This is a genomic window from Algoriphagus confluentis (genome assembly GCF_036245625.1).
Classification (GTDB): Bacteria; Bacteroidota; Bacteroidia; order Cytophagales; family Cyclobacteriaceae; genus Algoriphagus; species Algoriphagus confluentis.
The window spans coordinates 455,353-513,023 of the sequence record NZ_BTPD01000001.1 but is presented as its reverse complement, the minus strand read 5'-3'; the positions used below and the strand labels follow the sequence as shown (position 1 = coordinate 513,023).

Sequence of the window (57,671 nt, the reverse complement as noted above, 5' to 3'; positions counted from 1 at the left end):
GAAAAGTACAAGTGCTTCAGGGTCAGGAATCCTTCAATCTGATTGCTTTTGGTTTGGCTGATGGATTTGTGGAGATACTGGAGGAGTCATCCTATGTCGAAGCAGGTAGGTTGGTAAGGTTTTATCCTTGGTGATGGAAGATCTGATTTATTACGGCCTGTTTTTTTTGATGCCTTTTGCTGCGTTTTTGTATGCTTCGGTCGGGCATGGAGGAGCGAGTTCTTACCTGATGATTTTGGCTTTGTTGGGATTTGCTCCTGAGGAGATAAGGCCCACAGCCCTGATTCTGAATATGATGGTGTCCATGGCTTCTTTCCTCAATTACCGTAAGGCGGGAGAGTTTCCGACGAGCCTGTTTTGGTCCCTGATTCTCTTTTCCATTCCTGCGGCGTATTTGGGAGGAACCATATTGCTGGATGCCTCCATTTACAAAAAAGTTCTGGGAGCACTTTTGCTTTTTCCTGCCTTGAAGTTTGCCGGAGTATTCCCCATAGCCAAGGAAGTGAAAATAGAACGGGCTTGGTGGATGGGTCCTCTTTTGGGGATTCTGATCGGGTTTCTTTCAGGAATGATCGGAATTGGTGGAGGAATCATTCTTACGCCGATTGTTTTGATGTTGGGTTGGGCAGGAGTGAAAGAGACGGCTGCTTTGAGTGCGCTATTTATCTTTTTGAATTCTGTGGCCGGATTTTTCGGAGCCAGCATTTACGAAATTCCTATGAAAGAGGAATTGTGGGTTTTGGTCCCATTGACAGTTGCAGGGGGGATTTTGGGAGCTTATTTGGGGGCTAAACGCTTTTCAGTAAAATCTCTCAAATACCTTTTGGCTTTCGTCCTGCTTTTTGCAGCGGTGAAGTTGATTTTGAGTTGAAAAAACTGTTCTATTCAGACTATAAGGTGATTTTCATTCAAATAATTGGCTGATCGTCTTCATCGGTAAAAACATTTTTCCGCTGTCAGGCAACTTGATGAATCCGAATTTTTTATAAAATCGTTCGGCCTCTAGGTCTAGGGGATCTACGGTCACGGCAAATGAGCCGATGGTCTTTGAAATCAGATGACACCTTTTTAAGGCATCAACAAGAAGTAGTTTTCCTATTCCTTGCCCTTGGAATCGTTGATCAATTGCAAGCCTCCCCAATAGGATGGTAGGAATAGATTGATATGAACTTGGTAATTTTCTTTGAATCTCAGGAGGGATATTGGAAAGATCAATACTTCCATTCGATAAGGTGTAGTATCCTTTAATCAAGTCGGTCTCGGATTCCGTGATCACAAAGCAAACTGCGAGTTTTCGCTTAATGTCCTGATTGGCTTGCCTATGGAGGTAATGATCCAGCATTTCTTTTCCACAGGAAAAATCGGATTTTTTGTGGGTGGAGTTTAAGGGCTCTGAAAGCTGACTCATTTATTTATCAGGGATTCGAATTCAGCAGCAGCTTGGGAAAGTTCCTCGTTGGGAGACTTGGGATTCATGATAGCGTCGAAGAAAATTTCAGCATCTTTTTGAGATGCAATCACCCGCTCATTTTCGGTGATAATTTCCTTTGCTTTTTCTTGGAGAGTAGCTACCACAAAATCCGTCAGATTTCTATATCCTCCTATTTGGGCAGCTTTTTCAAAAAACTCCTTTTGCTCTTTGCTTAGTCTTGTGTCAAAGCGGGAAGATTTTGAATTGGATTTTTTGGTTTCCATTTTGATTTTTTCCCAAAGTACAACTTTAATCCGTACAAATATATATTGTACGGAAATATTCCGTCAAATCCTTTCTGGGAAAATATTCAATTTCAGTTTTCTCCTACGACCTTTTGGCTTTCGTCCTGCTTTTTGCCTCGATCAAGCTCATACTTTCTTAATTCGGGATTTCGTAGGAAAAGTCCAATTTTTCCAAGCCTTGCTGTATTTCTGGAGCATTCATCACCAACTTCCAACCCAAACCTGATCTGTAGTTTTCGATCATGGTGACAATAGGTCCCTGATCAATAGCCAAGTAGCGCTGAGGGAAAAAGTCATGATGAGGGCTCATCGCGTCGTAGAATCCATAAGGTCCAAACACTTTTTCTCCATAGTTTTCATACAGATTCCTTATCACCTGCATGGATTCCTCAGGGGTGTAAACAATGGAAGAAAGAGCTGCAGTGGGAGAGATGACTCCCACGTCATCCCCGGGCCGATGGGCATGGTAGAAATTGACCGAGTAGGAGGCGGTCAGGCCCCACAAGTTTTCACCATACCCTTTAAATTTTCCCGGATTGGCAATGCACCAAGCCCGATTGATCAGGGTTTGGTTTCTGTTTTCTTCCCAATAGTCGGCATACTGATCTTTAAGTCCTTTGGGATTGATGCTGAGGTAGGAATAGTGGGCCCAAAAAAGCGGTCCTCCCAATTCTTCTGCGCCATTGTGCCTGAGCTGCAAGGAGTATCCATAGGGTGTTGCTCTAGGTGAGCGAATACCTCCAGACCTAGCCCAGCCCTGATGGTAAGCTTGAGGATCGATGGGATGGGTAGGGGAGGCAGCTGCCAAAATGTAGGTCACCAAGGTTTCATTGTAGCCTTCGAGGGCGAAATTCATTTCCCAGTCAAAGTTGGGTGACCAGTGCCAATAGAGTACGTTTTGCCCGTTTCGGGTATGCCAATTCCAGTCCATTTCCTCCCAAAGAGTCTGAATACGCTGACTGATTTTTTGCTCTGCTTCATTTCCATTTTTGAAGTATTCCCGGACAGCAAGAAGCCCTTGCATCAGAAAGGCCGATTCGACCAAATCTGCTCCGTCATCCTTTGGGCTGAAAGGTTTGGTTTTACCTGTTTTTCCATCCAACCAATGGGGCCAAATTCCATGAAATCGATCCGCTTTTTCCAAAAAAGTAAGCATTTTGTCAAACCTATTCACTGCTGCTGTTTGGGTAATCCATCCCCGCTCGATAGCTCCCAAAATCCCAATCAATCCCATTCCTGTACCTCCAGTGGTGATGATGTGCTGATCCTGATCAGGATAGACCCCATCCATATGAATCCGCTCCGGAGCCATTCCTGAGTTGGGTTCGGCCCCATCCCAGAAATACTGAAAAGTATAGTACTGGACTGTGTCGAGTAGCTGCTCATCACTAAGCTGAGGTTTGGTATCAGGAGGCTGATTGGCTGGCTCACTATGGCAGGAGAAAAGGAATAGGCTAGTGGCTATGCCGAAAAGGAAGAGGGAAGAGCTTTTTGTCATGGTTTGGGAATAGGAAGAAATCAAGGTGAAAATACGCATTATCCATCGGGAAAAAAGGAGATTGACCAAGTCTGAATTTTCCATCCCGGCGAAAGAAGTGAAGCAATCTCCGGATAATTTTCCCCGATTTTCTCACAATTCTTTTACCGGTTAGTTTAATCCAAAGGGGAGCAGTAATTTAGAGCAGACAAGAAGAAAATGATGTCAGATCAGATTAAAATCAAAGCTTTTGGAATGATTGCCGATAAAATGGGGCAGGAGGAAATCCGTATGCTTAATCCCGGGTCTACAGATCTGCTACTCCATAAGCTTTATCAAGACTTCCCTCAACTGGAATCCATGAAGTTCGGCTTGGCCATCAACAAAAAGCTTTGCTCTGAACCTACATCCATACCCCACGAGGCCGAATTGGCCCTTTTACCCCCATTTTCCGGAGGCTGAAATTATGAATAGATACGACAGACAATTGGTGCTGCCAGGATTCGGCATAGAAGGCCAAGCCCGACTTCGAAAATCTTCTGTGCTTGTGATTGGAGCGGGAGGATTGGGATGTCCGGTTTTGCTCTATCTCTCAGCAGCCGGGGTAGGTAAAATAGGCGTGGTGGACGGAGATCAGGTGAATCTTTCCAACCTTCACCGGCAAGTACTTTTCGGAGAAAAAGACTTGGGGAAAAACAAAGCGGAAACTGCCGTCCGACATTTTCAGCAAAAGTACAGCGATATCCAATGGGAGATTTTTCCGGAAATGATCAGCAATTCCAACGCGGAAGAATTGATTTCCGGCTACGATTTGATCATCGATGGGAGTGATAATTTCCCCACCCGCTACCTGGTCAATGATGCCTGTGTGCTGTTGGACAAACCTTTGGTCTTTGGAGCAATCTATTTGCATGAAGGGCAGGTTGCGGTATTCAACTGGGGTGAAAAGGCCTGCAATTACCGGGATGTATATCCGGAGATGCCTTCTGCCACAGAAATCCCCAACTGTGCCGAAACCGGAGTTTTAGGCGTTTTGCCGGGCATCATTGGCAATCTGATGGCATTGGAAGCGATCAAGGTGCTATCCGGCTTTGGTAAACCTTTACAGAATCGGATGCTTTTTTTCAACAGCATTAGTTCCCAATCCTATGAGGTGGAAATTTCACCCAATTCCAAAGGAAGAAACGCCATTCCGGGAAGTATTCAGGATCTGCATGCCTTGGATTATGAATTGGCCTGTGAAGGAATCAAGCAGCTGACCTGGAATGAGGCCATGCGAAAAATGAATTCGGATGTAGCCTTTGTGGATGTGCGGGAACTCGGTGAAATGCCTCCTTTGGAATGTACCGGACTGCAGAAAATCCCTCTTTCTTCTCTGGCTGATCATTTTGACCAATTGGAAGAAGCAGAAGAAATTCTCTTTTTCTGCCAAAGCGGAAGTCGCAGTCAAACAGCCGCCCAACTCCTGCAAAAAGAGTTTCCGAAAAAGAAAATCTTCTCTATCCGGGGAGGAATCAATGCCCTGAAAACCTAAATCTGAAATGGAAAAAGAACGCAAACCCAAAAATATTTTTGTGCAGGGGCCGATTTCTCCTGATAAAATCGCCCAATCCATCGCCAATCATGCCAGCAAAACCGATATCGGAGGCCATTCCATTTTTCTTGGGCAGATTCGGGCTGACCAAAAGCCGGAAGGCAATGTTATTGCCATTGCCTACACAGCTTACGAGGACATGGCTTTGGAGAAGGCCTTTGAAATCAGAGAGGATGTTTTTGCCAAATACCCGCTGACCTGCATGCATATCTATCACAGCCTGGGAGAGATCAAAGTCGGGGAGATCTGCCTCTTCGTTTTTACCTCCTCCAAGCACCGAAAAGCCGCCATGCAAGCCTGTGATGAATTGGTGGAGCGGATCAAAGCAGAACTTCCGATATGGGGGAAAGAAATCCTGGATACGGAAGGACATGTTTGGAAGGTAAACACCTAGGAATCAAGCTAAATTAAGTTTACCTTTTCGTCAAACACTTCGCCTATGTTTGACAAATTGAATCTGGGTTTACTCGACCTGTTGACGATTCTGCTTCCCGGAGGACTGCTAATTGGTTTTTTGATTTTTGTGGGTTGGCCGGAGGACTTGTTCGTTTTAAACAGCCTGGCAGATTCACCTTGGATGGAGGGAACCATATTCTTTTCCACCGCCTATGTTTCCGGTCATTTTATTTATCTGGTTTCCAGTTTTTTGGATGGATGGATATATGACAAAATCAAAACGATCTGGTGGTCCAATTTGAGTCTGTTCAATCAGGCCTTGGGTATTCGTTCCGTCAAAATCCAAACGGTCAGCAGAGGAGATTTCAATACCTTCAAGTATGCGATGGCCTATCTGCTGACGCATAAGCCCAATCTCCATTCGGCAGTAGAACGGACGATGGCGGAGTCCAAGTTTTTCAGGAGCTTTTGTGTGGTGCTGTTCGTTGGGATTGTTTTTTCTCTGGTCAAAAGCAATTGGGTTTTAGGGGGGATTTGTCTGGGATTAATGCTGCTATCCCTGATTCGATACCTCACCCAGCGGGCCAAATCCATCGAGTCAGCCTATCAGTACTTAATCCTGCTTCATGAAGGTGACTTGGGTTCTTTTCCTCCTCAAGAAGATGAGTTGAAGCTGTATACGGGTCAGAAGAAGTCTGATTTTTGGAAGAAAGTGGGTTCAAGTATAAAGCAGGTTTTTGTTAGGGGATCGTAGGAAAGGTTTTATTCAGATTCCGCATTCACCTTTCAAAGAGGACTGGATTTAGATGAAAATTCCTGCAAAACTCTCAAATACGCCCGAATACACTTTTCTGTAAATTGGCTCAAGTCTTCAGTCTCCGGATTCTTTTCTAGCAGCTTTTTATTTTCCAGAACCCAGCTCGTTTGAAGTGGGTCCAGTTGATTTCTCCATTCAGGCTGCAACTTGGAATAGTCATTTAGGATAGATCTTTGTATGGATTTGGCTTTCCACCAAAGGCTTTCGTCAGGATGGGCTGATGGGGAAAAAAGTCCTTGATCCCAGCTTGTCCCAAAATAAAAAGGCAAATACACACTCATGCAAGGTTGAGAAGTGCTTGTCAACCAAATGGTCGAAGGTCCATATTTTCGAATCTCAGCCACCATGCTTCCCGTGGTATCCGAGGGATTGGTCATTCCGGTGGCATGCATACAGATGCAGCCTGTGGTGGCTTTTTTCGGGTTAAAATCTTCCCGGTCATGCTGTCTGAGGGCCTCAAAAAAGTCCTGTACTTCCAATTCCTTCCTTTTTTCCAAAAATCCAAAGGTGCAAGCCTGCCTTTGTTTTGCTCTACCCACTTCGGTATAAAGTAGGTCGGAAAATCTCCCCCGGAAACTCTCTTTCTTTCCAGAAAACAGCGATTGAATCGTCCGCTTCTCTTCTACAAAATGTGCTTCATCGTAATCTTCGTCCAAAGTGAGCCCGTTGGAAATGCTGCCGATGGAGTTGACTCGACGATAGGCCCAGGATTTTCCTGCCGTTTCCAAAATAAATACCTCCTGAGGATCAGCGATCAGGAAACTGTTGTGGTAATAGAAATTGCGGTTTTGATATCCTCCACAGGCATTTTGTCCAAATTCTTCCAAAAGATTGGTGATGATTTTCAGGGCTTGTTTGGCTGAGTTGCTTCTTTCCAAAGCCAAGCGAAGCAAATCCATGCCTGTGAGTCCAACTTTCTTTTTGTCAAAACGGACGTTGGTGAAAACCGCCTCATTTCCGATTACGACTCCGTGTTCATTGACTCCCATCTCGGCTCCCCACATCTGAAAGGGCTTCGAGAGAATTACTTCGAAAGTTTCCTCGACTTGAGGGATCGTGATGTAGGTGCATTTCAGCTGGTTTTCCTTCGGAAGTTGCCTTGGGTAATGAGCTATTGCCTGCGCTTCCAAAGGCTCCCGGTCAGAGTTTTTTCCGAAAATCAGGTTACCGAAGGCGGTTTTGTCCGGAAGAGCTACCAAAGTATCACACACTGCGTTAAGGATTATTCGTTTGGACTTCCATCAAACACTTTTCAGCGGCAGCTTCACCCGAGATCACAGCCCCTTCGATATATCCATGCCAGCGTTCGGCTGCTTCTGTCCCGGCAAAATGGATGTTTCCTTCTGATTTTCGGTAAGCATCCTGCCAAGCGGTCCAAGCGCCTTTTGGCATCAATCCGGCATAGCAGCCTTGGGACCAAGACTCATCTGTCATGGTAAAATCTTCGTATTGGATCGATTTCTTGGCCTTTTCTCCAAAATATCTAATCAAGACCGCCTCCAGTTTCTCCTTTCTCTCTTTTTTTCCTAGGGCAAAAAAAGAATCTGCCCGGCCGCCGATCGTGAATCCCATGATTATCCCTCTGCTGGCATCTGCTGGAGAGCAGTCAAAAAAGGTCTGAAACGGGGTGGACTCATCGGATAAGGCCTGACCCGAAAAACCCATTGCTCTCCAAAAGGGCCGATCATAGATCATAAAGCACTTGCCCACACGGCCCATAGGATAGTTTTTGAGGAGTTCGCTTTTTTCGAAGGAAAGTCTTGGAGAAAATTGGATATTGGAAAGGAGAGGGGGAGGAACAGCCAAGATGATTTGTTTACAATCCAATTCAAACCCATCTCCTGAGACCAAATATCCTGAATTGGTTTTTTGAATTCGACTTACCGGATAATTGAATCGGATTTGCTTTGCAAATCTCTCCGCTATCTTTTCTGCCAAAGTTTGCATTCCGCCTTTGACCCGATGCTGCTGAGCCCCATCTTTGATATTGATCAGGCAATCCAAAGAAGTGCCGGATCGGATATAAAAAAGCGCATGGAGCAGTGAAATCTCCTTCAGCTGACAGGCAAAGATAGTTTCGCAGCCTACTTGGAATACCTGACGAGTTTGGGAATGGGTACAGTTTTGGATCAAAAAATCCTCCAAAGTCAGGGAATCCCATTCTTTGGATTTTGGATGAATCCAAGGTGCTTCCAAAGACACAGAATCGGCCATTTTCTGGATTTTTCGCATGACCCAAGCCAGTTGGACTAAAGCAAAAAGGCCGAGCTTGGGAATGACTCCCCGGTAGGTTTTAATCCTTTGTGCAAGGTCAAGAATATTTTTTCCCTGATTATAAGTCTCAAAATACTCCATCCCATATTCCTTACACAGGGCATACATCCGGTCTTGGGTAGGGCCGATCCATTGTCCACCCAAGTCCAGATAAAACCCCTCAAACTGCCGGGTATAAACTCTCCCACCCAAACGGTCCCGTGCTTCCAGGAGAAGAAAAGAAATGTGGTTTTCGTGAAGTTTTTTGGCAGCTGCCAAACCGGAAAAACCTCCTCCGATGATCAAAACTTCTGTGCTGGGGGGATTCATTTTTGGAAGTTATTCAAAATCCCAAATGTTCCCAACTCTACTTAAAAGTTCCCTAAATCATGGACGAAGAAGATTTTTTCGAAAGCGAAAAGGCAAAAAAAACCTATGCGGATCGCTATTGAGCGATTAAAAATTCCTTGAATTCCTTCGTGTTGAAATTGCTCATTCCTTCCTGGTAAAAGACGATTTTTCCTTCCTTGTTTACCACCAGAGTAGTAGGAATGGACTCGCTTTGAAGGCTGGAATTCAAGCCATAGCTGGCATGGACGACAGGGAAAGTCCAGGCTTTTCCCTCCATAAAGCCTTTGCTTTTTTCAAATTCCCGATCCAGTCCCACCATCAGGAATTCCAGATTGGGTTGGTCTTTTACTGATTTGTACAGCTCGGAAATATGCGGCATTTCTGCCCGGCAAGGACCACACCAAGAGGCCCAAAGATTGATAAAAACGGTCTTTCCCCGATAATCCTGAAGGTTGATTTCATTCCCCTGCATGTCTACAAATCGTCCCCGATAATCAAAGTTTTGATTGGTCAGATCCACTCGTTCCAATTTGGGTTTGATCAATCCGGTAGACAGCAAGACAGACTGAATAGCTCCATGGATCACGGGTAATAAGCCTGTGAAATACAGAAAGGCAAAAAAGGCCAAAATCAGCCCCCAGGACTTAATTTCTTTTTTCCAATCCATTATTTAAGGACGATTTTTCGATGCTTCGACTTCGCTCAGCACAAGTTTACGATTTACGACACTACTAAGAGTTTAAAGATTCCAAAAGGATTTTGACTCTGAATGAGCTTAGAACGATGAACCTCGAACCAAGAACTTTCAAACTTCCAAGTTTTCAAAATTAACCCCACAATTTCAGACCCTTAGTGACAAGTCTTACATTTTCGGGTTTCAGGCAAAAAAAGCAGCCTTATCTTGCGGCCTCATTTCTGATTAAGATTACACCTAAATATGAATTACGAGATTAAAATCGCCTCCGAACTTGGTGTAAAGCCACATCAGGTTCAGGCGACTATTGACTTGCTGGATGGAGGTGCTACCGTTCCTTTTATTTCCCGGTATCGAAAAGAGGCGACTGGTACGTTGGATGAAGTGCAAGTGGCGGCTATTCGGGACCGGATCGAGCAGCTGAGAGAGTTGGATAAAAGAAGAGAAGCTGTCTTCAAATCCATCGAGGAGCAGGGGAAATTGACTCCGGAACTCAAAAAGGCCATCGATGCAGCCGAGACTATGGCCAAGCTCGAGGATATTTATTTGCCTTATAAGCCTAAGCGCAGAACCAAAGGCACCATTGCCCGGGAAAAGGGGCTGGAGCCATTGGCAGAACGAGTTTTTACGCAGACTTCTTTTGATCTGGCAGCAGAAGCCAACAAGTATTTGAATGAAGAATTGGAGGTAAAATCCACCGAGGAAGCCCTACAGGGAGCGCGGGATATTATTGCGGAATGGATCAACGAAAAGGCTGAAATCCGGGAAAAGATGCGCAAGCTTTTTCTGGAAGAAGGAACCTTTACTTCTCGCGTGATTCCCGGCAAGGAAACCGAAGCCATCAAATACAAAGACTATTTCGACTGGTCCGAGCCGATCAAAACAGCTCCTTCGCATCGGGTGTTGGCTATGAGACGTGGGGAAAAGGAACTTTTCCTTATGCTGGACTCCTGTCCGGAAGAGGGGGGTGCTTTGGCTCTACTGGAGCGGGAGATTTTGGCAGATGCGGCAAATTCCGCCGTAGATCAGGTCAAACTGGCGATCAAAGACTGCTACAAGCGCTTACTCAAACCCAGCATGGAGACGGAAATCAGACTCCTGACCAAGAAAAAGGCGGATGAGGAAGCAATCAAAGTATTTGCAGAAAATCTCCGTCAGCTTCTGTTAGGGGCTCCTCTCGGAGAAAAGTCCGTTTTGGCTATCGACCCGGGATTCCGGACTGGCTGCAAGCTGGTTTGTCTGGGACCCCAAGGTCAGTTGCTGCATTATGAGGCGATTTTTCCTCATGAACCACAGCGACAAACTGCCGCTGCGGGCATGACTGTCAAAGGTTTGGTGGATAAATTTTCTATTCAGGCTATTGCCATCGGAAATGGTACAGCTGGACGGGAGACGGAGGCTTTTGTAAAAGGCTTGGGTTTACCTAAATCGGTGATTGTAACCATGGTCAATGAGGCAGGGGCTTCTATCTACTCCGCCTCAGAAGTGGCTAGAAATGAATTCCCGGACTTGGATTTGACGGTAAGAGGAGCAGTTTCTATTGGCAGAAGATTGATGGATCCTTTGGCAGAATTGGTGAAGATCGACCCCAAATCCATCGGAGTAGGGCAATATCAGCACGATGTGGATCAAAATGCACTCAAAAATGCCTTGGATGATACAGTCATGTCGGCGGTGAATGGAGTAGGGGTGGAGGTCAATACGGCTTCGAAAGAACTCCTTACTTACGTCTCTGGATTGGGGCCGGTGTTGGCTCAGAATATCGTTGAATTCCGAACTGAAAACGGACCTTTCACCAGTCGATCCCAACTCAAAAAAGTACCCCGGTTGGGTGAAAAGGCCTTTGAGCAGGCTGCGGGTTTTCTCCGAATCCAGAATGCCAAGCATCCTCTTGATCGCTCAGCCGTCCATCCGGAGCGGTATGAACTGGTGGAAAAAATGGCCCATGACCTCAAAGCTTCCGTTTCTGATTTGATGAGTTCGGAGGAGTTGAGGAATAGAATTTTGCTTAAAAACTACGTGTCCGAGACGGTGGGTCTTCCTACCCTTCAGGATATTTTGGAGGAATTGGCCAAGCCCGGTAGGGACCCAAGAGAGACGTTTGAAGTGTTTCAGTTTCAGGAAGGGGTCAACTCCATGACGGACTTGCGGGTTGGTATTAAGCTTCCCGGGATTGTCACCAATATCACTGCCTTTGGGGCCTTTGTGGATATCGGGGTGCATCAGGACGGATTGGTTCACTTGAGCCATTTGGCAGACCGATTTGTCAAGGATCCCAATGAAATTGTAGCCGTGGCTCAAAAAGTTCAAGTGACTGTTTTGGAAGTGGATATTCCCCGAAAGCGGATAGGGCTGAGTATGAAGTCCGATCCTTTTGCGGAGCGGGGCAAAAGCCCAGTCAAAGCTCCTCAAAAAGAAAAGGAGTCAAGCCGAGAATCTTCCATGGCAGAAAAATTAGCCCAGTTGAAAGGAAAATTTCGCTAAAAAATTGAAAAAAAAGATAAGCGCGATCCAGTTGGGGTCGCGTTTTTTTTTGCCCTTGACCGGACCTTTTTTTAGAAAAAATAAATATTTCTCCCCGTATTGAAATGACGATCCGGCTTGCGAAATTTCCTGAGTCAAACCTCTTTTCTTTAATCCGAGAGATTCTTTCAAAATAGGTGTTGATCTTACCCTAAACCCCATATTTCATTTCCCATGTTTAAAAAAACAGTATTCATCCTGAGTGCTAGTCTCATGATGTGCCTTCCTCTTTTTGCCCAGGAAAAGACCCCGGGTGTTCGAGCCAAACTCCTTCTGGAAGGAGGCTTGGAATTCGGCGGAGACGAATTACTTCAGGTCTTTTTCACCAATGGAGAAGATCAGGTCATGCGGGCTGGTCAGGGAGGCTTTTTGTCAGTAGGTGGACAGCTGGATTTTCCAAAAATCAAGCATTTGATGCTGAGAGGAGGAATCGGCTGGAAATACAACACCACGGCAGCCGACGATGCCAACATCCGATTTACCCGTCTTCCCATGTATCTGATGCCATTCTACAAAATCAACGAAAACTTCCGATTGGGCGCAGGAATCACTACTCATCAAGCGGTCCGATTCAAAGGGGACGGTTTTGTGCCGGACGCTGACATGGAAAGCAACTTGGGAGCGAGAGTGGAATTCGGCTACAAATGGGTGGCTCTTACCTACACTTCAATTAAGTATACTTTGCCAAATAGCGAGGTCTTGTCGGGGAGTTCTGTGGGGCTGGTACTTTCCTTTACGATTCCGGGAAGTTGATCCTCTACAAATCATGGGAAAAATCCATGATTTATGACCAGAGCAAGGAGCAAACAAGGATAAAAAATGAAAAAGCGGGAGAAATAAATTCTCCCGCTTTTTTTGGCATTCCGTAGTTAGATATCTGTCGGACGACCTCCCCGACCACCTCCCGAGGAATCTCCGGTATTGATCAGTTCGTTGTAATCATCCATATCCATTCCCTTGCTGAACCGGCGGAGATTGTAGGTAAAGGACAGCATAAAATACCGCTGAAGCACGTTGGTTTGGATATCTTCAATGAAGGTCTCGGTGATGTTTCTTCGGACATTGGCATTTTGACCTAGCAAGTCATACACCATGATGCTGATTTCTCCACGCTGATTTTGGAAAATTTTCTTTCCGATACTCATATTGATCAGGGAGAAATTGTTGTCAAAACCTTCAGAAAGTCCCGAGTTGATTTGATGGTTAATGTCCAAGCGGTAAATGAATCCCTCCCAAATAATCCAGTTGAAATTGACCCGGAATCGTTGCTGGAAAAATCGATCATTCAGATTGGAGTTGAGCGTGTTTTCTACCCGATTGAAGGAAGACCTGGACCAGATATTGAAGTCAATCTGATCGCTGATGCTGCTGTTTATGGAAAATCCAGTGCTGAGTCGTTGAGAATTGTTGAATCCGATTTGGTCGTTGACCTGCCCCGGACGTCGGGTCACTCCACCCCCCAGATTGAGGTTAAGCTTGGACTTGATAAAATCCAGAGGCATGCCGTAGCTCAGCCAGGTTCTCATATCCCAATAGCCATCCAAATTGACCGGACTGTTTAGTTGGGAGCCTTTTTCCAGAATGATTCCATCCTGGATTTCAGTGGGCTCGTCGGCAATAAAAGTACTGTTGGAAATGAAGTTATTGACCAAGGAGGATCGTGCAAAGAGAAACCAGCTTTTATCGGTTTCGGGATTTTGGTTTCGGAATCTCAACCTGAAGTCATGACTGTAAGACTGATCCAAATCCGGATTTCCCGTTCTCAATTGAAGGGGATTGGAGTTGTCGATTACCGGTTGCAGCTGTCTTACTTGGGGTTCTGCTGTCCGGGTATCGTAGTCCAGTTGGATATTGGTAGTGGGTGAAAATTTGTATTCCATCCTTACAGTGGGAAGGATGGCTTTAAAATTCCTCTGCAAAGCAAATGCTTGCGGAAATTCCTGGGCATTGTCCAAGTCAGCGATCTGATACTGGAGTTCTGTTTGCATTTTGAATTTTTCCACACTGTATTGGTAGCCCAATTCAAATTCCTGAGTGAGGTAGTCACTTTGGAAAACATTGCTGAGTGCGGTATCAAGCATCATATTTCCTGCTTCAAAATCTCCGCCTTCCACATTGAAAATCAGCTGTTCGGAATCGTTGTTCCTATTGCCTATTTCGTATTCAATTTCGATCTGGCTTTTTTCACTGAGAGCCTCGGTGAATGAGAGTCCCACCTCCCATCGATTCCCTATTCGGTCACGGGTGGTGAGCTGATCGATTTGCTCCACTCTTTCTCCGGACTCTTCAAAGTAGGTGTTCTCCGCTGTTCGGATGGATTCGTCATTATCCCATCCTCTATGGTAGAATGTCCTTAGTGTAATTGTTCGGCCTGGTTTGTTAAACTGATGGCTGTAGAGTAAGCGATTGAAAAAGTCAAACTCGGTATAATCCCCCAATCGGGCATTTTCGACTTGGTTGATTAGGTTTTGACCATCGGTGGTTTCTCCGAAAAATCCTGAGTTTTCGGTTTCAAATCTTGCCCGGAGTCTTGGGATATAAAGGATTCTGTTTCTGGAATTCGGATTGTAATCCAGCCTTAGATCTGCCTGATGTTCGTTGTTGACCCTGACATCCCTGGACACCTCCGAATACTCCTGATTGGATCCATCCGTGGTAACAAAATCCCTGAATCGGGAGATAATCCCCACATTTTCTCTGTTGGAATATTGATAGCTACCGGTTACTTTGATTTTCTCCCCCCAAAGATCAGTATAATTCATCCCCAAGATATTGGTAGTTACGATTCCTTCCTGAGGTCTCCCGTCGGATTGGGTATTGGCATCGCTGGAATAATTCAGGAGGTTGATATTGTTGGATAATCCGGTAAATGTAAGTCTTTGATCTTCGTTGAATGCATTGACACTGGCCCCAACCAAGTAGCGATCGTCTGTTCCATACCCAGCGGTCATCTTTCCAAATTGACCTTTCCTTCGATTAGGCTTGGTGATGATGTTGATGGTTTTTAACCTTTCACCATCGTCAAATCCGCTCAATTGGGCTTTTTCACTTTTCTGATCGAATATTTCTATGCTTTGAATGACTTCTGCAGGGAGATTTTGAAGGGCAGATTGGACATCATTTCCGAAGAAGGGCTTCCCATCCACCAAAATCTGAGCGATTGCTTCTCCCTGCGCCTGCAAAACCCCACCTTCAGAAACTACACCCGGAAGCTTTTCTATCAATACTTGGGCACTAGCGTCTTTCATGGTTTTGAATGCGTCTGCGTTGTACATGGTAGTATCGCTCCGCTGAGTTCCGGAGGATCTTCTTGCCGCTACGACCACTTCTCCCAAAGCAGTCGCTTCCTCCCGGATATTGATAGCACCCAAGTCCATATTGCCCCTGACTGTGATGGTCTTGAAAAAGTTTTGATAGCCCAAGTATTGAATTTTGAACAGGTATTCTCCTTCACGCACACTGTTCAACTCAAATTCCCCATCGATTTCTGATATCGTTCCGGTTACTTGGGAAGAGTCGGAGACAGAGAGCAAAAGGATATTGGCATAAGGGACTGCCTCGGATTTGCCATACTCCAATACCTTGCCCTTGACCGTATAATTTTGTGAAAAAGCATGGGCAGAAAGGCCGAAAAAGAAAATAAATAGGTAGAAATACTTCATGGTTGGTTTGAGTTTACTTCGAGTTATTGTCTCATTTGAAGACAATGACTACATACTACTTACAAAATAACCGGAGATTGGTTTCATTCCGATCCAATTATTGGCTGAGCGGTCGAATGGTAAAATGAGCAGCAACCAGTCATGGAAAAAACCGGAAACTGTCCTGTGCTTACCTGAAAATCAAATCTTTATGGATTTGAAAAAAAAGTGACAGCTCTTGTCAGAAAAAAATGTTCATTTTTACATCAAATAGATGTTTATAAAAGTAACATTTACTAATTTGGCCCATGTAAATCAATGAGCTATGGAATCAGCAGAGAAAATCAAAATCACATCCAAGGCCCTTGCCTCAGGCAATCATCAGGTCAAGTTTTTTGTAGAGGATGAACAGAGGCCCCAATACGGCTATCTTTTGGTCACCGAACCCAAGCCGGTCGGGGAAATCATCGAGCAGATCAAGGCCAAATTGGAAAGCAGAAAAGTAAAAATGGGAAACATTAATCCCTTTTTCCCGGTGGCACCTATGGAAGATGATCCTAACTTTTATCTCTTTTCTGCATGAGCTACCTGGCATCCAATCTCCGATACCTCCGCAAAGTGAAAGGAATCACCCAAAGTGATCTTGCGGATCAGCTGGACGTGCAGCGAACCATGATCTCAGCCTACGAAGACGGGCGGTCCGAACCCAAGCTGGCAACCTTGTTGAAGATCAGTGAGCTGCTGGAAGTGGGTCTGGAGGAATTGGTTGAGCATGATATTGAGCAGCTGGGAAGAAGAGCCCTCCAAAAGCGCAAATTGAATATTCTCACTATTGCTGCTGACCAAAATGATAAGGAAAATATTACCCTGGTGGGCCAAAAGGCCTCCGCTGGCTATCTCAATGGATATGCAGACCCAGAATACATGGAGACCTTGCCGCAGTTCCACCTGCCCAATTTATCCCGTCAAGCCACTTACAGAGCTTTTGAATTGGCCGGGGATTCCATGCTTCCTTTGAAAGCAGGTACGCTCATCATAGGTTCGTATTTGGATCAGCTTTCCCAAATAAAAAGTGGGAAAACCTATGTTCTGGTCACGCAAACTGAAGGGGTCGTGTATAAGCGGGTCTTTAATTACCTGGCAGAAAACGGCAAACTCTTCCTGGTCTCTGATAATGACCACTACAAACCTTATGAAGTCAGAGGGGAGGATGTACTGGAGGTTTGGGAAGCCAAGGCCTTTATCAGCACCGATTTCCCCAATCCAGGGGATAAGAAAACTCCTTTGACCCTAGAAGATTTGGGCAAGATGATTCAGGATATTCATTATGATCTGAAGAAAATCACAGGCTAAATGAGAATGGGGAGGCATGAAGGGAAAATAAATTCCATCGGATTTTGAGTCCTAAATCAGGATTCAATCAGTTCATCCAATCGGCTTTTGATTTTTCCTACAGCATCAAAAGAGGGATCAATATTGACTACTCCCTTACCCAATTCGTGCCAATATCCATCTCCACAGTCTATGTACATTCCCCGCTTGTTTCCGGGAGCTTCCTTGGACAGTTCATAATGGTAGTCAGGAGTGAAAATAAGCTTCATCAGCTGAATGGCATATTCCCAATTGAGATTTCTGGTTTTTCCTTCCTGATCAAAAACGACCTGCCTATGGGAAAAATGAACGGTCAGGCTGCAATCCCAAGCCCTTTCTGAATCGACTTTTCGAAAGTGTATCTGTAATGGAGCCTCTTTTTTTACCGTTTCGTAGATGGCCTGAATCAGATCTTGGGCCATGAGTTGCCACTCTTCCTGGTTGGAGGGGATTTTTACGCCTTCCTCTTTTCCGTGTCCCTGTGGGGTCAAAGAGATTCCGCCGTCCTCGATATCCTTGCTCGTCCATTTGCTGCTGGAGAAAAGTTCTTGAATGGGATTGATCCAGACCTGGTCCAAAGGTCCCTGATATCGATAATCGTCGTTGACGGTGAATCCTTCGTCGAGAATTTCTTCTTCCGAAAGTTCCTCCCGTTCGGTATAATGCAGGTCAAGTTGCACTTCCAGGTTTCCTTTTTTCCAATCCAGAGCCAATCGGAACACATGGCTATAGGGTGGAGGAACTAATCCTGAATCGTATTCCAGAATCAAACCGGTGAGTGAGTTTTTAGCGGAGCTCATGCCTTTAATTTTTGCCAAAAGTAGGGCTTTTCGAGGACATGAGGAGAAAATCCATAAAATGGGGAGGATTGATTGGACTTGAAGGCATGGGACGGAAATCTATTTCAATCGTATTTGAACGGTCTTACTTCCTTTATCCAGTTTGAATGCCGCCTTTTCGAAAGAAGGAGGGCCAAAGTAGATTTTGGGGTTGTTTGAAAATCCAAAGCGTTCTGTTGGATAGCCCACTGGATTAGTGTCCAATTTCCCATTGAGATTTTCATCATGAATGATGGAAATGGCATAGGTTCCCGCATCCAAATCCTCAATTAAAAGCTTGCTTGTTGGAAGGGTAGAAGGAATAGAAATAGAACGAATGGCCTTATTGAGATCGTCCGGAAATCCGTCAGCTTGCTGAAAAACCAGTACCCGAATCATTCCTGAATTGGACTTGGCCTGAAGGATTTCTACCTCCAAAAGCGGTTTTTCCTGTGCCTCCATTAACAATGGAAAACAAGTCAGCAGCAGAAAAAGGAGGAATGCTTTCATAAATTGGAAATAGTCTTTTTCCGATTGATTTTTCCGCTTGGGGTCATTTGAAAGGATGGGATAAAGGATATTTTCCTCGGCACTTCGTATTTGCCCAATTGGTGCTTGAGTTCAGTCAGCAATTCTCCTGCCTTCTTTTCATCAATTGTTGAGGATTCGATTAGAAGAATCACTTTTTCCCCCAGTTTTTCATCCTTTTTTCCAAAAATGAAAAATCGGGAATCAGAAAAGAAACGCTGAACATGCGATTCAATCTTAGCTTCCAAAAATTCAGGATGGATCTTGATACCTCCACTATTGATCACAAAGTCAGCTCTTCCCAGCCAAACAAAAGAAGTTTCTGACCGAGGTTCAATAAGATCGTTAGTCTGAATAGGATCGGGGCCGCTCATTTGGGATTGGATCCACAAGGCTCCACGCTGATCCTGACCAAACTGAACTCCCGGTAAAATCTGATAGATCAGTTCGTCCGCTTGGATCGGGGCTAGGGCAATGTGCGAAACGGTCTCCGTCATGCCAAAGGTTTGCCAGGCCTCGATGCCGTTTTCTACTAAGTTGACTTTCAACTTCGCTGAAATGGGAGCCCCTCCGATGATCAGATGAGGAATGGATTTGAGTTTTGGGAGACTTGTTTGATCTTCCATAGACGCTTGCACCTGAAGGGGAACCATCGCGACAAAATCAAAATCCTCATCGACCTTGCTCAGGGGGTCGGAACTGGGCTCCACCAAATGAATTTCACAGTTCCAAACCATCGCCCGAACCAGCATCATTTTCCCGGCGATATAGGCAGAATTGAGGCAGCAGAGCAGTTTTGAATTAGGGTCAGTTTTAAAAAAAGATCCGGTCCCTTGCGCACTTGCCATCATTTGGTCTCTGGAAATGGGTATTTGCTTGGGGGTTCCAGTGGAGCCGGAAGTGGATTGGGTAAAGGTTTTTTCTCCTTCCAACCAGCTTTTGCAAAACGAAAAGGCAGCTTGTGCATATTCCGGTAAATCTCTCGGATTCACTTCAAAATCTTCGGCTTTCGAATAGGCTTGATTCTCAAAATGGAGTCGAAACATAGGTTGGGAAGCAGTTAGAAAGCGGTTTTCCAAGTAACAAATTCCGCAGGAGAGGGTTAACTTGCACAAAAATGTAATTTTTAAACCAAACGATCATGATCAACTGGATTACAGCCAAAGAATACGAAGATATCACCTACAAAAAGTGCAATGGTGTGGCCCGAATCGCTTTCAATCGCCCAGAAGTCCGAAATGCCTTTCGTCCAAAAACCACTGCCGAGCTTTATGATGCCTTCTACGATGCGCAAGAGGATACTTCTATCGGAGTGATTTTGCTGTCAGGAGAAGGGCCGTCTCCGAAAGATGGGGGATGGGCATTTTGTTCAGGCGGAGATCAGCGGGCACGAGGGCATCAAGGGTACGTAGGTGATGATGGCTATCATCGGTTGAATATTCTGGAAGTTCAGCGTCTGATTCGCTTTATGCCAAAGGTCGTGATTGCGGTAGTTCCCGGTTGGGCAGTAGGAGGTGGACACAGCTTGCATGTGGTCTGTGACCTGACTTTGGCAAGCAAGGAACATGCTATCTTCAAGCAGACCGATGCCGATGTAACGAGCTTTGACGGAGGGTACGGTTCTGCGTATTTGGCCAAAATGGTTGGTCAGAAAAAGGCACGTGAGATATTCTTTTTAGGCCGAAATTATTCTGCTCAAGATGCCTTCGATATGGGGATGGTCAATGCCGTGATTCCCCATGCAGAACTGGAAGATACTGCTTACGAATGGGCACAGGAAATCTTGGCCAAGTCTCCGACCTCGATCAAGATGCTGAAGTTTGCGATGAATCTCACTGACGATGGAATGGTCGGTCAGCAGGTCTTTGCCGGAGAGGCAACCCGTCTGGCTTACATGACGGAAGAGGCCAAAGAAGGTCGGAATGCATTTCTTGAAAAGAGAAAGCCTAACTTCAAGCATATCAAGTGGATACCTTGATTTAAATCAAGTAAAAAAGAGGCTGAATTTTTCGAATTCAGCCTCTTTTTTATTAAGAAATTTACTCATCTGAAGGCAGAATTTACCTCAAATTTCACCCAAAAACCTTCCTCAAAATATACTCAATTGCCCGGGCAGCCAACCTAGCTGTGGCATTGTCCTGATCAAATTTGGGGTTGAGTTCGACTACGTCCAGGCTGATCATTTTTTTACTTGAGGCAATCAGCTCGAAAACCTTAAAGGCAATCTGCGGGTCAAATCCCATCGGTGAAGGAGCTGAAACTCCCGGGGCAAATGCCGAAGAGAATCCATCCAAGTCGATACTCAAATATACCTTATTGACCGAGTCTAAAAACCAGATGATCTGCTCTTCGATGTATTCCCAATTGTTCAGTCGGAAATCCTCCATTACCAAGTATTTGGCCTGAAGTTTTTCTGCTGTTTGAAAAAGAGATTTGGGGTTGGCAGCCCGCTGAATACCTAAAGCCAGGTAATGAAAGTTACTCGGAAATTCTTGAGCTAACTGGAGGAATGGAGAACCTGAATGGGCTTTTCCTTCGACCAGGGGTCTTAAGTCAAAGTGTGCGTCAAGGTTAATGATTCCGAGTTTTTCGCCTTTTTCGGAAATGAATTTTTGAACACCCCGACCGTGGGCATAGGCTAAATCATGACCACCTCCTAGAAGTACAGGAAAATGATTGCTTTTCAAGAGATCATAGGTGATTTTGGCTAGGGCATCATGAGAAGCTTCCAAATCCTGATTGAGAGTGAAAATGTCACCATAATCCCGCAGGGGAAGGTTTTCGGGAAGGTGGTACGCGACCGAACCCAGCATTTTGCGGATGGCTGCAGGACCTTCTAAGGTTCCTAATCTTCCCTGATTTCTGATGACACCCTCCTCTCCGGCGTAGCCTAAAATCCCCACTTTCTTTTCAGATCCTTGGGCCATGCTTAGGTTTGAAATGGATTGGACTGCTTGATGCCAATAGTCGAGTTGATCGGATTTTCGGCCTGACCAGTGATAAGGGGAAGGGTTTTGGTGAAGGTTCATTGGTTTTTGATTTGAGTCTTGTGGTTTTTACTCTAACTTAAGGAAACTTGTTTGTTAATTTGGTTGCCTAAAGGATAAATACGATGAAGCCTTACCGAATTCCTGAGAAAGAGAATATTGATTTGGCAGCATTTAAAGAGCCTGACGCTACTTTTTCCGGATATACCTATGCCGATTACTTGACATGGAGTTTTGAGGAAATTGTGGAGTTAATCAAAGGGAAAGTTTTTAAAAAGGCAGCTTCACCGAATAGAAGACATCAAGCTGTGTCTGGAAATTTGTTCGTGCATTTTCATGCATTTTTGAAAGGGCATATTTGTCAAGTCTACTCCGCCCCTTTTGATGTGAGATTATCAAAAGATCCTGACATTAAAACCATTGATTCCGTAGTCCAACCTGATATTTCCGTGATTTGTGACCCTAATAAACTGGATGAAAAAGGTTGCCTAGGTGCCCCGGATTTGATTGTGGAGATCCTTTCTCCGGGCAATAGCCAAGTCGAACTTCTAAACAAATATGACCTCTATCAGGAATATGGAGTAACTGAATATTGGATTATTCACCCAGTTGAAAACACCCTTCAAATCAATGTCTTGGTGGATGGAGTATATCAGCCCTCGAGGCTTTTTACCACTGGTCAAAAAGTAACATCAACCGTACTTACCGGATTTGAATTGGATTTGAAGGAGGTTTTTGAGGAAAGTTGATTTCTCCGAAAAACTCTTCCAAAGTTCGGAACTTTGGAAAAGTTGGCCGTCAATGAATAAGATTTTCAAAAATCCCCACATCCACCAATTCCGGAACCGTCACTTTTAATCCTGGAGTCCGGTCCATTTCCCGTCGAATCGCTTCCATCGAACCCGTATTTCTCGCCCAGGCTCGGCGTGCAATTCCATTGTTGACATCGTAGAAAAGCATGGATTTCAACCTTCTTTCCGCTTCTTGACTTCCATCCAAGACCAGCCCGAATCCTCCATTGATCACCTCTCCCCAGCCAACACCGCCACCATTGTGGATGGACACCCAGGTCGCTCCACGAAAACTGTCCCCGATGACATTGTGTATCGCCATGTCGGCAGTAAATCGGCTTCCATCATAGATATTGCTCGTTTCCCGGTAGGGAGAATCGGTTCCGCTGACATCGTGATGATCTCTACCCAGGACAATTGGGGCTGAGATTTCACCGGATGAAATGGCTTGGTTAAATGCTGCCGCAATTTTCGACCGACCTTCGGCATCTGCATAGAGGATTCGAGCCTGAGAACCTACCACCAACTTGTTTTTCTCCGCCTCCTGAATCCAGGTGATGTTGTCCTGCATCTGTTGGGAAATGCTAGTGGGAGCATATTCCATGATTTCTTTTAACACATAGGCTGCGATTTGATCGGTTTTACGCAAATCTTCGGCTTTTCCCGAAGTACACACCCATCGAAAAGGTCCAAATCCATAATCAAAACACAGGGGTCCCAAAATATCCTGCACATAGCTTGGATAGCGGAAATCAATTCCATTTTCTGCCATCACTTCGGCACCGGCCCTCGATGCTTCCAGCAAAAAGGCATTTCCATAGTCGAAAAAATAGGTTCCTTTGGCTGCGTGACGATTGATCGCAGCAGCTTGTCGCCGCAGTGATGCCTGAACTTTTTCCTTAAAAGCTACAGGATCATTTGCCATCAGCTGATTGGATTCTTCGAAAGTCAGGCCCGCAGGATAGTACCCACCTGCCCAAGGATTGTGCAGCGAGGTCTGATCTGACCCGAGTTCAATGAATATATTTTCCTGATCAAAACGCTCCCAAACATCCACTACATTGCCTAAAAAGGCGATGGAAAGCACTTCTTCTGCTTCTTTTGCTCTTTTTACTCTCGCAACCAATTGATCCAAGTCTTCGATCAATTCATCTACCCAACCCTGTTCGAATCGTTTTCTGGCAGCGGCGGGATTGACCTCTGCGCATACGGTTACGCAACCTGCAATATTCCCTGCCTTGGGCTGAGCGCCACTCATGCCACCCAACCCAGCAGTAAGGAAAAGCTTCCCTTTGAAAGATTGACCGGAGCCCAATTTTTTGCGAAAAGCATTCATGACCGTGATCGTTGTGCCATGAACGATTCCCTGTGGACCGATGTACATGTACGAACCCGCCGTCATTTGCCCGTATTGAGTGACTCCCAGTGCATTGAATCGCTCCCAATCGTCCGGTTTGGAATAGTTGGGGATCATCATTCCATTGGTGACGATGACTCGTGGTGCCTCGGGAGAAGAGGGGAAAAGCCCCATAGGGTGGCCAGAGTACATGTGAAGTGTCTGCTCATCGCTCATCTCAGCGAGGTAGTTCATGGTCAGGAGATACTGTGCCCAATTCTGAAATACAGCCCCATTTCCTCCATAGGTGATCAATTCCTCGGGATGCTGTGCTACTTCTGGATCAAGGTTGTTTTGGATCATCAGCATGATGGCTGCGGCCTGTTTGGATTTGGCTGGATATTCGGAAATTGGCCTAGCATACATCTTATAGTCCGGCATAAAGCGATACATGTAGATTCGCCCGTAGCTTTTCAATTCTTCCCAAAACTCAGCGGCCAACTCTCGATGCCATTCCTTTGGGAAATAGCGCAAGGCATTGCTAAGCGCCAGTTTTTTCTCTTCCGGAGAAAGGATATCCTTTCGCTTTGGCGCATGCGAAATAGCAGGATTTCGCAGTTTTTTTGGAGGTAACGCTGAAGGGATTCCTTGTATGATTTGATCTTGAAAAGACATGGGATTTACGAATTACGATTTTTGGTTCACGATTTATGACCCTTTTTGGTCCTTAAACTCAGAATTGTAGGCCATTTTCAATAATGATTCTCCTATGACATCGGTCATCTGACACCGGACTTCAAAGCATCCATACCTCCCGTCTTCCTAACCTCCTTACTTCCTGACTTCCACACTTCCATCGGCTTCATCTTCCCTTGATGGTATAGAATCTCCCGATAATCTTTGGTAGGGAAAAGGATAAAATCAGCCAATTGACCCTGGGTTAATTTTCCCCGATCGGCTAATCCAAGAGCTGCTGCAGCCCGGAAAGTAATTCCAGCCAAGACTTCGGCTGTGCTCAGTTTTTCGAAGGTAGCCAAAATAGAAGCCTGAGCGAGCAAGTCTCCCATCGGTGCCGAACCCGGATTCCAGTCGGAGGCGATGGCTAAAGCTCCACCTAGATTCAGAACCTTGCGGGCAGGAGTGAAGGCACAACCCAATCCCAACGATGCACCGGGTAAAGCAACTGAAATAGTGTTTGATTTGGCCAAATAGTGGGTTTCTGCATCGCCTGAAGCTTCCAAATGATCTGCTGACTTGGCATTGAAGTCAACAGCCACTTTCGAACCTCCCACCGTAAACTGATCCGCATGGACAGTCAAATCAAAGCTCATTTCTTTAGCCTTTTGAAAATAGGGTTTGATTTCATCCGGAGAAAAAGCACTTTTCTCCACAAAGGCATCGATGCGATGAGTTAGCTTTTCTTTTTTCAGGGAAGGAAAAAGTTCATGAGAAATCAAATGCAAATACTCCGAATTAGAACCTGAAAAATCTTTGGGCTTCATGTGGGCAGCCAAGCAAGTGGGAATCAAATCAGCTGAAGTCAGACTTTTTGCTTCTTGGATCGCCCGGAGCATTTTTAATTCTTCCTCAACCGAAAGTCCGTAGCCGCTTTTTACCTCAATGGTAGTTACACCTTCGGAAAGGTGGCGATTGGCATGATTCCCTGTGATTTTTGCCAGGTCAGCTTGACTCAGTTTTCGGGTTTGGGTCACCGTATCCCAGATTCCTCCTCCTGCTTGGGCGATTTCGAGGTAGGTTTTTCCTGCATTTCGCATGGCAAAATCTCTTGCTCTCGATCCTCCAAAGCAAATATGGGTGTGGCAATCCACCAGCCCGGGCAAGGCCACAAAATCCCCTTTCAATTCATGGATTTCTGCTTTTGGAAAATCTTTGATAAGCTTCTCCCATGGTCCAACCTGAAAGATTTTTTCTCCTTCTATCAGGATTCCTGCCTGCTCGATGAGCTCCAATTGATCGTCTTTCAGCGCTCCTTTGAGCGGGAGATGATCCAGGGTCAGCACTTGGGAGATTGGGCCGATTAGTTTTTGCTTTTTCATTTTTATCTCTCACAGATTTCACAGATGAGCACAGATGAGATTTGTTGTAATCCGTGTCATCTGTGAGCCCTTTTTAATACTCAAATAGTTCACTCCATTCCGTGTCGAAAGCCAATCCTTCCTGATCAGCCACCTTTTTCGCCAGATTCACCAATTCTCCGCTTTTCACCAAATCAATGGCTGTTTCCATATCCTCATAGAGAATCCGATCGGAAATCACCGGGTCGATGCTTTGCCTTACCCGCTCGTAGATAGCGGTCATGATTTTTCCCGATTTCAGCGGAGCATGGTAGTCCATGGCCTGTGCGGCATAGAACAGCTCGATCCCGAGTATTTTTTCTACATTTTCGATCACTCTCAGCGCCTTTCTGGCACTGATACTTCCCATGCTGACGTGATCTTCCTGACCCAGTGAAGTAGGTATGGAATCTGCCGAAGCGGGAAAACAAAGGCCTTTGTTTTCCGAAGCCAAAGCTGCCGTAGTGTATTGGGGAATCATCAAGCCAGAATTGAGGCCGGTTTCTTTGAGCAAAAGTTTGGGCACACCCGGCGTATCCCCTTCGATGGAAAGGTAAATCCTCCTGTCGGCAATGTTTCCGATCTCCGAAGCTGCCAAAGTGGCATAGTCCAAAGGCAAAGCAATCGGCTGTCCGTGAAAATGTCCTCCGGAAATGGTGTGATTTTCATCAAAAACTACCGGATTGTCTGTCACTGAATTGATCTCGATCTCCAGGATTTCTTTGAGATGGAGGTAGGCATTCCAGCTCGCTCCATGAACCTGCGGCATGCATCGAAGGGAGTAGGGGTCCTGAACTCTCGCACAGTGGAGATGAGAAGCGACAATTTCTGAGTCCTTGAGCAGATTCTGGATAGTTTCAGCTACGTGCCTGCTTCCGGAATAAGGGCGGAGTAGATGCAAATCGGCAGAAAAAGGCTTGACCGAACCCATCAATCCCTCAATCATCATCGCCCCAGTGATGCTGGCATGGGTCAACAGGTTGTGAAGCTTTTGGACCACTTTCACTCCGTGCGCAGCCATAAATTGGGTACCGTTGATCAGCGCAAGACCTTCTTTTGGTCCCAGATGAAGTGGTTTTTTGCCCATCTGCTCCAATACTTCATTGGACTTTTGGACTTTTCCCTCGTAAGTGACTTTTCCCAAACCGATCAAAGGCAAAAACAAATGAGAAAGCGGAGCCAAATCCCCTGATGCCCCCACGGAACCCTGAATTGGGACCAAGGGAACGATATCATTCTCTAGCATCCAGTGGATTCTTTCCACAGTTTCCCATCGAATACCTGAAAATCCCTGAGCCAGCGCATGAATTTTCAGAACCATCATCAGCCTGGATATTTCCAAGTCTACAGGTTCGCCTACGCCTACGGCATGGCTTTTCAGCAGGTTTTCCTGAAGGGTTTTGGTATCTGCTGCCGAGATTTTGCTAGTGCAAAGGGGACCAAAACCCGTGTTGATGCCATAGACGATGGCTTCGCCTTGGGCTATTTTTTCAACAGCCTGAGCCGAATCTTGGATTTTTTGGATGGTTTCCGGGCTGAAAACTCCTTTGATTTCTCCTGAAGCCAATCCCAAAGCAAGGGAAGCGGTAAGTCGGTTTTGTCCGTAATTAAAGGTTTTCATGGTTTGGTTAACCTTTGGGGTTTCTAAAAACCTCGAAGGTTTTGAATAGATGATCAAAATTTTAATAACTCAAACCTTTGAGGTCTGGAAGACCTCAAAGGTTGCCTCTAAGGCCTCCAAGGTTCAGTAAAATTACCGTTTCTATTTGATGCTTTTTGATACTATTTTTGTCAATTACTGATAATCAAAGAGTATCAATGGAATTAAGACATTTGAATTATTTCCAGGCAGTGGCTGAGGAACTGAATTATCGAAAAGCGGCAGAGCGCCTGTTTATTTCCCAACCCGGACTGAGTCGGCAGATCAAGCAGCTGGAGGAGGAGATGGGTGTGCAGCTGTTTGAGCGGGACCGAAAGCATGTGGAGCTGACTGCGGCTGGCGCGTATTTCAAAAGAGAGGTGGATTTTATTTTGAATCACCTGGAGATCACCCAAAAGCAAATTCAGGAAATCGCACAGGGTAAGGAAGGAGAATTGAGAATCGGGTTTTTAGGTTCAGCTTCCAATCAGGTGCTTCCGGATTTGCTTCAAAAACTCAATTCCCGTTTTCCAAAAATCAACACCAGCCTGGAAGAATTGAGCAATCAGATTCAAGTGGAAATGATCCAAAAAGACAAGCTGGACTTGGGTTTTGTTCGCTTGGCCTCTGTACCGGAGGATTTGGAAATGCGAGCGGTTTACAGGGATACGTTTTCTCTGGTAGTTCCTGCAGATCACCCGATTTCCGTTGACACATTCCAAAGTGTCGGTCAGTATTCTGATGAATCCTTTATCCTTTTCTCTTCCGATTACTCCAATTTTTACTACGAGCAGATTTTGGGAATCTGTCGGGATGCGGGATTTTCGCCAAGAATCAAGCACAAATCCGTGCATGCCTTGACGATTTTCCGTTTGGTGGAAAATGGGTTGGGAGTAGCCATCGTGCCCACTTCCCTGAAAGAGGGCTATGAGCTTAATGTGCGCTTCATGGAAATCCCTGCCATCACCCAATTCACGGAATTGTCTTTGATCTGGAAGCCGGAAAACCGAAATCCCGTCTTGGGAAAGGTTTTGAGTTTGATTTAAAAAGAGGCTTAAAATGGCTGAAAATCCTATTTTTGAGTAAATGCCGTCTAAATGTCGGGTCAATTCCGCTCTATTTTCGCGCTAAAGAATTTCCATTTGAATCAACTTGCCATGGTCAAACCAAAAACACAATTCAAAATGAAACAACCAGAACTTGGCAAGAAGATCTCCGAATGGAGAAAAGCCAAAGGACTCACGCAAGAGGAGCTCGTCGAAAAATGCAATCTGAATGTCCGCACCATTCAGCGGATCGAGGCTGGGGAGGTGACCCCAAGAAGCTATACCATCAAAGCGATTTTAGATGCTTTGGAGGTGGAGCATTCCTCCCAATTGGAAAGCGAAGAAAGATTTCCTGTCAAAGTACCCACTTACCTTTATTTGGCTTTTGCAGCGGGGCTGATTTATTTTTTCATGGCCTTCTATGAAATAGGAATGGAATACGAATGGATAGAAGATGGATTTGTGGCAAATAAAATGGCATTTACAGCTGTGAAACTGGCAACTTTCCTGACTTATGTGAGCTTTTTGGGGGGATTGGTGGCCCTGGAAAAGTTTTTCCCCAACAGAATTCTAAAAATCGCGCTTTGGGTCATGATTGGTTTCAATCTGGTGTTGTACACTCTAGACCTTTTGTCTCTTCATTTTGACCTGCTGAATATCCAGGATTATTATTGGATCAAGCTGGAAGTATTTGGAATCGGATATGCATTCTTGGGAGCCAGTTATTTTGCTTACAAAGGAGTGAAATTTGGTATCACCCAAGTCATCGGAGCCTTAGGACTGATTGCCGGGATTTTGATATTCTCAGGCGTGGGCGTTTTGTTTGGACTTTTGCCTTTGACCTTCTTCGAGATCGGTCAGTTGGGTCTAATGATTTACCTCATACAAAAAATCGGGAGAGGAAGCTCTCCCGATTCTGATTTTTCTGCTGCTTAGAATTTGAGAATAAACTCTTGAAGATTGTCTGAGCGTTCCAAATGAATTTTTTTGCGCAGTCGATACCGGGCGATTTCCACACCCCGGACCGAGATATTCATCAGATTGGCAATTTCTTTGGACGACAGGTTCATTCGCAGATAGGCGCTCAATTTGATTTCCTGCGGGCTGAGATCAGGGAATTTCGTTTTAAAGCGGTTCATGAAGTCACCGTGTACCTCGTCAAAATGCATCTCAAACTGCTCCCAATCTTTATCTCCCGCTATGTTTTTCTCGATGCTGGAAATGATTTTCTTAATTTCATTTTTGACCGCTTGATTATTGCTCTTTTCGGTGATGTTCATCAGTTGGGTTTTGGTCTGATCGATAAATCCGTTTTTGTTGATCAGGTGCATGGTGGTAGAGGCCAATTCTTTGTTTTTAATCAGAATTTCTGACCTGAGCTTCTCGGTCTTTAATCGCTCAATCTCCCGCTGAGAATCCTTCAAATCGCTTTCTTTCTGTTGGATGACGATGGATTGGGCGGCCTTGATTCTTGCAGCAGCTTTTTTCATTCGTTTGTCCAGATAGCGGAAAGCCAAAGCCAAGGCAAGGATCCCCAAAATCGAATAGATTACATAAGCAAGTGGACTGCGGTACCAGGGAGGAAGTACTTTGAATTCAAATTGATCTTCCTCTCCGACCTGACTATAAATATCCTTGCTTCGGACATGGAAGGTGTAATTACCTTCTCGGAGATTGGTGTAAGCTTTATCTCTTTTGGTAGTCCACTCTCCAAATCCTTCTTCCAATCCTTCCAGCCAAAACTGGTACTGAGTGGTATTTTCATTATTGGGAATGGGATTGCTGGCTTCGAATCTCAAATTGGCCCGTTGGTAAGGAATGTAGGGTGCCTGTGGATTGGATTTCGTTTGGCCGGATGCATATTTTCCTTCCCAAATCAAAGAGTCTGCAATTCCGGTCAGGTATACCGAACGGATTAGGGTGGGGAAGGCCTTGGGAGCGCTGTAGTTTCTGTCCAATTTATACCAAATGAATCCTTCATTGGCGGCAAAAAGAACCTCATTGGGACGAATCAGAGAAATATTCTGCAAGTCGTCATTGAGAAAGGGTTTGATTTTATTGAAAATCTGATTGTTTTTAGTGTAAGACCCGTTGATTTGACGTTCAAGTACTCCAACTTCCTTTTCTCCCAAATAAAAAATATTACCCAAAGGGTCTTCTGCCATGCTTGTGGCCGAAAAGTCGTAGTCAAAATAGGGTTCGAAATTGGGATCGAGCTCCAGACGGTCGTTGCTGGGATTGTGCCGATACAAACCGTATTCGGTAGAAAAGACCAGCTGATTGTTTAGTTTCCAAACACTGTTCAAGAGGGTGGTAGGAAGGCCTGACTCTGTGCCGTAAAATTTGAATTCCAATGAGTCCAGGGAGGAATTTAGCCTCAGTCGGTAAATTCCTTTGTAGCCATGGGCCATCCAGATGTCTCCGTTGCTGTCCTGCTCGAAAATCCTGCTGGATTCTTCAAAACCCTTTAATTTTCTCACAAAGCGAAGGGAAGAATTTTCTATTTCAAAAAGCAAAAATCCGCTATAACTCCCTGCAAGAATCATATTCGGATGATCTTTTAAGGGCTGAAAATTCCAAATACCCAAGGGACCGTCGATGGCTTTGGCCCCGTTTTTTTGAACCAGGAAAGCCCCGTCATTTTGGGCAGAAAGCAGAAAATTCTGAATTTCAGTGATTTGATACACTTGTCCGATACCTCCGGAAACAGAGGTGATACCTGAGCCCGATTTTCCGTTCCAAGTCTCCGTAAACAGCCCGTAATTGGTGCCGTAAATGAGCTGATTTTCTTTGAAATAGGCATCATATCCTGTACCCGGAAGTCCGGAAAACTGATCGATTAAGCGGAAAGGAAGACTCAGTTCAAGTAGCGTAATGCCATTGTTGTGTCCTACCCAGAGATTGCCGGAGACATCTTCGAATAGCGAGAGAATGGAGTTGTTTCTGAGTCCATTTTCCTTATTCATTTCCAGAAGGATTGTTCCTTCCGGACTTAGGACAAAAAGACCATTTTTCTGGCTGCCAATGGCGATATTTCCATTCTTTAGCTGATGGACTGTGTTGATTTGGAGATCTTCAGGAATAGGGGTTTTCCATGACTCTGTTTTGGAAGGAGAAAAGCTAAAAACCCCTTCATTTCGGGTGAATACCAAATGCTGATTTCTGCTCAGGGAAATAAAGCCTACCACAATCATGTCTTTGAAAAAGTCTCCTTTTTCCCAAGGCAACAGCTGCTTATTTTCCAGATAAAGCAAGCCTCTTTCCTTTTGGTTGACCAGCAGGTTATTGTTGGCAATATGGAAACTTTCAAAATCCTGCTCAAGGTTTAATAGGTGAACAAGTTCCAGATCTTTACTGAAAACAAAGATTTCGTCGAAGGTACAAAAGACGATTTTATCCTGGATAAAGAGGATTTTCCAGATTTCTTCCTGGTTTTGTTTTTCTTTGGGCAACTTTTCCAGCAGAGAAAAATAGCTCAGCTTACCGTTTTCATTGGGTCGGAAGTAGCCAAACTGGCCCTGACCGGCAACGAATATGGTACCGGAATCATCGATGGCCACATCCCGGATTTTGGTGCTGTTGGGAAGGGTGTAGCGCCTCCAAGTACTTCCATCGTATTCTAAAAGTCCAAAATTATTGGCCACATAGATGAGTCCCAACTCATTTTGTGTAAAGGAAAAGTTCTGTATGCCTCCCTGATAATCATTGGTCGAATAATACTTTGAAAAAGGCAAACCCGGTGTTTGGGCCAGACCATTGGCAACAAGCAGTAAATATAAGAGCAGGGATAAACAAGTTCTCATAAGTTATTTTGGGTGGAACAAATATGTTCAAAAACAATTGATTTCCAAGGTCTTCAGCTCCTTGGCAGGTGAGCAGGTCGGATCAGGAAACTCGGCGACTGCTATTCTTCCAAAAGCAGTTTGATTTTTTCTTTGACTAGAGCGATGATTTCGGCATTTTTCTCGCTTTCTGACCTGATTTCGAGGATTTTTGCCTTCATGCCAGGGGTAAATAGCTCTTGGATCTGGCTTTGCAAGTCAGCCGAATTTGTCGCCAAGCTGTAGCCAAAGCCAAACTCGCTTGCAAGAAATTGGGCTGTTAAAGGCTGCCGGGTTTCAAAAAACTCCTTCAGTTCGGGTTGATCTTTGGGCCCATCGATCAATCTGAAGATTCCCCCAGCGTGATTGTTGAGCAGAATGATTCGGAGATTGGCCAGGGAATAGTTATGCCAAAAAGCATTGCGGTCGTAGAAGAAAGCCATGTCACCCGTGATGATAGTGACGGGGTCTTTGGTGGTAAAGGCGCAACCTACAGCCGTACTGTTTGTCCCGTCAATGCCACTGGTACCTCGGTTGCAGCTGATTTCCTGATTGATTTTCCCCAAAAAATTCACATACCGAACAGGCATGGAATTCGCCAAATGGATTATTGAATTCTCAGGAATATGCCGGATTAGCTGCTGCAAGGCTTGATACTCTCCAAATTCCACATTTTGGATAATTTCGGGTAGTTTTTCTTTGATTCTGGCTTCCAATGCCTGCCATTTTGAAAAATACCCTTCCTCCATCAAGGAAAGGTGTTCGACCAACCATTCCAAAAAGTATTGGGGGTCACAGTCCAAATGTCTGGTCAGGTGCTGAAATGGATCTCTTGTCCCTTCCTGGGCCTGGATGTGCCAATGAGATTGAGCATGCTTTCTCAAAAACTGCTTGAGAGGTTTGGAAATGAGAGATTTACCAAAGGTCAAAACCAAATCAGGCCCAAGTTCTTGGGATACGGTTTCATTGCCAAGCCAATGGTCATGGAAGGCAATGCTTTCCTCGAAAGAAAGATTGGAGATGGTGTCGGTGACCGTTACGACTTTCTTTTGGAGAGCCAGTTGCTTAAGCAGTTTTTTGATTTTTGGATTGGGTTTTTGCTGCCCGGGAATAATCAGAAGACGCCTAACCTGCGCAAGTTTGGCTTTAAGCTGCTCCAGAGAGTCGTGGGAAAGCTGCTTGGAGGCAAGATGGGGGTGGACAATGTGGAGTGAGCTTGAGGGAATAAACTGTTCTCCTTTTTTGGGATAAAAAGGCTCTCTGAGCGGAATATTGATATGAACTGGACCTGCCGGGCCAGATTTGGCCAGATTGATCGCTTCGTTGACGATCCGATGGGCATACCAGAGCTGATCCGCCGTTTGCAAACTGTCGGGAAAAACAAAGCTTTTTTTGACATGCTTGCCGTATACCTCGGACTGGTAAATAGTCTGTCCATCCCATTGATCGATCCATTCGGGAGGCCGATCGGCAGTGAGAATCAGTAGGGGTACTTCCTGAAAAAAGGCTTCTGCGATGGCTGGGTAATAATTCAATGCCGCAGAACCCGAGGTGCATACCAAGACCACGGGTTGATTGAGTTTTTGAGCCATTCCCAAAGCTATAAATGCAGCCGAACGCTCATCAGAGACGGTTCGGGCATGGATATCCGGGTGTCTGGCAAAAGCTAGGGTAAGCGGTGCACAACGTGACCCCGGAGATAGGATCGCGTTTTCGATTCCTTTTTTGGCGCAAATCGCCACTAAATCGATGATGGCTTGATTGGTCAATCGAATGGATTTTGGAGAAATTTACCAATGATATTGCATTTGAGCTCGGTCTCTTCCCATTCCAGTTCAGGATCAGAATCCTCCGTCACTCCTGCTCCTGCAAAAAGAATGGCGTTCACTCCCTGCAGGTTTGCGGTTCTTAGATTGACATAGATGGAAGTTTCTTCCTGGATATTGACCGGGCCGAGGAATCCCGCAAAAAAGGATCGGTCAAAGCCTTCGTGGGATTGAAGGAAGTCGTGGGCTTCTTTTCTCGGCATGCCGCATACTGCGGATGTGGGATGAAGTAATTCCAACATTACCGTGCCCAGGTTGAGAAAATTGGTGGACTTCATATCAACTCGAAAATCCGACCTGAGATGAAGCAGATTCCCGGCAAGAACAGTCTTCGGACCATGTTCTTCGTACTCTCGTAAGCGGATTTTTTTGAAGCAGTCCACAATGTAACGGCTCACCATGGCTTGTTCTTCAATCTCTTTTTGAGTCCAAGCCGCAGATTTGAGCGGGTTTTCACCACGGGCAGCTTGGGTTCCTGCCAGAGACATGGTATAAAATTGATCTCCTTTGGTCTCAATTAAAACCTCCGGAGAGGCTCCAATCCAAGTGCCTACTCCAGGGATGTGAAAGAAATTCACGAAAGAGTTGGAATACGTTTCCAGAAGCCGGGTAAAGGTTTGGGACAAGTCGAAATTCTCAGGTAGATCAATCAATCGGGTTCTGGCCGGAACGATTTTCTCGAGCAAACCGGAATCAATGGCTTCGATTCCTTTTTGGACCAAATCGAGAAAGTGTGCTTTTTGATCACATACCCCAGCGGGCTTTTCTTGGGAGAAACTTCGAGCACGGATCAATTCCGCAATTTGAGCCTTCACTTCTTCCTCTTCTCCCAACTCAGTGGAAAACCATTCCGGAGGCTCAATATCCGATTCAGCATCCAAATGGAAATGAAAATATCTGCTGGCTTCAATGAAATAAGCCTTTTTGTCTTCCTGATCCGCAAAAGGATGAACTAGGAACCCCGCAGGGAGGGTTTCCAACTCGAGATTGACCCGGATAGGGGCAGACTGCTCATCCTGAATAAATTCAAGTTTGTTTGATTTGGGCTTTCTCCATACAGCAAAAGCTCCTCCTGAAGCTAATCCATTCAAAAAGAGGGTGTTCAATACCTCGGTTTTTGAAATGCGATTTCCAGTTGCGGTAATACTCATTTTTTATCAAGAATAGCCATGGTCAGTCGGCTGATGCAACACAATTTCTCCTTTTCGTCCAAAATTCTGATTTCCCACACCTGGGTGGACCTTCCCAGATGAATGGGTTTGGCAATTCCTCTTACGAGTCCTTCCCTCACCGACCGGAGATGATTGGCATTGACTTCCAATCCAACACAGGTCTGTTTGCTCAAATCAATAGTCAAGGAGGCAGCCAAGCTTCCCAAAGTCTCCGCCAAGACTACATTTGCTCCTCCGTGTAACAATCCCATGGGTTGCTTGGTTCGAGAATCTACGGGCATTGTAGCTTCCAGATAATCACTGCCCACATCGGTAAATTCTATGCCCAAATGCTGGACAAGGGTGTCTCGAGAGCTTTGATTCAGGTGATCCAGGGATGGAGAGTGGAGAAAAATCATTAAAATATGAGCTAAATCGAGTTTATTTGGGGTGTTGACAAAAATAAAGAATCTTGAATCTAAAAAAAATTTACTTAGTCCGTCATGGACAGACCGATTTCAACCTTCAGGGAGTGGTACAGGGCAGTGGGATTGATGCACCGATCAATGCTACCGGACGTGCCCAAGCTCAGGCTTTTTTTGATGCGTATGCCGAGGTAGCCTTTGACCGGATTTATCACACCGGATTGATTAGGACCCGGCAGTCTATTCAGGCATTTATCGATAAAGGGATTCCGACCCAAGCATTGACCGAACTCAATGAAATCTCTTGGGGGGATTACGAAGGCACCCCCATGACTCCTGAAGAAGGAGAGTACTATCAGCATATGCTGAATCAATGGCAGCAGGGAAATCTGGACTATGCCATCGCAGGCGGAGAGAGTCCAAACGCAGTAGCTCTCAGGATGAAAAGGGGGATAAATATCATTTTGAATGGACCGGGAAAAACCATTCTGGTTTGCATGCACGGGCGGGCCATGAGGATTTTTTTGAGCCTAATCCTAAACTACGATTTGAGATACATGGATCAGTTTGGTCACACTAATTTGTGTCTTTACCTTTTGGACCAACTCGAAGACGGCTCATTTTCTGTCAAAAAATTCAATGATCAAAATCACCTCAAGGATTTGAAGTAGCCAAGCGAGTAGGCTTCACGGGCTTTTTCTTAAGGGATTGATCCTCTTCAAATTTGGCAAGGTAGATTTGATGCAAATCCTTGTTTTCGGTAAGGTCGTAAAGGCGAAAAGCAATTTTTTGAAGTTGTACTTTTTGCCCTAATCCGGTATCTACCAAAAATTCCCCCAAGAAACACTCGTCAAAATCACAGTTGGGAATGCTGATCAGAAGGGCAGGTTCTGAATTTCCACTGTAAGTCTTGGTGGTGAAGAAAGAAGAAAATTGCTGTTCGATCTGATTCAACGAGGTTTTTGCTTGTTTTAGCTCTTCAATTTTGAATAAAACCAAAAAAGTTTTGGTCTCCGGATCTTTTGCAAAACCCGAAGCAGAAATTAAAAATGAAAAAAGCAGCATGGTGAGTATTCTCATAGCTTCCAAGTAAAGATATAATATGATGGAATGCAAATTTGTTTGTTGGGAATCTTTCACTTAGCCAAAAAAACATGATGATTATTCCCAGTCGTCCACCTGTGGGAATCCTAAGTGTACGTCTTGTAAACATTGTCCAAGGACCAAAGACAAACCGTCCGCATCATTTCCAGTTGAGTTTCATCCTGTTGGTTATTCTTTCTTTGGTAAGAAAGCTGATGAATGGCCGTGGGGCGGAAAAGAGCAAGGATTACCTATTCATTCCATCAAAAAAAATCCCCGAATTAGTTTCGGGGATTTGGATATGAATTAAGCTTTCGCTGTTCTTCTCTTTGGTTTGCTTTCTTCCTCAATTTCGTCTTCTACGCCGGCGAGGATTCTTCCGCAATGCTCGCATACGATCAATTTTTTCTTTTCCCGGATGTCAGCCTGTCTTTGAGGAGGAACAGTATTGAAGCATCCACCGCAGGCACCTCTTTTCACCATTACTACGGCCAACCCGTTTTTGGCATTGGCGCGGATTTTTTCGTAGGATTTAGCCAGACGGTCGTCGACCTTCTTGAGGGCTTTGTCTCGTTCAGACATCAACTTGGATTCCTCAGACTCGCTTTCTGATACGATGGTGTCCAGCTCTTCTTTTTTCAGATCCAAATCTTTCTGACGGTCTTTCATCAAAGCTGCCAACTCGTCCAAATCGCCGGTTTTCTGATCGATTTTGACGCCGGTTTCAGCAATTTTCTTTTTGGAAACCTGGATTTCCAAATCCTGAAGTTCAAGCTCTTTGGTGATCGCGTCGTATTCCCGATTGTTTCGGACATTCATCTGCTGATCCTGATATTTCTTGATCAGTTTTTCAGAATCCTTGATGTTTTCCTTGAATCTTTTGATATCCTCTTCAAAAGTGTTGATATCATTTTGGAATTTCTGGAGTCGGGTTTCGTAGCCTGCTATCTCATCCTCCAGGTCTTGAACCTCTTCGGGAAGGGCTCCTCTTACTTTGATGATGGCATCTAATCTAGAATCTATGAGTTGAAGGTTGTAGATAGCGTCGAGTTTTTGTGCTACTGTACTTTCCATGTACTATCGGTAGGATGTGGGATTGGTAACTACTTTTGACAAATAGAGTGCAATATTAGGAAAATTTTGTGACAATAGTTCTGCCAACAAATCTTTTGTGAAAATTTCGCTTTCGAAGTGTCCGATATCACAAAGGATAACTTGGCCTTCTGCATCAAAGAATTCATGGTATTTGACATCCGAAGTGACAAATACATCTGCTTGCGCTCTTTTGGCATCGCCTAAGAGAAAGATGCCCGCACCGCCGCACAGGGCTATTTTTTTGACTTTTTTTCCACGTAAGGCGGTATGCTTGATTACCTGAAGATTCATTTTTTCCTTCAGGTAATCCAGAAAAGCTTCCTCTTCCATCGGATCTCCCAACTGACCGATCATCCCTGCGCCTACTTCCTGATTTTCATTTTCCAATGAGCTGAGGTAGTAGGCAACTTCCTCGTAGGGATGTGCTTTTTTTAGTTTTTGGATGATTTTTGGGGAAAGATGAGCAGGCAAAATCACCTCCACGCGCACCTCTTTCTCGTATTGAGGAATCCCCCGCTGACCGAGGTGTGGGTTGGCCTTTTCGGAGGGAGTAAAGGAGCCCATTCCTTCCACCTGAAAAGAGCAGTCCTTGTATTCTCCGATTTGTCCGGCTCCCTCCTCAAAAATGGCCTCCAATACCTGGTCTTTAGCTTTGGGAGGGACAAAAAACACCAATTTGGAGAGGGTTTGATTTTTGGGCTTCAGAATTTTCGTTTCCTTCAGACCTAGTCTTTCTGCGATCCTTTTGTTTACCCCATGAGCGACATGGTCCAGGTTGGTATGAATGGCAAAAATGGCGATGTCGTTTTTGATTGCAGAAATTACCGTCCGTTCCACATAGTTTTTCCCAGTGAGACTTTTCAATCCTCGGAAAACAATGGGATGGTGGGCAACAATCAGGTTAGCCCCATGGGCCTTGGCCTCACGGACTACCTCTTCGGTACAATCCAATGTGCAAATTACGCCTTTTACTTCCGCATTGCGGTCTCCGCAGATCAAGGTGGCATTGTCGTAATCCTCCTGATAGGCTGCCGGAGCTACTTGCTCGAGGTAGGATAGAATATCCTGAATCCGATGTCCCATATTTTTGTTTTCTTTGGTCAAAATTAGTAATTCTCCCCAATGCCTTGGTACGCTTTCCTGCTTGCACCCTTTGCCCTTATTTTTTTGGGGATCACTACTGCCCGTAATTTTTTGTATGACCGGGGCTGGTTAAAAAGCTATCGATCGCCGATTCCGACGATAGTGGTGGGTAACCTGAGTGTCGGGGGTACCGGGAAAACGCCCATGGTGGAGTTTTTGGTGAATGCGTTTCATAAGGAAAAAAAACTGGCTACTCTCAGCAGGGGGTATGGCAGAAAATCCACAGGCTTTTTTCAGGCAAATCCCGAAAGCATTCCTGAGCAAATTGGAGACGAACCCTTGCAGGTTTATTCCAAATTTCAGGGAAAAATCCCCGTTTTTGTAGGGGAAGACCGGGTAGCTTCTTTACAAAAGATTCACAATCTGCATCCCAAACCGGATTGGGTAATATTGGATGATGCCTTTCAGCACAGAAAATTGCTGGCCGATTTTTATATCCTGCTTACTCCCTTTTCCAAACCTTTTTACTCAGATTGGATACTGCCAATGGGAAGGCTCCGAGAAACAGGGTCCGGAGCAAAAAGGGCAGACGTAGTGATAGTGACCAAGTGTCCGGAAGACCTAAGGCCTTCCAAAAAAGAGGAAATCAGAAAGGGACTAAAAACTTTCCTGAGGCCTTCCACCTCAGTTTTCTTCTCGAAATTAACCTATGGTGAGCCCTATTCTATTCATTTGAATGTTCCTTTTTCGGGAAAGGTGATGTTGGTTTCAGGATTGGCAGATCCAAGTCTTTTTGAAAGCTACTGCCGAAAGACCTATCGTGTATTTAGATCCTTTTCATTTCCCGATCACTATCGATTTTCCGAAAAGGACTGGGAGAAAATCGGAGCTGCATGGACTGAGTTTTCCTCAGGAAATCCGGTAATTCTTTGCACGGAAAAAGATGCTCAGAAACTTAAAGTAGTGGCAAATGAGGGAAAATTTAGGGAAATTCCGATTTTTGCTCTCCCTATGGAAGTGAAATTGGAATCTCAGGAAAAGGAAATGCTTATCGCCCAAATCCGACAAAAATTAGGCACTCAGTGATCAAAAAAGGATTAGTTTTTGGTGTTTTCTTGGCCTTGATGACTGTGCAGGGGATTTTTGCGCAGCGTCCCGTGCAGGGCAATCCTCCAACCGGCAGACCCACCCGCCCGGAACGTGAGGTGATAAATCCGGAGGAAGAAGAGGAACAGGAGGGGAGAAGGACCTTGCTGGATGACAGTACTCGGATGGTGTATGGTCCAAAGACCACGCTTTACTTTTTCGAAAAGGACATCCGAAGAAACAGCCTGACTCTTTACGAACAAGACACGCTTCTGGATAATTTTCACAATTACGATCCTGTCCAAAAAGGAGGCTGGAAGTATCAGGATTTGGCCAATATCGGAAGCGCTGCCAAACCGGTTTTTTACCAAGTACCCGAATTGATCGGGACGACCTCGGGATTTCATGGGTATGACCTCTATTTCGTGGACCCTGCTAAGAGAAGGTATTTTGACACCAAATCCCCATTCACGGAGATGTCTGCTTTTTTCGGGGGAGGAAACAGAAATATGCTGGACATCTACTTTGCACGGAATATCAACCCTAGATGGAATGTGGGTTTTGATTTCCGAACACAAAGAATCCGAAAAACCCTGAATCCCAACACCCGGGATGATTACATGACCGAGCAAAATGCCTATGGTCTGCACACAAATTACCGCTCAGAAAATGGAAAGTATTGGCTGCTCGGGGCGTTTTCCCGAATGAGGCATTTGGTCAATGAGATTGGGGGGATTATACCTCCTGAAGTGGATAGCACCTCCCTGTATTACACCTATGAAGACGCAAAGGTCTGGCTGAGAAACTCCAGGGCTATAGACCTGAGACAGGATTACCATCTGTACCACGAGTATAAATTGGGGAATGGACTGCAGGTCTACCATGTCTTTGACAGAAAAATCCAAAAACTCACTTTTCTGGCCAATCTCAATACCACCGATTCGGCTTTTTACAATACCAACCGGTTTCAAGAATCAGATACCACTCGGAATTTTCATGGGTTTGCAGAGTGGAGAAATGAATTGGGTGTAAAAGGGACCTACAAAGGCTTTTTTTACAATGCCTATACCAAGTTGAGAAATGCGAGGATGGAGAACCCATTTTTCGAGGGAGGGCCGGAGCGTTACAGTGAGTTTTATATCGGAGGAGAGCTGATCGGGAAGATTTCCGACAAATGGTCCCTTCAGGCAGACGGAGAATATTTGCTGACCGATGCATTTCGAATCCATGGAAAATTCGTATCACCATGGCTGGAAGCCGAATATACTAAAGCCCTCTACCGACCCACTGCCATGCAGCAGGTGTATTTTGGGAATCATTTCCGTTGGGACAACAGTTTCTCCAATATCGGAGTAGATCAGATTCAGGGGAAGATCAAGCTTGATTTTATCAAGGGACTTAGCCTCAGACCTATGCTTACCCTGAATCGTGTAAATAACTATGTCTATTTTAATGAAGATCTGGAGGTAACCCAGGCCAATGGAGAAGTTTTTATGTTCATGCCCGGCATACAGGCAAATGCCCAATTGGGGCCAAAGTTTCGCTTGGACTTGGAGGTCATCTATACAGAGCGCACTGGGGCGGCCTCGGATGTGCTGAGGATTCCAAATTGGTATGCCAATACCCGGATATATTTTGACAGCCCTATGTTTGACGAAAATATATTTGTACAGCTGGGGCTTGATATCCGGTACAAGTCCTCCTTTTTTGCGGAAGCTTACAATCCTTCTTACCAGCAATTTCATCTACAGAATGATTTCAATGTCTTTGCCTACCCGGTTGCGGATTTGTTCTTGAATTTTCGGATCAACCGAACCCGGGTTTTATTCAAATACAATCACCTCAACTCCGGACTGATGAACAATGACGGATATTTTGTAACCCCGGATTACACCGGCTACCGTTCATTCTTGGATTTGGGGATTACTTGGTATTTGTTTGATTGATATTTGCCAGACCCAAGACAAAAGACGCGAGACTTTAGACAAAAGCTATTAGGATAAGTTGGAGAAAAGGATTCCAAAAAGAGAATTTCGGGTTTTAAAAATTTCAAATTTCTAATCTCAAATTTCAAATTAAAATGAGTTGGGAAGAAAGTACAAAACAGAAAATGCTCCACCTCAAGCTGCCCACGGATCCACGCTGGGTCGGCATAGCAGAGATGCAGATCGAAGCTATCTTGGTAGACCATGCTTACTGTGAGCAAAAAGCAGCTTCATCCTGCATCAGTCTGATCGTTCGATTCAATGATTTGGAAGAATTGGTAGATACACTTACTCCGATTGTCGCTGAGGAATGGGGACACTTTGAACGAGTGATGGAACAGCTCCGCAAAAGAGGGATGAAATTTGGTCCACAGCGGAAAGACGAATATGTTGCAAAATTGAATGAATTTGTCAGGAAAGGGGGAAGCCGTGCTCAACAACTGACAGAGTATCTTTTGATGAACGCCTTGATTGAAGCAAGAAGTTGCGAAAGGTTCAAATTGCTCTCCAAACATATTCAGGATGCCGAATTGCAGAAGTTCTATTACGAACTGATGATCTCTGAAGCAGGTCATTACGTGACCTTTATAGAATTGGCGAGAAAATACCAAGACCCGGAGAAAGTCAATCGACGCTGGCAGGAATGGCTGAGCTTCGAAGCCGAAGTCCTCAAAAACATGGAGCTGAGAGGAGATCGGATGCATTGATCAGATTCTAGAAGCGAGAGGCAAGAGTCAAGAAGTGAGACCTCAGATAGTAGACACATTGAGCTCAAACCTACCAACTTTGCAACATTGCCACTTTCCAACCTTGCAACAACCAAATCTTCCAATGTTTCAATTCAAGAACCAAGACACTAGAAGCAAGACGTTAGACGTAAAAAATAGACACTTGACACAGGAGACGAAATCCTAGACCTCCTGACTCCCAAACATTCTAACTTCCGAAATCAAAAAGATAGCTTCGTCGCTTCCTGCGAATCGTACAAGAAAAAATCTCTCTCGGCTCCTCGCTATGACGTCCCCTTCCAACGTTCCAACTTTACCACTTTCCAACCTTTCAACATTGCAACCACCTAATTTTCCAATCCGCCATGATGGACAAGTTCTTCCAATTTTTCAATCAAGAATAAACGTACTTTTGGCGAGTTGAGCGGACTTGCTTATACTTAATCGATAAATGAGAACTTTGCCAACAAACCTGTTCTAATCCGAACAAAACATGAATTTGATCGAAAATATCCGCGAAGCCATTAAGTCAGTAAAGGTGAATTTGCTGCGAACTATCCTGACCGGAGCCATTATTGCCATAGGGATTTCCTCTCTGGTAGGAATGCTGACCGCAATCGATGGGATCAAAGCCCAAATCGCGGAAAGTTTTGCCGGCTTGGGAGCCAATTCCTTTGACATCAGAAACAAGGGTCAAAGTGGGGGAAGGGTAGTGCAGGAAGGCAAAACAGAAAAAACCTATCCGAATATTTCCTACCGCGAAGCCATGCAGTTCAAGGAGGAATACAATTCCATTGGTATTTCAACGGTGTTTATTCCTGTTTCGGGAATTGCAGAGTTAAAAAGAGGCTCGAAGCAGACAGATCCCAATACCCGGGTACGGGGAGGGGATGAAAATTACCTTTCGATCAAAGCCGTCAAACTGGAAAAAGGAAGAAACTTCAGTCAGATGGAAGTCCGATACGGTACTGCCGTTGCCATTATCGGTCAGGAAATCCAGAAGACACTTTTTGAACCCTCAGAAGATCCCATCAATCAAAAAATCACGGTTTATGGCAGACCCTACACGGTGATCGGTATCATGGAAAAACAGGGCGGTGTAGGTCAGGACCAGGGGGCAGACAGACAAGTACTGATTCCGGTGGAAAATGCTTCCCGCTTGGATACAAGAGGTACTTTCAATTATCGAATCACCGGTGTGGCCTCCGATCCTGGAAAGCTGGATTATGAAATGGGGCAGGCCATCGGAATCATGAGAAAAGTAAGACAGGACCGGGTAGCACAGGAAGACTCTTTTGAGCTGACCAAAAGCCAATCTGTGGCTGAAAGCTTGGAAGAAGTGGCCGGATATTTAAGAATAGGGGGATTTGGAATCGGATTCATTACTCTTTTGGGAGCATCCATTGGTTTGATGAATATCATGCTGGTATCGGTGACCGAACGAACCCGGGAAATCGGGGTCAGGAAAGCACTGGGAGCAACCCCACTACGAATTCGTCAACAGTTTTTGATAGAAGCCATCGTGATTTGCGTAATTGGAGGGATTTTTGGAATGATTCTCGGAATCGGGATTGGAAATATCATTGCCAACTTCATCGGCCCGGGAGGATTTTTGGTCCCGTGGTTATGGATGTTTGTTTCATTTATCATCTGTATCGTAGTGGGGCTTTTGGCTGGATACATCCCGGCATTCAAGGCCAGTCAATTGGATCCGATAGAGTCTTTGAGATACGAATAAGTGCCTGGCTAATGAAGTGGAGCGGCAAGGCTTGAGAAGATCAGTAGCCAAGTCCCGCATCACTTCTCCCTATCTTGAGTAGTTGCTCAGCGGCGAAGAGATATGCTTGCCAAAGTCCTGATCAGATGCATAACTTGGATGGTCTACTCGGTACCCCCCCGCAAAAATTTCCGTATTGAGTTCAGGTAACTCAAAAGATCAAAAAGCCCGTTTCCAAGCGCTTCGAGTTCAATTGGTTTTGGCTTGAATACAGGAGGAATTGGCCTATTTCTTGATTCTTATCTTTTCTGTGTTTCTTCCTATTTTTGATTCAAATTGCAAGAAAATTCAGCTCTATTGGACAATCTTTCCTATGTTTGTCGGGTTTTGGTGTCGAATTTTAAAAACCTTTATGCTTAAGTCCCTAAAAGCAATTGGAATTGCTGCCCTAGTTTGGGTATCCTTTTCCTGTGTTTCCAATGAAAAAATCATCTATCTCCAGAATTTGGAAGGAAATCAAGCGATTCCTGAAGGCGAGTTGATTAGCTACGAAATCCCCGAATACAAGCTTCAGTACAACGATATCGTGGACATCAATATTCAAACTGTGGATGATCTGCTGAAGAATGGATTTAACAACAGTCCCACCAATCAGATGAATGGAGCAGGGATGAATATGATGGCCCAAAGTGGAGGAGATATCTACTACATGACCGGGTATACAGTAGACAAAAACGGTAACATCAGACTTCCGATCATTGGAGAAGTCAATGTAAAAGACAAAACCATAGATGAGGCAAGGGCTGAAATAGAAATGAGACTCAAGGAATTTGTAGTCACAGAAGTCTATGTCAAAGTCAAGCTGGGAGGGATTCGATATTCAGCTTTGGGTGAGTTTAGAAGGCCGGGTAAATTTGTGGTCCTTCAGGACCGGATGACTATCCTGGAAGCCATTGCCAATTCGGGAGACCTGACCAATATTGCCAAAAGGGATGAAATACTCCTTATCCGACAGTACCCAGAGGGAACCAGATTGCATAGAATCAATCTGAACGACCGTCAGCTTGTTTCCTCACCTTTTTACTTTATCCAACCCAACGATCAGCTGTATGCAGAACCCATGAAGGTTCGTGAAGTAGGTGCTGGGGAGAATGCAGCCCAATCCTTGACTTTGTTCATTTCAGCCATCACAGCAGCAGCTTTGGTTCTGAATCTTATTATCGTAGCCAATAGAGAATAATGTATCCGAATACACCCCAAGTACCAAACGGTTCACCTTCCCAGTTTGTGGTCAATCAGGAGGATGAAATTGATTTGAAGGTTTTGCTTTTCAATTACCTTCAGTATTGGCCTTTGATTTTGCTTTTTGCTTTTTTAGGGCTGATTTCAGCTTTCCTCTTCAATCGGTATGCTACCCCCATTTATAAGGTAGAATCCACCGTGATCGTAGAGGATGAAAATGCCTCCCTCGGAGCAGACCTTTTCGCATCCGCCGGCATGATGGGCTTGCAGGGCAAAAGCAATATTGAAAACGAGATTGGAATTCTCAAATCCTATACCCTGGCATACAGTACACTCCAGCAATTGGACATGAATGTGCAATATTTTGCTGAGGGCTTTGTCAAAAAGAGTGAAATCTATGGGAATGTCCCGATCTATGTCAGAGTCAATTGGGATAGGAAACAAGCCGTTGGAGGGCTGTTTAGGCTGGAAGTTTTGGATGATAATTCCTATGAGCTGAGTATTGAAGAAAACGAATTCCAGCTTTTTAACCCCGCCGACCCCAATTTCAAGTCAGTACTGGACGAATTGATTTTTGAACCTTCCATTTTCCAATTTGGAGATACGGTACGAACAGAGGTTTTTGAATTTTCTGTAGTGAAATCTTCCGCCATGCCTGAGGAAGTGATTTATTTCCGTCTGATAGATACACCCTCTTTGGCTTTGAAAATGGTTAGTGATTTATCTGTTGCTCCTACAAATAAGCAAAGTTCCATTCTTACCCTCAGCTTGGAAACTCCCTTGCGAAGAAAGGGGATTGATTACCTGAATAAGCTTCAGGAAACCTACCTTCAGCGGGAGTTGGACGATAAAAATCGGACTTCTGAAAATACGATCTTTTTCATCGATCAGCAATTGAGTGGAATCACCGATTCCTTAAGAGGCTCCGAGGCCAAGCTTCAGCAGTATCGTTCCGAAAACCGCATTTTCAACTTATCTCAGGAAGGTTCGGTGATCTTTCAGCGCTTACAGGAACTGGAAAAGGAAAAGGGATTGAATGAAATCAATCTGAAATACCTCCAAACCTTAAGAGATTATTTGGCAAGCGGCCAAACGGGTGATTTGATTGCGCCCTCCATCGTAGGGACCAACGACCCTTTGTTAAACGCCTTGGTGCAGAGTCTTTCCGAATTGCAGGCCGACCGGGTGAGATTGACAGCCAATTTTTCTGAATCGACCCCGCAGGTTCGGGATATCAATGCCCGCATCCAGAGTACCTCCAAAGCGCTTCAGGAAAATGTGAGTTCCGCAATCGGAAACACCCAAAATCTGATTGCCAATCTAAATGGTCAAATTAGGTTGATCGAAAGTGAAATCAACCAATTGCCCGAGACTGAAAGGAAGTTGTTGGATTTTACCCGACAGTTTACCATCAACGAAAACATCTATATCTATTTCCTTCAGAAGAAAGCGGAAGCAGAGATTACAAAGGCCTCGAATATTCCGAGTAATAAAATATTGGACTTTGCCAAGTCAGGTCAATTACCGATAGCTCCGAAAAGATCCTTAAACCTTCTGATAGGATTGATTCTCGGCTTCATTGTTCCTATTGGATTTATCACCATCAAGGACTTCTTGAATACCAAAATAGAAGACCCCAAAGAACTGGAAAAGCAAATTAAAGTTCCATTAATTGGGATGATCGGCAGGAATACTGCTGAGGAATCCATTCCGGTATTGAACAATCCAAGGTCTTCAGTCACTGAGTCTTTCCGTTCCCTAAGAGCGGATTTGTCCTACCTCAGTCCTCAAAAAGATAACCTTACCCTTTTGTTTACCTCCTCGATTTCAGGAGAGGGCAAAACCTTTGTCTCCATGAACGTCGCGTCGGTCTTCGCCTTGATGGGTAAGAAAACATTGTTGATGGGCTTGGACCTAAGGAAACCAAGAATCGCACAGGACTTCAATCTGACCAACGATGTTGGTATGAGCACCTGTCTGAGTTCGTCCAAGCCTTGGCAGGAAGTGGTCAAACCATCCGGTTATGAGAATCTTGATGTGATCTTATCAGGCCCGATTCCTCCTAACCCTGCAGAACTTCTTTTGCAGGAAAAATTTGGAAAAATCATCCAGGAAATCAAGCAGTCCTACGATGTGGTGGTATTTGACTGTCCTCCGGTAGGGTTGGTCTCTGAAACCAAAGAATTGTTTGCCCTATCCGATGTCAACTTCTATGTATTCAGACAGGGATATTCCATGAAGGGGAACACTCAAATTTTGAACAACCTGGTTGAAAAAGGAGGGGTCAGAAAAATGTATGGAATCCTAAACGATGTGCATATCGACAAGGGATATGGCTATGGCTACGGTTATGGCTATGGCTACGGCTACGGCTATGGAACCAATACCTATGGCTACCATGAGGAAGTACAGCTCCCTTGGTGGAAAAGGGCTCTAAGGAGGCAAAAATAATCCCTATTCTCAGGTTAGATGTCATTGCTTTTCTAGTGGAATCAGTCTAAAATTTCATAAAGATATCTTATTGAATTTGAATGTTTTTTGGTATCCAAATTGGTATCCAAATTCATGAAATACATTTTTTTTGATATGAAAAAACCTTGAAAAGATTGTACAAAAAATGAGTACTTAAACTGCTCAGTTTTGATATATTTACATCCGCAAAGGGAAAAATCCTTCTTTTAGGCAATATTTTGCCTGTTTTATTTATTAAACATTAAGAATTTTTCAGGTTAACCTGATTACAAGAAACCTAAAAGCTAAGACTCAGTAAGCCAGCAAAGATCAGAGGAAGCAGAAAGCTAAAGGTACTGGCCATCCCCCTGATTTTTTTGGAACATTGGGACTGAAAGGGCGAAGCTGCGTCCGCTTCTTGGACGAACTGCTGAATTGATTAACTGTTTAATTGTTTCCTTTTTCTGAGGTGAATAAAAGATGGAAAAAAGTTTTTTCACTTATCGATTTGAAAAACTCGAAGTTTATCAGTTAGCTAGACGTTACCGAGTGGAAATAAAAAAACTTTGTTTGACTTTTCCTGCTGATGAAAAGTTTGAATTGATTTCTCAGATCCGACCTTCTTCTTCAAGTATTGCTACGAATTTGGCCGAAGGCTCTGGAAGGTCAACGGGTAATGATCAGGCCTATTTTTCAAATATCGCTTACTCTAGTGCTTTGGAAACTATTGATCATTTGATCTATGCATTTGATATGGAATACATTTCTATGGAAGTTTATTCTGACCTGAGAGTGAAACTTGATGAAATAATCAACAAGCTCAATTCTATATATAAGTATCAAATCAATCGATCTGAAAGTCTTAAGGACAAATTGAAAAAATGATGTTTAATCGTGTAATTGTTTAACTGTCTAATCGAAGCCCACACCTTGCATCTGTGCTCAAATCTCAGTTCATCAATTCATTAGTTCAACGGTTAGTCAATAGTCAGTCCATCAATTCAACAATTAATCAGTTCCTCGATTCGACAGTTAGTCAGTTCCCCAGTTCGACAATAGAATGAAAAAAGCCATCATCGTATCCGGTTACTTTAATCCCCTGCACAAGGGCCATATTGAATACTTTAACAATTCCAAAGCAGTAGGTGATGAGCTGATTGTCATCGTCAATAGTGACTATCAGCGGGAGTTGAAAGGCTCCAAGGAATTTCAGTTGGAGGATGAACGCATGTTTATCGTATCCAATATTAAAAGTGTAGACCGAGTGTATCTTTCCATAGACAAGGATAGAACTGTCCGTGAAACAATCCGAAAGATTCATCAGGAACTCTCCGGTACCTATCACTTGGCTTTTGCCAATGGTGGAGACCAAAATAATCAATCCATTCCCGAAGTGCCGGTTTGCCAGGAGTTAGGTATCGAATTGATCGATGGCTTGGGGGATAAGATTCAGTCCAGCTCTTGGCTCCTTAAGAAAAATAGTTAAATGTTCCTTGTTCAAAGTTCAACGTTCATGATTCCATAATCGCGAAAGCCGAACCCAGAACTTTGAACTTCGAACCCATTAACGCTTACCAATTACCTTATCCCTTTACGACTTGAATCTTAATCCCAACACCCCCATCTACATCGCAGGCCATAAGGGCATGGTAGGTTCGGCCATCTGGAGAGCATTGGAAGCAAAAGGCTATATCCATTTGATTGGCAGAACTTCCAAAGAACTGGACTTAAGAAATCAGCAGGCTGTTCAAGATTTCTTTTCTAAAGAAAAACCTGAAGTAGTCATCGATGCAGCGGCCCGGGTAGGGGGAATAATGGCAAATAATACTTATCCCTACCAATTCCTGATGGAAAACATGCAGATTCAGAACAATCTGATTGATACGGCTTTCCACTCAGGGGTTGAAAAGTTTATCTTTCTGGGTTCCTCTTGCATTTATCCCAAAATGGCCCCACAGCCATTGAAAGAGGAGTATTTACTTACCGGTCCTTTGGAACCTACCAACGAATGGTACGCAGTGGCCAAAATCACGGGAGTGAAAGCCTGTGAGGCAATCCGCAAGCAGTTTGGCAGAGACTACATCTCCCTGATGCCCACCAATCTCTATGGCCCATTCGATAATTTTGATCTAAAAACCTCCCATGTGCTTCCTGCCATGATCCGGAAGTTTCACGATGCAAAACATTCAGACCTGTCTATGCTGAGCGGAGTCGAAGCAGGTAGTAAAAATTCGCCTGTTGAGCTATGGGGAAGTGGAACGCCGATGCGGGAATTTCTCTATGTTGAGGATTTGGCAGAGGCGGTGGTTTTTGCCTTGGAAAATGAATTTCAGGATAATCTATATAATGTGGGAACAGGGGAGGATTTAACGATCAAAGAACTGGCTCTGCTTATCCAGAGAATAGTTGGACATACCGGTGAAATTTTCTGGGATTCCACAAAACCTGACGGTACTCCGAGAAAATTGATGGATGTATCCAAAATGACCCAAGCAGGCTGGAAAGCGAAAACAAGTCTTGAGGATGGTATCCGCAAGACCTATCAGTGGTTTCTCGAGCATCAGGACTCCTTCAAGGAAGTGAAAATTTAATATAGTTGTTCGAAGTTCAGGGTTCAAAGTTCATTTGCCCTGAACTCTGAATCGATAACCTAAAAGCCCAACTGATTTTTGTGAAGATCGAATGCTTTGAGGACTTAGAAATCTGAAAAGAAGCTCGAGAGTTAAGCAAGTTTGTTCGATCCTTGACTCAAAAGATAGAATTTTCAAAAGACTTCAAATTTGTTGGTCAAATTAACTCTTCTTTAGGATCTATTATGGATAATATAGCCGAAGGATTTGATAGAGATGGAAATAAAGAATTTATCCAATTCCTTTCTATTGCTAGAGGTTCAAATGCCGAAACAAGATCGCAAGCTTATCGGGCATTTGACTTTTCTTATATAAACCAAACAGAATTAGAGGAGGTTTTGACCCGTACAGAAAGACTAGGAACAAAAATTAAGTCTTTAATGATATATCTCAAAAATTCAGAACGAAAGGGAAATAAATTTTCCTGAACCCTACTTTGAACCACGAACTTCGAACATCGAACTTCGAACTCTGAAACTAACAAATGAATAAATCTTTATCACCAAAAGTTGCCCTTATTACAGGAATCACCGGACAGGATGGTTCGTATTTGGCCGAGCTTCTGCTAGAAAAAGGCTACCAAGTTCACGGCATTAAGCGCCGCGCCTCTTCCTTCAATACCCAAAGAATAGATCACCTGTATCAAGACTTACATGAAGGCGAAGTGAATTTTTTTCTTCATTACGGTGACCTCACCGATTCTACCAATATCATCCGAATCATTCAGGAAGTACAGCCTGATGAGATTTATAATCTCGGGGCTATGTCCCATGTAAAAGTATCTTTTGACTCTCCGGAGTATGTGGCCAATGTGGATGCGATAGGGGCCCTGAGAATCTTAGAGGCAGTCCGAATTCTCAAGCTCGAAAAAAAGACCCGTATCTATCAAGCTTCTACTTCCGAACTTTACGGAGGGATGCCGGAAAATAAAAATGAAAAGGGCTTTTACGATGAAAACACTCCTTTTTATCCTCGTTCTCCCTATGGAGTAGCCAAAATCTACGGTTTCTGGATTACCAAAAACTACAGGGAAGCCTATGGGATGTTTGCTTGCAATGGAATTCTCTTCAACCATGAATCCCCAAGAAGAGGGGAAACTTTCGTGACCCGAAAGATTACCATGGCGGCAGCAGCCATTGCCTTGGGCAAGCAGGATTGCCTGTATTTGGGCAACTTGGATGCGCTTCGGGATTGGGGACATGCCAAGGATTATGTAAAAGCCATGTGGCTGATTTTGCAGCAGGAAAAACCCGAGGATTTTGTCATTGCCACCGGCAAAACCACCAAAGTCCGTGACTTCGTCCGTATGGCCTTCGCCCACGTCGGCTTCCATATTCGATGGGAAGGAGAAGGAGTCGAAGAGGTTGGTGTACTCGAATCAATTGATAAAGACTTGTATAAAAAAGCAACAGGATTAGAATTAGCCGTTTCCACCACGGCGGACAGGCAGGGTTCAGAGTTCAAGGTTCAGGGTTCCAACGTTGAACATAGAACTTTGAACCTCGAACAAGAACTTGTTCGCGTAGATCCAAGGTACTTTAGACCGACTGAGGTTGACCTTCTTCTCGGTGACCCAACCAAAGCCAAAACCCAATTAGGCTGGGAACCGGAATACGATCTGGAAGGATTGGTAGAAGATATGATGAATGGAGACCTGTTGGAGTTAGTTAAGGGTTAATAGTTAATGGTTAATGATAGTCCAATTAACCCTTAACATTTAACTGTCAATTCCCCAATTCCTCAGTTCGACGATTATCCAGTTCATCAGTCCCCAATTAAACTACAAGAAAACTCCATGTTCCTCCGTGTCTCATCGGTGGTTCTCCGTGTAACTATTTAATTATGCTAAAACCTTTTAACGAAAGTAAGATTGCCATTATCGGCCTGGGCTATGTAGGATTACCTCTTGCTGTAGCGTTTGCCGAAAAATTCAAAACTGTAGGGTATGATATCGATCCCAAGCGGGTGGATGAACTACAAAAGGGACATGACCGGACTTTGGAAGTAGAAGATGACTTGCTCCAATCGGTGTTGGTCAAGACCTCCATGGAATTGGATGAAAAAAAGAAGGGTTTATTAATTACCGATGCGGTCCTTCCCATTTCTTCTGCCAATATCTATATCGTTACCGTTCCTACCCCTACTGATAAGCACAATAGACCGATTCTTACTCCCATGCTTAAGGCTTCTGAAGCAATAGGCAAAGTCCTGAAAAAAGGAGATGTGGTGATATATGAATCCACGGTTTACCCTGGAGTAACTGAAGAGGAATGTGTTCCGGTATTGGAAAGAATATCTGGTTTGAAGTTTAATGATGATTTCTTTGCAGGCTACTCTCCAGAACGAATCAATCCCGGAGATAAGGAACATACCGTTACCAAAATCCTGAAAGTGACCTCAGGGAGTACCCCGGAAGTGGCTGAATATGTAGACCAATTATACAAAGCTGTGATTACAGCCGGTACACATAAAGCCTTATCCATTAAGGTTGCTGAGGCTGCCAAGGTGATCGAAAACTCCCAACGCGACATCAATATTGCCTTTGTCAATGAGCTAAGTAAGATATTCAATCTATTGGGTATCGATACGCAGGAAGTACTGGAGGCAGCAGGTACCAAGTGGAACTTCTTGCCTTTCCGTCCGGGATTAGTAGGGGGGCACTGCATCGGAGTAGACCCTTTCTATCTGGCCCAAAAGGCACAGGAAGTAGGTTATCACCCGGAGATTATCCTAGCTGGCCGGCGTCTTAACGATTCCATGGGCAAGCATGTAGCCACGGAGACCATCAAGCATATGATGCGTAAGGATCTCAAGGTAATTGATTCTAAGGTGCTGATCTTGGGTTTTACCTTCAAGGAAGACTGTCCGGATGTAAGAAATACCCGAGTGATTGATATCTATCGAGAATTAAAATCCTTCGATATGGAGGTGGATGTGTATGACCCTTGGGCAGACCCGGAAGAGGTTAGGCATGAATACGGGATAGAGATTATCAATGGGAAAACCAAGGAAAATCTGGATCAATATTCTGCAATTATTTTGGGTGTTGCCCACAAAGAGTTTAGATCCTGGCCTATTCAGAAATCAGCGAATCAGGTGGTTTTTGATGTGAAGAGTGTGTTGGAGAAGGATAAAGTGGATGCAAGACTTTGATTGAAGATACTGGGATAAAAAGATACAGATTCAAAAAATGAACTGTTCAGAGTTCGGCGTTCAAGGTTTAATGCCACAACCCCGAAAATTGAATTTCGAACCAAGAACTTAAAACAATTAACTCTTAACCTGTTTCATGCAAGACCTCACAATTCCTGAAAAGATCCAAATGGTCGATTTGAGATCGCAATATGAACGAATCAAACCTGAGATTGACGCTGCTATTCAGGATGTTATTGACCAAACTGCCTTTATAAATGGTCCTCAGGTCAAGAAATTTGCTGAGGAACTCAAAGACTACACAGGTTCCGGATTTGTAATTCCCTGTGCCAATGGTACAGACGCTCTTCAAATAGCTATGATGGCTTTGGATTTTGAACCCGGAGATGAAGTAATTGTTCCTGCCTTTACTTATGTAGCAACGGTTGAAGTTATAGCTTTGCTGGGACTAAAACCTGTCTTTATTGATGTCATTTCGGAGACTTTCGAGTTAGATGTCAATCAATTGGAGTCAAAAATTACAGATAAAACAGTAGGTATAGTTACTGTTCATCTGTACGGGCAATGTTCCAATATGGAGGAAATCCTTAAAATTGCCCAGTTGTATAGACTTAAGGTTATCGAAGATACTGCCCAAGCAATTGGTGCTGTTTATACCTTTTCAGATGGAAGAAAGGCCCAGGCAGGAACTATGGGGGATATTGGAACTACTTCCTTTTTCCCTTCCAAAAATTTGGGATGTTATGGTGATGGTGGTGCCATGTTCACAAATGATCCTGTTTTGGCAGAGAAATTACAAATGATCGCCAATCATGGTCAAAAAAAGAAGTATTTCCACGATTCAATCGGAGTAAATTCTCGCTTGGATACTCTACAGGCTGCTATCCTAAGTGTAAAGTTAAAACACTTAGATCGCTATTCTAAATCTAGAAATGAAGTTGCGGATCGATACGATGAGGCATTTTCTGATCTTTCGAAAGTTCAAACTCCTAAGCGTGTTCCCAATTCCACTCACGTTTTTCATCAATACACTATTAGACTTGAAGATTATGTGGATAGAGAGCAGTTCAAAAAATACTTGGCGGATCGAGGTATTCCAACAATGGTTTACTACCCATTACCCTTGCACTTGCAAAAGGCATATTTGGAATATGGGGGGGAAGAAGGACAATTTCCGGTCTCAGAGGCTCTTTGCAAGCAGGTAATTTCTCTTCCTATCCATACCGAAATGAAGGAAAAGGAACAGCAATATATTATTCAACAAATCCTAAGTTATTTTCAATGAGCAATTTTTTCGCACATGAGACAGCCGTAATTGATGAAGGCTGTGAAATAGGATCTGGAACTAAAATCTGGCATTTTTCCCACATCATGTCCAATTGTAAAATTGGAGAAAACTGCAATTTTGGCCAAAATGTGGTTGTTTCGCCTGGTGTAGTTTTAGGTAAGAATGTTAAAGTTCAGAACAATGTCTCTATCTACACAGGAGTGACCTGTGATGATGATGTGTTCTTGGGCCCATCCATGGTCTTTACCAATGTTATCAATCCCCGAAGTGCCATAAATAGGAAATCGGAGTACGCCAAAACCCACGTAGGTAGAGGCGCCAGCATTGGTGCAAATGCAACTATCGTCTGCGGACATAATATAGGGGAGTTTGCCTTTATCGGTGCAGGCGCAGTGGTGACCAAAGACATTCCAGCTTATGCGCTTGTGATAGGAAATCCCTCCAAACAAATCGGCTGGATGAGTAAGCATGGACAACGACTACATTTTGATGACCATGGTCATGCGACCTGTTCGGAAAGTGGAGAACAATACATTTTAAAAAACAACGAAGTAGTAAAACTAAGGTAGGACAATGAAGAATTTTGGATTAATTGGAGCCGCAGGCTATATTGCACCTCGCCATATGAAGGCGATTAAGGATACCGGTAATAATCTTTTAGCGGCTTACGATAAATTTGATTCTGTAGGAGTTATGGATAGCCATTTTCCAAATGCTGATTTTTTTACTGAATTCGAGCGGTTTGACCGGCATGTGGATAAGCTCAAGCGAACTGGACAAGGTTTGGATTATGTCAGTATTTGTTCACCAAACTATTTACATGATTCCCACATTCGATTCGGCCTTAGGGTAGGAGCAAATGTGATTTGCGAAAAACCCTTGGTACTCAACCCTTGGAATATTGATGCATTGGCAGAAGTTGAAAAAGAGCATGGAACTCGTGTATTCAATATTCTGCAATTAAGATTGCACCCATCTATTATTGCCTTAAAAAAGAGAATTGATCATGGACCAAAGAATAAGATTTACGATATTGATTTGGCCTACATCACTTCTCGAGGGCATTGGTACTATACCTCCTGGAAAGGAGATGAGAGTAAGTCAGGTGGAATTGCCACCAATATTGGAGTGCATTTTTACGACATGCTCACCTGGGTTTTTGGAGCTGTAAAACAGAATACCGTTCATATCCATACCCACGATCGTGCTGCAGGCTATTTTGAACTGGAAAAGGCCAGAGTTCGATGGTTTTTAAGTATCAATGCAGATACATTGCCTGATTACGTCAAAGCCAAGGGGGGGAGAACCTATCGTTCGCTTACCTTGGAGAATGAAGAGATTGAATTTAGCGATGGATTTACCGAATTGCATACCCATAGTTATCAGCATATTTTGGATGGCCATGGTTTTGGACTTTCTGAGGCGAAACCCAGCATAGAGATTGTTCATGACATTCGTCATCAAGAAGCCATTGGGCTTAAAGGAGACTATCATCCTCTTGCAGCAGGTGATTTGGCAAAGCATCCTTTTGATAAGAACTAAGAATGAATATTCTAAATCTTATTGGTAGAAACCAGTTGCTTTTTGGTCAGGATATTTCCTCTAATCAGCAAGCTATATCGGAACTTGTTTCAAACTCAAATTTTTTGGTGATAGGTGCCGCAGGATCAATTGGTCAGGCCGTGACCAAGGAGATTTTTAAAAGAAGTCCAAAAAAGCTTCATGCAGTAGATATTAGTGAAAATAACCTTGTGGAGTTAGTACGAGATATCCGAAGTTCTTTCGGGTATATTGACGGAGATTTTAGGACTTTTGCACTTGATATTGGATCACCGATCTATGACGCATTTTGGGAAGCTGATGGCGATTATGATTATGTACTCAATCTTTCAGCACTAAAACATGTAAGAAGCGAGAAAGATCCATTTACCCTTATGCGGCTGATTGAGGTCAATATTTTGAATACCCTCAAAACTATCCGTCAATCCAAAGAAAAAAGAGTAAAAAAATATTTCTGTGTATCCACGGACAAGGCAGCAAATCCTGTAAATATGATGGGAGCTTCCAAACGAATCATGGAACTTTTCTTGATGCACGAAAGCAAGGATATTTCTATTTCAACTGCTCGATTTGCAAATGTTGCTTTTTCTGATGGATCTTTACTTCATGGGTTCAATCAAAGAATTCAAAAAAAACAACCGATAGTTGCTCCTAATGATATCAAGAGATACTTTGTGACGCCACAGGAATCCGGAGAACTTTGCTTGATGTCCTGTCTTTTGGGTGAAAACAAAGATATTTTCTTTCCCAAACTCAGCGAGGAATTACATTTAATCACATTCGCGGAAATAGCCATTAACTATTTAAAGCAGTTAGGCTTCGAACCTTATGTCTGTTCTTCAGAAGAAGAGGCACGACAGTTCTTCAATACTAATAACCAATCACTAATCACTGATTACAAATACTGGCCTTGTTATTTTACCGAAAGTGATACCACAGGCGAAAAGGATTTTGAGGAATTCTATATGGATGGAGAAGTTTTGGATTTGAATAGATTTGAGAATTTAGGTATCGTAAAAAGTAGTTTGCCTTTTCAGAAAGATAAGCTGAATTGGTTCCTTTCTGAAATTACCACCTTGGTTGAGGAAAAGAACTGGGAAAAAGCTGATTTGGTGAATATTTTCCATGAATTATTACCTGCCTTTGACCACAAGGAAACGGGGAAATATTTGGATTCGAAAATGTAATCATGGCTTTTCAGGATACGATTCAGTTTATTCAGGATAAGTTCAAATCCAAGGATTTTATCCCTCTTCATGCTCCGGTATTTAGAGGAAATGAGCGGAAATATGTT

Annotated in this window: 52 protein-coding genes and 1 pseudogene (2 of these 53 only partly in view); 32 read left to right on the top strand and 21 right to left on the bottom strand. The window is 44.2% G+C overall.

Annotated features, from left to right (window positions below; all coding sequences use genetic code 11):
- Together AAA943_RS02270 and AAA943_RS02265 are read left to right on the top strand one after the other, a co-directional pair.
- Positions 1-134: the end of a molybdopterin molybdotransferase MoeA gene (locus AAA943_RS02270; protein ID WP_338222621.1), read on the top strand. Its footprint begins 1,042 nt before the window's first position; the window shows 134 of its 1,176 coding nt (coding positions 1,043-1,176); its start codon lies off the left edge, out of view; its stop codon occupies positions 132-134.
- A complete protein-coding gene (locus tag AAA943_RS02265) occupies positions 134-871 on the top strand; it encodes a sulfite exporter TauE/SafE family protein (RefSeq protein WP_338222620.1) in 738 nt (245 codons plus the stop codon). Before AAA943_RS02270 ends, AAA943_RS02265 begins: the two co-directional genes overlap by 1 nt.
- Before the next feature lie 33 nt (positions 872-904).
- Here AAA943_RS02265 and AAA943_RS02260 read toward each other — a convergent pair whose 3' ends face one another.
- The 3 genes from AAA943_RS02260 to AAA943_RS02250 all read right to left on the bottom strand — a co-directional run bounded on the left by AAA943_RS02260 (position 905) and on the right by AAA943_RS02250 (position 3,298).
- Positions 905-1,408, bottom strand: a complete 504-nt coding sequence (locus AAA943_RS02260; RefSeq protein WP_338222619.1) for a GNAT family N-acetyltransferase — start codon at positions 1,406-1,408, stop codon at positions 905-907.
- Entirely contained in the window at positions 1,405-1,695 is a 291-nt protein-coding gene (locus tag AAA943_RS02255; RefSeq protein ID WP_338222618.1) for a type II toxin-antitoxin system TacA family antitoxin, read from the bottom strand. Before AAA943_RS02255 ends, AAA943_RS02260 begins: the two co-directional genes overlap by 4 nt.
- Before the next feature lie 157 nt (positions 1,696-1,852).
- Positions 1,853-3,298, bottom strand: coding sequence for a glucoamylase family protein (locus AAA943_RS02250; RefSeq protein WP_338222617.1), 1,446 nt, complete (start codon positions 3,296-3,298; stop codon positions 1,853-1,855).
- A 114-nt stretch (positions 3,299-3,412) separates the two neighbouring features.
- Here AAA943_RS02250 and AAA943_RS02245 point away from each other — a divergent pair, with 114 nt between their 5' ends.
- Genes AAA943_RS02245 through AAA943_RS02230 form a run of 4 tightly spaced genes read left to right on the top strand, consistent with a single transcriptional unit; the run spans position 3,413 to position 5,937 of the window.
- The gene (locus tag AAA943_RS02245; RefSeq protein ID WP_338222616.1) at positions 3,413-3,655 is read left to right on the top strand and encodes a MoaD/ThiS family protein; all 243 of its coding nucleotides are present in this window, start codon (positions 3,413-3,415) and stop codon (positions 3,653-3,655) included.
- 4 nt (positions 3,656-3,659) lie between these two features.
- Positions 3,660-4,727, top strand: coding sequence for a ThiF family adenylyltransferase (locus AAA943_RS02240; protein WP_338222615.1), 1,068 nt, complete (start codon positions 3,660-3,662; stop codon positions 4,725-4,727).
- 7 nt (positions 4,728-4,734) lie between these two features.
- Positions 4,735-5,181 (top strand): molybdenum cofactor biosynthesis protein MoaE, encoded by a 447-nt coding sequence (locus tag AAA943_RS02235; RefSeq protein ID WP_338222614.1) that lies wholly within the window; start codon positions 4,735-4,737, stop codon positions 5,179-5,181.
- A gap of 45 nt (positions 5,182-5,226) precedes the next feature.
- The gene (locus AAA943_RS02230) at positions 5,227-5,937 is read left to right on the top strand and encodes a hypothetical protein (protein ID WP_338222613.1); all 711 of its coding nucleotides are present in this window, start codon (positions 5,227-5,229) and stop codon (positions 5,935-5,937) included.
- A 32-nt stretch (positions 5,938-5,969) separates the two neighbouring features.
- On the opposite strand, the gene AAA943_RS02225 is transcribed toward AAA943_RS02230, so the two are convergent.
- The 3 genes from AAA943_RS02225 to AAA943_RS02215 all read right to left on the bottom strand — a co-directional run bounded on the left by AAA943_RS02225 (position 5,970) and on the right by AAA943_RS02215 (position 9,271).
- Entirely contained in the window at positions 5,970-7,211 is a 1,242-nt protein-coding gene (locus AAA943_RS02225; protein ID WP_338222612.1) for a C69 family dipeptidase, read from the bottom strand.
- Between the two features lie 4 nt (positions 7,212-7,215).
- The gene (locus AAA943_RS02220) at positions 7,216-8,583 is read right to left on the bottom strand and encodes a flavin monoamine oxidase family protein (RefSeq protein WP_338222611.1); all 1,368 of its coding nucleotides are present in this window, start codon (positions 8,581-8,583) and stop codon (positions 7,216-7,218) included.
- Positions 8,584-8,698: 115 nt separating this feature from the next.
- Entirely contained in the window at positions 8,699-9,271 is a 573-nt protein-coding gene (locus AAA943_RS02215) for a TlpA family protein disulfide reductase (RefSeq protein WP_338222610.1), read from the bottom strand.
- Between the two features lie 270 nt (positions 9,272-9,541).
- Between AAA943_RS02215 and AAA943_RS02210 the strand changes: the two genes are divergently transcribed.
- A complete protein-coding gene (locus AAA943_RS02210; protein ID WP_338222609.1) occupies positions 9,542-11,782 on the top strand; it encodes a Tex family protein in 2,241 nt (746 codons plus the stop codon).
- A gap of 213 nt (positions 11,783-11,995) precedes the next feature.
- Positions 11,996-12,574, top strand: a complete 579-nt coding sequence (locus AAA943_RS02205) for a hypothetical protein (RefSeq protein WP_338222608.1) — start codon at positions 11,996-11,998, stop codon at positions 12,572-12,574.
- A 116-nt stretch (positions 12,575-12,690) separates the two neighbouring features.
- Here AAA943_RS02205 and AAA943_RS02200 read toward each other — a convergent pair whose 3' ends face one another.
- A complete protein-coding gene (locus AAA943_RS02200; protein ID WP_338222607.1) occupies positions 12,691-15,483 on the bottom strand; it encodes an outer membrane beta-barrel protein in 2,793 nt (930 codons plus the stop codon).
- A gap of 304 nt (positions 15,484-15,787) precedes the next feature.
- On the opposite strand from AAA943_RS02200, the gene AAA943_RS02195 reads away from it, so the two are divergent.
- Positions 15,788-16,045, top strand: coding sequence for a hypothetical protein (locus tag AAA943_RS02195; protein ID WP_338222606.1), 258 nt, complete (start codon positions 15,788-15,790; stop codon positions 16,043-16,045).
- Positions 16,042-16,815: an XRE family transcriptional regulator gene (locus tag AAA943_RS02190; RefSeq protein ID WP_338222605.1), complete on the top strand. Its 774-nt coding sequence runs from the start codon at positions 16,042-16,044 to the stop codon at positions 16,813-16,815. The genes AAA943_RS02195 and AAA943_RS02190 overlap by 4 nt, the downstream gene beginning before the upstream one ends.
- A 56-nt stretch (positions 16,816-16,871) precedes the next feature.
- Here the strand turns inward: AAA943_RS02190 and AAA943_RS02185 are convergent, their stop codons facing one another.
- From AAA943_RS02185 to AAA943_RS02175, 3 genes are all read right to left on the bottom strand, one after another.
- Positions 16,872-17,633 carry a hypothetical protein gene (locus AAA943_RS02185; protein ID WP_338222604.1) on the bottom strand — a complete coding sequence of 254 codons (762 nt, stop codon included), beginning with the start codon at positions 17,631-17,633 and terminating at the stop codon, positions 16,872-16,874.
- 99 nt (positions 17,634-17,732) lie between these two features.
- Positions 17,733-18,161, bottom strand: a complete 429-nt coding sequence (locus AAA943_RS02180; RefSeq protein ID WP_338222603.1) for a DUF2141 domain-containing protein — start codon at positions 18,159-18,161, stop codon at positions 17,733-17,735.
- Positions 18,158-19,225, bottom strand: a complete 1,068-nt coding sequence (locus tag AAA943_RS02175) for an AMP-binding protein (RefSeq protein WP_338222602.1) — start codon at positions 19,223-19,225, stop codon at positions 18,158-18,160. The genes AAA943_RS02180 and AAA943_RS02175 overlap by 4 nt, the downstream gene beginning before the upstream one ends.
- 95 nt (positions 19,226-19,320) lie before the next feature.
- On the opposite strand from AAA943_RS02175, the gene AAA943_RS02170 reads away from it, so the two are divergent.
- The gene (locus tag AAA943_RS02170; RefSeq protein WP_338222601.1) at positions 19,321-20,157 is read left to right on the top strand and encodes a 1,4-dihydroxy-2-naphthoyl-CoA synthase; all 837 of its coding nucleotides are present in this window, start codon (positions 19,321-19,323) and stop codon (positions 20,155-20,157) included.
- 94 nt (positions 20,158-20,251) lie between these two features.
- Here the strand turns inward: AAA943_RS02170 and hutG are convergent, their stop codons facing one another.
- Entirely contained in the window at positions 20,252-21,208 is a 957-nt protein-coding gene (hutG, locus tag AAA943_RS02165; protein ID WP_338222600.1) for a formimidoylglutamase, read from the bottom strand.
- Between the two features lie 83 nt (positions 21,209-21,291).
- Between hutG and AAA943_RS02160 the strand changes: the two genes are divergently transcribed.
- Positions 21,292-21,915 carry a Uma2 family endonuclease gene (locus tag AAA943_RS02160; protein ID WP_338222599.1) on the top strand — a complete coding sequence of 208 codons (624 nt, stop codon included), beginning with the start codon at positions 21,292-21,294 and terminating at the stop codon, positions 21,913-21,915.
- A 49-nt stretch (positions 21,916-21,964) separates the two neighbouring features.
- Here AAA943_RS02160 and AAA943_RS02155 read toward each other — a convergent pair whose 3' ends face one another.
- The 3 genes from AAA943_RS02155 to hutH all read right to left on the bottom strand — a co-directional run bounded on the left by AAA943_RS02155 (position 21,965) and on the right by hutH (position 26,989).
- Positions 21,965-23,968 carry a urocanate hydratase gene (locus AAA943_RS02155; RefSeq protein ID WP_338222598.1) on the bottom strand — a complete coding sequence of 668 codons (2,004 nt, stop codon included), beginning with the start codon at positions 23,966-23,968 and terminating at the stop codon, positions 21,965-21,967.
- A gap of 104 nt (positions 23,969-24,072) precedes the next feature.
- Positions 24,073-25,350: an imidazolonepropionase gene (gene hutI / locus AAA943_RS02150; protein ID WP_338222597.1), complete on the bottom strand. Its 1,278-nt coding sequence runs from the start codon at positions 25,348-25,350 to the stop codon at positions 24,073-24,075.
- A 73-nt stretch (positions 25,351-25,423) separates the two neighbouring features.
- Complete coding sequence (gene hutH / locus AAA943_RS02145; RefSeq protein ID WP_338222596.1) at positions 25,424-26,989, bottom strand: histidine ammonia-lyase; 1,566 nt, start codon at positions 26,987-26,989, stop codon at positions 25,424-25,426.
- Between the two features lie 197 nt (positions 26,990-27,186).
- Between hutH and AAA943_RS02140 the strand changes: the two genes are divergently transcribed.
- Both AAA943_RS02140 and AAA943_RS02135 read left to right on the top strand, forming a co-directional pair.
- Positions 27,187-28,053, top strand: coding sequence for a LysR family transcriptional regulator (locus tag AAA943_RS02140; RefSeq protein WP_338222595.1), 867 nt, complete (start codon positions 27,187-27,189; stop codon positions 28,051-28,053).
- A 138-nt stretch (positions 28,054-28,191) separates the two neighbouring features.
- Entirely contained in the window at positions 28,192-28,989 is a 798-nt protein-coding gene (locus AAA943_RS02135) for a helix-turn-helix domain-containing protein (RefSeq protein WP_338222594.1), read from the top strand.
- Here the strand turns inward: AAA943_RS02135 and AAA943_RS02130 are convergent.
- The 4 genes from AAA943_RS02130 to AAA943_RS02115 form a co-directional block, all read right to left on the bottom strand.
- Positions 28,986-31,856, bottom strand: a complete 2,871-nt coding sequence (locus tag AAA943_RS02130; protein ID WP_338222593.1) for a two-component regulator propeller domain-containing protein — start codon at positions 31,854-31,856, stop codon at positions 28,986-28,988. The two genes, AAA943_RS02135 and AAA943_RS02130, sit on opposite strands and share 4 nt — an antisense overlap.
- Positions 31,857-31,957: 101 nt before the next feature.
- Positions 31,958-33,643, bottom strand: a complete 1,686-nt coding sequence (gene menD, locus AAA943_RS02125) for a 2-succinyl-5-enolpyruvyl-6-hydroxy-3-cyclohexene-1-carboxylic-acid synthase (RefSeq protein WP_338222592.1) — start codon at positions 33,641-33,643, stop codon at positions 31,958-31,960.
- Positions 33,640-34,851: a chorismate-binding protein gene (locus AAA943_RS02120; RefSeq protein ID WP_338222591.1), complete on the bottom strand. Its 1,212-nt coding sequence runs from the start codon at positions 34,849-34,851 to the stop codon at positions 33,640-33,642. Before AAA943_RS02120 ends, menD begins: the two co-directional genes overlap by 4 nt.
- The gene (locus AAA943_RS02115) at positions 34,848-35,270 is read right to left on the bottom strand and encodes a hotdog fold thioesterase (RefSeq protein WP_338222590.1); all 423 of its coding nucleotides are present in this window, start codon (positions 35,268-35,270) and stop codon (positions 34,848-34,850) included. The genes AAA943_RS02120 and AAA943_RS02115 overlap by 4 nt, the downstream gene beginning before the upstream one ends.
- A gap of 53 nt (positions 35,271-35,323) precedes the next feature.
- On the opposite strand from AAA943_RS02115, the gene AAA943_RS02110 reads away from it, so the two are divergent.
- Positions 35,324-35,947: a histidine phosphatase family protein gene (locus AAA943_RS02110; protein WP_338222589.1), complete on the top strand. Its 624-nt coding sequence runs from the start codon at positions 35,324-35,326 to the stop codon at positions 35,945-35,947.
- Here the strand turns inward: AAA943_RS02110 and AAA943_RS02105 are convergent.
- From AAA943_RS02105 to AAA943_RS02095, 3 genes are all read right to left on the bottom strand, one after another.
- Entirely contained in the window at positions 35,931-36,356 is a 426-nt protein-coding gene (locus tag AAA943_RS02105) for a hypothetical protein (protein ID WP_338222588.1), read from the bottom strand. The genes AAA943_RS02110 and AAA943_RS02105 overlap by 17 nt on opposite strands.
- 309 nt (positions 36,357-36,665) lie before the next feature.
- Positions 36,666-37,433 (bottom strand): zinc ribbon domain-containing protein, encoded by a 768-nt coding sequence (locus AAA943_RS02100; RefSeq protein ID WP_338222587.1) that lies wholly within the window; start codon positions 37,431-37,433, stop codon positions 36,666-36,668.
- A 3-nt stretch (positions 37,434-37,436) separates the two neighbouring features.
- Complete coding sequence (locus AAA943_RS02095; protein ID WP_338222586.1) at positions 37,437-38,537, bottom strand: Nif3-like dinuclear metal center hexameric protein; 1,101 nt, start codon at positions 38,535-38,537, stop codon at positions 37,437-37,439.
- A gap of 39 nt (positions 38,538-38,576) precedes the next feature.
- On the opposite strand from AAA943_RS02095, the gene lpxK reads away from it, so the two are divergent.
- From lpxK to AAA943_RS02010, 17 genes and pseudogenes are all read left to right on the top strand, one after another.
- Positions 38,577-39,623 (top strand): tetraacyldisaccharide 4'-kinase, encoded by a 1,047-nt coding sequence (gene lpxK, locus AAA943_RS02090; protein WP_338222585.1) that lies wholly within the window; start codon positions 38,577-38,579, stop codon positions 39,621-39,623.
- Positions 39,620-41,569, top strand: a complete 1,950-nt coding sequence (locus AAA943_RS02085) for a putative porin (protein WP_338222584.1) — start codon at positions 39,620-39,622, stop codon at positions 41,567-41,569. The genes lpxK and AAA943_RS02085 overlap by 4 nt, the downstream gene beginning before the upstream one ends.
- A gap of 134 nt (positions 41,570-41,703) precedes the next feature.
- Complete coding sequence (locus AAA943_RS02080) at positions 41,704-42,315, top strand: MiaE family protein (protein WP_338222583.1); 612 nt, start codon at positions 41,704-41,706, stop codon at positions 42,313-42,315.
- A 514-nt stretch (positions 42,316-42,829) separates the two neighbouring features.
- Positions 42,830-44,074 (top strand): ABC transporter permease, encoded by a 1,245-nt coding sequence (locus AAA943_RS02075; RefSeq protein ID WP_338222582.1) that lies wholly within the window; start codon positions 42,830-42,832, stop codon positions 44,072-44,074.
- Positions 44,075-44,465: 391 nt separating this feature from the next.
- The gene (locus AAA943_RS02070; protein WP_338222581.1) at positions 44,466-45,293 is read left to right on the top strand and encodes a polysaccharide biosynthesis/export family protein; all 828 of its coding nucleotides are present in this window, start codon (positions 44,466-44,468) and stop codon (positions 45,291-45,293) included.
- The gene (locus tag AAA943_RS02065; protein WP_338222580.1) at positions 45,293-47,746 is read left to right on the top strand and encodes a GumC family protein; all 2,454 of its coding nucleotides are present in this window, start codon (positions 45,293-45,295) and stop codon (positions 47,744-47,746) included. The genes AAA943_RS02070 and AAA943_RS02065 overlap by 1 nt, the downstream gene beginning before the upstream one ends.
- Before the next feature lie 480 nt (positions 47,747-48,226).
- Positions 48,227-48,631: a four helix bundle protein gene (locus AAA943_RS02060; RefSeq protein WP_338222579.1), complete on the top strand. Its 405-nt coding sequence runs from the start codon at positions 48,227-48,229 to the stop codon at positions 48,629-48,631.
- A gap of 175 nt (positions 48,632-48,806) precedes the next feature.
- Positions 48,807-49,232 carry an adenylyltransferase/cytidyltransferase family protein gene (locus AAA943_RS02055; RefSeq protein WP_338222578.1) on the top strand — a complete coding sequence of 142 codons (426 nt, stop codon included), beginning with the start codon at positions 48,807-48,809 and terminating at the stop codon, positions 49,230-49,232.
- Positions 49,233-49,344: 112 nt separating this feature from the next.
- On the top strand, positions 49,345-50,337 hold the full coding sequence (locus AAA943_RS02050; protein ID WP_338222577.1) for a GDP-L-fucose synthase family protein: 993 nt from the start codon (positions 49,345-49,347) through the stop codon (positions 50,335-50,337).
- 128 nt (positions 50,338-50,465) lie between these two features.
- Positions 50,466-50,804, top strand: a pseudogene (locus AAA943_RS02045) (four helix bundle protein); the annotation flags it as partial.
- Positions 50,805-50,860: 56 nt separating this feature from the next.
- Positions 50,861-52,054, top strand: a complete 1,194-nt coding sequence (gene gmd / locus AAA943_RS02040; RefSeq protein ID WP_338222576.1) for a GDP-mannose 4,6-dehydratase — start codon at positions 50,861-50,863, stop codon at positions 52,052-52,054.
- Positions 52,055-52,218: 164 nt separating this feature from the next.
- Positions 52,219-53,529: a nucleotide sugar dehydrogenase gene (locus AAA943_RS02035; RefSeq protein WP_338222575.1), complete on the top strand. Its 1,311-nt coding sequence runs from the start codon at positions 52,219-52,221 to the stop codon at positions 53,527-53,529.
- A gap of 136 nt (positions 53,530-53,665) precedes the next feature.
- Positions 53,666-54,814 carry a DegT/DnrJ/EryC1/StrS family aminotransferase gene (locus tag AAA943_RS02030; RefSeq protein WP_338222574.1) on the top strand — a complete coding sequence of 383 codons (1,149 nt, stop codon included), beginning with the start codon at positions 53,666-53,668 and terminating at the stop codon, positions 54,812-54,814.
- Positions 54,811-55,386, top strand: coding sequence for an acyltransferase (locus tag AAA943_RS02025; RefSeq protein ID WP_338222573.1), 576 nt, complete (start codon positions 54,811-54,813; stop codon positions 55,384-55,386). The genes AAA943_RS02030 and AAA943_RS02025 overlap by 4 nt, the downstream gene beginning before the upstream one ends.
- 4 nt (positions 55,387-55,390) lie before the next feature.
- Positions 55,391-56,359, top strand: a complete 969-nt coding sequence (locus tag AAA943_RS02020) for a Gfo/Idh/MocA family protein (RefSeq protein WP_338222572.1) — start codon at positions 55,391-55,393, stop codon at positions 56,357-56,359.
- A gap of 2 nt (positions 56,360-56,361) precedes the next feature.
- Positions 56,362-57,564, top strand: a complete 1,203-nt coding sequence (locus AAA943_RS02015; protein WP_338222571.1) for a UDP-N-acetylglucosamine 4,6-dehydratase — start codon at positions 56,362-56,364, stop codon at positions 57,562-57,564.
- Positions 57,565-57,566: 2 nt separating this feature from the next.
- Positions 57,567-57,671 carry the 5' end (the start) of a LegC family aminotransferase gene (locus tag AAA943_RS02010; protein WP_338222570.1) on the top strand. The gene runs 1,038 nt beyond the window's last position, so 105 of the gene's 1,143 nt are visible here — the first part of the coding sequence; the start codon lies at positions 57,567-57,569; its stop codon lies beyond the right edge, outside the window.

What these genes read in the sequence shown, in the direction of transcription:
- AAA943_RS02190 (WP_338222605.1), top strand. Translation starts at nt 16,042, where the DNA reads ATGAGCTACCTGGCATCCAATCTCCGATACCTCCGCAAAGTGAAAGGA.
- AAA943_RS02195 (WP_338222606.1), top strand. Translation starts at nt 15,788, where the DNA reads ATGGAATCAGCAGAGAAAATCAAAATCACATCCAAGGCCCTTGCCTCA.
- AAA943_RS02070 (WP_338222581.1), top strand. Translation starts at nt 44,466, where the DNA reads ATGCTTAAGTCCCTAAAAGCAATTGGAATTGCTGCCCTAGTTTGGGTA.
- AAA943_RS02025 (WP_338222573.1), top strand. Translation starts at nt 54,811, where the DNA reads ATGAGCAATTTTTTCGCACATGAGACAGCCGTAATTGATGAAGGCTGT.
- AAA943_RS02210 (WP_338222609.1), top strand. Translation starts at nt 9,542, where the DNA reads ATGAATTACGAGATTAAAATCGCCTCCGAACTTGGTGTAAAGCCACAT.
- AAA943_RS02230 (WP_338222613.1), top strand. Translation starts at nt 5,227, where the DNA reads ATGTTTGACAAATTGAATCTGGGTTTACTCGACCTGTTGACGATTCTG.
- AAA943_RS02015 (WP_338222571.1), top strand. Translation starts at nt 56,362, where the DNA reads ATGAATATTCTAAATCTTATTGGTAGAAACCAGTTGCTTTTTGGTCAG.
- AAA943_RS02180 (WP_338222603.1), bottom strand. Translation starts at nt 18,161, where the DNA reads ATGAAAGCATTCCTCCTTTTTCTGCTGCTGACTTGTTTTCCATTGTTA.
- lpxK (WP_338222585.1), top strand. Translation starts at nt 38,577, where the DNA reads ATGCCTTGGTACGCTTTCCTGCTTGCACCCTTTGCCCTTATTTTTTTG.
- AAA943_RS02160 (WP_338222599.1), top strand. Translation starts at nt 21,292, where the DNA reads ATGAAGCCTTACCGAATTCCTGAGAAAGAGAATATTGATTTGGCAGCA.
- AAA943_RS02200 (WP_338222607.1), bottom strand. Translation starts at nt 15,483, where the DNA reads ATGAAGTATTTCTACCTATTTATTTTCTTTTTCGGCCTTTCTGCCCAT.
- AAA943_RS02135 (WP_338222594.1), top strand. Translation starts at nt 28,192, where the DNA reads ATGAAACAACCAGAACTTGGCAAGAAGATCTCCGAATGGAGAAAAGCC.
- AAA943_RS02260 (WP_338222619.1), bottom strand. Translation starts at nt 1,408, where the DNA reads ATGAGTCAGCTTTCAGAGCCCTTAAACTCCACCCACAAAAAATCCGAT.
- AAA943_RS02185 (WP_338222604.1), bottom strand. Translation starts at nt 17,633, where the DNA reads ATGAGCTCCGCTAAAAACTCACTCACCGGTTTGATTCTGGAATACGAT.
- hutH (WP_338222596.1), bottom strand. Translation starts at nt 26,989, where the DNA reads ATGAAAACCTTTAATTACGGACAAAACCGACTTACCGCTTCCCTTGCT.
- AAA943_RS02115 (WP_338222590.1), bottom strand. Translation starts at nt 35,270, where the DNA reads ATGATTTTTCTCCACTCTCCATCCCTGGATCACCTGAATCAAAGCTCT.
- AAA943_RS02215 (WP_338222610.1), bottom strand. Translation starts at nt 9,271, where the DNA reads ATGGATTGGAAAAAAGAAATTAAGTCCTGGGGGCTGATTTTGGCCTTT.
- AAA943_RS02250 (WP_338222617.1), bottom strand. Translation starts at nt 3,298, where the DNA reads ATGGAAAATTCAGACTTGGTCAATCTCCTTTTTTCCCGATGGATAATG.
- AAA943_RS02065 (WP_338222580.1), top strand. Translation starts at nt 45,293, where the DNA reads ATGTATCCGAATACACCCCAAGTACCAAACGGTTCACCTTCCCAGTTT.
- AAA943_RS02120 (WP_338222591.1), bottom strand. Translation starts at nt 34,851, where the DNA reads ATGAGTATTACCGCAACTGGAAATCGCATTTCAAAAACCGAGGTATTG.
- AAA943_RS02205 (WP_338222608.1), top strand. Translation starts at nt 11,996, where the DNA reads ATGTTTAAAAAAACAGTATTCATCCTGAGTGCTAGTCTCATGATGTGC.
- AAA943_RS02055 (WP_338222578.1), top strand. Translation starts at nt 48,807, where the DNA reads ATGAAAAAAGCCATCATCGTATCCGGTTACTTTAATCCCCTGCACAAG.
- AAA943_RS02130 (WP_338222593.1), bottom strand. Translation starts at nt 31,856, where the DNA reads ATGAGAACTTGTTTATCCCTGCTCTTATATTTACTGCTTGTTGCCAAT.
- AAA943_RS02245 (WP_338222616.1), top strand. Translation starts at nt 3,413, where the DNA reads ATGATGTCAGATCAGATTAAAATCAAAGCTTTTGGAATGATTGCCGAT.
- AAA943_RS02100 (WP_338222587.1), bottom strand. Translation starts at nt 37,433, where the DNA reads ATGGAAAGTACAGTAGCACAAAAACTCGACGCTATCTACAACCTTCAA.
- AAA943_RS02235 (WP_338222614.1), top strand. Translation starts at nt 4,735, where the DNA reads ATGGAAAAAGAACGCAAACCCAAAAATATTTTTGTGCAGGGGCCGATT.
- AAA943_RS02060 (WP_338222579.1), top strand. Translation starts at nt 48,227, where the DNA reads ATGGAAAAAAGTTTTTTCACTTATCGATTTGAAAAACTCGAAGTTTAT.
- AAA943_RS02030 (WP_338222574.1), top strand. Translation starts at nt 53,666, where the DNA reads ATGCAAGACCTCACAATTCCTGAAAAGATCCAAATGGTCGATTTGAGA.
- hutI (WP_338222597.1), bottom strand. Translation starts at nt 25,350, where the DNA reads ATGAAAAAGCAAAAACTAATCGGCCCAATCTCCCAAGTGCTGACCCTG.
- AAA943_RS02265 (WP_338222620.1), top strand. Translation starts at nt 134, where the DNA reads ATGGAAGATCTGATTTATTACGGCCTGTTTTTTTTGATGCCTTTTGCT.
- AAA943_RS02095 (WP_338222586.1), bottom strand. Translation starts at nt 38,537, where the DNA reads ATGGGACATCGGATTCAGGATATTCTATCCTACCTCGAGCAAGTAGCT.
- AAA943_RS02080 (WP_338222583.1), top strand. Translation starts at nt 41,704, where the DNA reads ATGAGTTGGGAAGAAAGTACAAAACAGAAAATGCTCCACCTCAAGCTG.
- AAA943_RS02170 (WP_338222601.1), top strand. Translation starts at nt 19,321, where the DNA reads ATGATCAACTGGATTACAGCCAAAGAATACGAAGATATCACCTACAAA.
- AAA943_RS02075 (WP_338222582.1), top strand. Translation starts at nt 42,830, where the DNA reads ATGAATTTGATCGAAAATATCCGCGAAGCCATTAAGTCAGTAAAGGTG.
- gmd (WP_338222576.1), top strand. Translation starts at nt 50,861, where the DNA reads ATGAATAAATCTTTATCACCAAAAGTTGCCCTTATTACAGGAATCACC.
- AAA943_RS02035 (WP_338222575.1), top strand. Translation starts at nt 52,219, where the DNA reads ATGCTAAAACCTTTTAACGAAAGTAAGATTGCCATTATCGGCCTGGGC.
- AAA943_RS02220 (WP_338222611.1), bottom strand. Translation starts at nt 8,583, where the DNA reads ATGAATCCCCCCAGCACAGAAGTTTTGATCATCGGAGGAGGTTTTTCC.
- AAA943_RS02240 (WP_338222615.1), top strand. Translation starts at nt 3,660, where the DNA reads ATGAATAGATACGACAGACAATTGGTGCTGCCAGGATTCGGCATAGAA.
- AAA943_RS02155 (WP_338222598.1), bottom strand. Translation starts at nt 23,968, where the DNA reads ATGTCTTTTCAAGATCAAATCATACAAGGAATCCCTTCAGCGTTACCT.
- AAA943_RS02020 (WP_338222572.1), top strand. Translation starts at nt 55,391, where the DNA reads ATGAAGAATTTTGGATTAATTGGAGCCGCAGGCTATATTGCACCTCGC.
- hutG (WP_338222600.1), bottom strand. Translation starts at nt 21,208, where the DNA reads ATGAACCTTCACCAAAACCCTTCCCCTTATCACTGGTCAGGCCGAAAA.
- AAA943_RS02105 (WP_338222588.1), bottom strand. Translation starts at nt 36,356, where the DNA reads ATGAGAATACTCACCATGCTGCTTTTTTCATTTTTAATTTCTGCTTCG.
- AAA943_RS02255 (WP_338222618.1), bottom strand. Translation starts at nt 1,695, where the DNA reads ATGGAAACCAAAAAATCCAATTCAAAATCTTCCCGCTTTGACACAAGA.
- AAA943_RS02140 (WP_338222595.1), top strand. Translation starts at nt 27,187, where the DNA reads ATGGAATTAAGACATTTGAATTATTTCCAGGCAGTGGCTGAGGAACTG.
- AAA943_RS02175 (WP_338222602.1), bottom strand. Translation starts at nt 19,225, where the DNA reads ATGTTTCGACTCCATTTTGAGAATCAAGCCTATTCGAAAGCCGAAGAT.